Source organism: Enterobacter sp. C4G1 (genome assembly GCF_052886895.1).
In genome coordinates this window covers 169,961-226,674 of the sequence record NZ_JBQVVV010000002.1, presented here as the reverse complement: position 1 = coordinate 226,674, position 56,714 = coordinate 169,961, and the positions used below count along the sequence as shown (strand labels likewise).

The 56,714-nt window shown below is 52.6% G+C and carries 56 protein-coding genes, 1 other RNA gene, 1 pseudogene and 1 other annotated feature (1 of these 59 cut by a window edge); of the genes and pseudogenes, 22 read left to right on the top strand and 36 right to left on the bottom strand.

From position 1 onward, the window contains the following. From ACT9TW_RS14900 to ACT9TW_RS14880, 5 genes and pseudogenes are all read right to left on the bottom strand, one after another. Positions 1-479, bottom strand: partial view of a fimbrial protein gene (locus tag ACT9TW_RS14900; protein ID WP_446492861.1) — the 5' portion only. 34 nt of this gene lie to the left of the window's left edge; only the first 479 of its 513 coding nucleotides appear in the window; it begins with the start codon at positions 477-479; its stop codon lies beyond the left edge, outside the window. A gap of 14 nt (positions 480-493) precedes the next feature. Then, entirely contained in the window at positions 494-1,504 is a 1,011-nt protein-coding gene (locus tag ACT9TW_RS14895; RefSeq protein ID WP_446492860.1) for a fimbrial protein, read from the bottom strand. Between the two features lie 25 nt (positions 1,505-1,529). Then, a pseudogene (locus ACT9TW_RS14890) lies at positions 1,530-4,062 on the bottom strand (fimbria/pilus outer membrane usher protein). Between the two features lie 21 nt (positions 4,063-4,083). Next, positions 4,084-4,779: a fimbrial biogenesis chaperone gene (locus ACT9TW_RS14885; protein WP_446492859.1), complete on the bottom strand. Its 696-nt coding sequence runs from the start codon at positions 4,777-4,779 to the stop codon at positions 4,084-4,086. Positions 4,780-4,836: 57 nt separating this feature from the next. After that, a complete protein-coding gene (locus tag ACT9TW_RS14880; RefSeq protein WP_446492858.1) occupies positions 4,837-5,367 on the bottom strand; it encodes a fimbrial protein in 531 nt (176 codons plus the stop codon). Positions 5,368-5,842: 475 nt separating this feature from the next. On the opposite strand from ACT9TW_RS14880, the gene ACT9TW_RS14875 reads away from it, so the two are divergent. After that, positions 5,843-6,502, top strand: a complete 660-nt coding sequence (locus ACT9TW_RS14875; RefSeq protein ID WP_446493841.1) for a helix-turn-helix domain-containing protein — start codon at positions 5,843-5,845, stop codon at positions 6,500-6,502. 45 nt (positions 6,503-6,547) lie between these two features. Continuing rightward, the gene (locus tag ACT9TW_RS14870; RefSeq protein WP_446492857.1) at positions 6,548-7,177 is read left to right on the top strand and encodes a helix-turn-helix domain-containing protein; all 630 of its coding nucleotides are present in this window, start codon (positions 6,548-6,550) and stop codon (positions 7,175-7,177) included. 45 nt (positions 7,178-7,222) lie between these two features. On the opposite strand, the gene ACT9TW_RS14865 is transcribed toward ACT9TW_RS14870, so the two are convergent. The 3 genes from ACT9TW_RS14865 to ydiJ all read right to left on the bottom strand — a co-directional run bounded on the left by ACT9TW_RS14865 (position 7,223) and on the right by ydiJ (position 10,975). Beyond that, positions 7,223-7,417, bottom strand: coding sequence for a YdiH family protein (locus ACT9TW_RS14865; RefSeq protein WP_014069924.1), 195 nt, complete (start codon positions 7,415-7,417; stop codon positions 7,223-7,225). A 94-nt stretch (positions 7,418-7,511) separates the two neighbouring features. Next, on the bottom strand, positions 7,512-7,922 hold the full coding sequence (gene menI, locus ACT9TW_RS14860; protein WP_446492856.1) for a 1,4-dihydroxy-2-naphthoyl-CoA hydrolase: 411 nt from the start codon (positions 7,920-7,922) through the stop codon (positions 7,512-7,514). Next, complete coding sequence (ydiJ, locus tag ACT9TW_RS14855) at positions 7,919-10,975, bottom strand: D-2-hydroxyglutarate dehydrogenase YdiJ (RefSeq protein ID WP_446492855.1); 3,057 nt, start codon at positions 10,973-10,975, stop codon at positions 7,919-7,921. The genes menI and ydiJ overlap by 4 nt, the downstream gene beginning before the upstream one ends. A 197-nt stretch (positions 10,976-11,172) precedes the next feature. Here ydiJ and ydiK point away from each other — a divergent pair, with 197 nt between their 5' ends. After that, positions 11,173-12,285 carry an AI-2E family transporter YdiK gene (ydiK, locus tag ACT9TW_RS14850; protein WP_446492854.1) on the top strand — a complete coding sequence of 371 codons (1,113 nt, stop codon included), beginning with the start codon at positions 11,173-11,175 and terminating at the stop codon, positions 12,283-12,285. 196 nt (positions 12,286-12,481) lie between these two features. Further along, positions 12,482-12,589, top strand: an RNA gene (gene rprA, locus ACT9TW_RS14845) — antisense sRNA RprA. Positions 12,590-12,594: 5 nt separating this feature from the next. On the opposite strand, the gene ACT9TW_RS14840 is transcribed toward rprA, so the two are convergent. The 3 genes from ACT9TW_RS14840 to ppsA form a co-directional block, all read right to left on the bottom strand. Further along, on the bottom strand, positions 12,595-14,970 hold the full coding sequence (locus ACT9TW_RS14840) for a glycoside hydrolase family 3 N-terminal domain-containing protein (protein WP_446492853.1): 2,376 nt from the start codon (positions 14,968-14,970) through the stop codon (positions 12,595-12,597). A gap of 3 nt (positions 14,971-14,973) precedes the next feature. After that, positions 14,974-16,374, bottom strand: coding sequence for an MFS transporter (locus ACT9TW_RS14835; RefSeq protein WP_446492852.1), 1,401 nt, complete (start codon positions 16,372-16,374; stop codon positions 14,974-14,976). Between the two features lie 236 nt (positions 16,375-16,610). Next, positions 16,611-18,989 (bottom strand): phosphoenolpyruvate synthase, encoded by a 2,379-nt coding sequence (ppsA, locus tag ACT9TW_RS14830; RefSeq protein WP_182060723.1) that lies wholly within the window; start codon positions 18,987-18,989, stop codon positions 16,611-16,613. A gap of 337 nt (positions 18,990-19,326) precedes the next feature. Here ppsA and ppsR point away from each other — a divergent pair, with 337 nt between their 5' ends. From ppsR to ACT9TW_RS14790, 8 genes are all read left to right on the top strand, one after another. Further along, a complete protein-coding gene (gene ppsR / locus ACT9TW_RS14825) occupies positions 19,327-20,160 on the top strand; it encodes a posphoenolpyruvate synthetase regulatory kinase/phosphorylase PpsR (protein ID WP_014069917.1) in 834 nt (277 codons plus the stop codon). A gap of 152 nt (positions 20,161-20,312) precedes the next feature. Next, a complete protein-coding gene (gene aroH, locus ACT9TW_RS14820; protein WP_446492851.1) occupies positions 20,313-21,359 on the top strand; it encodes a 3-deoxy-7-phosphoheptulonate synthase AroH in 1,047 nt (348 codons plus the stop codon). A gap of 171 nt (positions 21,360-21,530) precedes the next feature. Continuing rightward, entirely contained in the window at positions 21,531-21,719 is a 189-nt protein-coding gene (gene hemP, locus ACT9TW_RS14815) for a hemin uptake protein HemP (RefSeq protein WP_446492850.1), read from the top strand. A gap of 76 nt (positions 21,720-21,795) precedes the next feature. Next, positions 21,796-23,781, top strand: coding sequence for a TonB-dependent hemoglobin/transferrin/lactoferrin family receptor (locus ACT9TW_RS14810; protein ID WP_446492849.1), 1,986 nt, complete (start codon positions 21,796-21,798; stop codon positions 23,779-23,781). 48 nt (positions 23,782-23,829) lie between these two features. Next, positions 23,830-24,858: a hematinate-forming heme oxygenase ChuS gene (gene chuS, locus ACT9TW_RS14805; protein WP_446492848.1), complete on the top strand. Its 1,029-nt coding sequence runs from the start codon at positions 23,830-23,832 to the stop codon at positions 24,856-24,858. After that, positions 24,855-25,676, top strand: coding sequence for a heme/hemin ABC transporter substrate-binding protein (locus ACT9TW_RS14800; protein WP_446492847.1), 822 nt, complete (start codon positions 24,855-24,857; stop codon positions 25,674-25,676). The genes chuS and ACT9TW_RS14800 overlap by 4 nt, the downstream gene beginning before the upstream one ends. Further along, positions 25,676-26,668 (top strand): FecCD family ABC transporter permease, encoded by a 993-nt coding sequence (locus ACT9TW_RS14795; RefSeq protein WP_446492846.1) that lies wholly within the window; start codon positions 25,676-25,678, stop codon positions 26,666-26,668. The genes ACT9TW_RS14800 and ACT9TW_RS14795 overlap by 1 nt, the downstream gene beginning before the upstream one ends. Further along, positions 26,661-27,440, top strand: a complete 780-nt coding sequence (locus tag ACT9TW_RS14790) for a heme ABC transporter ATP-binding protein (protein ID WP_446492845.1) — start codon at positions 26,661-26,663, stop codon at positions 27,438-27,440. The genes ACT9TW_RS14795 and ACT9TW_RS14790 overlap by 8 nt, the downstream gene beginning before the upstream one ends. On the opposite strand, the gene selO is transcribed toward ACT9TW_RS14790, so the two are convergent. From selO to thrS, 14 genes are all read right to left on the bottom strand, one after another. Further along, entirely contained in the window at positions 27,437-28,879 is a 1,443-nt protein-coding gene (selO, locus tag ACT9TW_RS14785) for a protein adenylyltransferase SelO (RefSeq protein ID WP_446492844.1), read from the bottom strand. The two genes, ACT9TW_RS14790 and selO, sit on opposite strands and share 4 nt — an antisense overlap. Before the next feature lie 64 nt (positions 28,880-28,943). Beyond that, positions 28,944-29,654, bottom strand: a complete 711-nt coding sequence (locus tag ACT9TW_RS14780; RefSeq protein ID WP_446492843.1) for an EAL domain-containing protein — start codon at positions 29,652-29,654, stop codon at positions 28,944-28,946. A gap of 294 nt (positions 29,655-29,948) precedes the next feature. Beyond that, positions 29,949-30,413, bottom strand: coding sequence for a C40 family peptidase (locus ACT9TW_RS14775; protein ID WP_014069907.1), 465 nt, complete (start codon positions 30,411-30,413; stop codon positions 29,949-29,951). Positions 30,414-30,486: 73 nt separating this feature from the next. Continuing rightward, the gene (gene btuD / locus ACT9TW_RS14770; protein WP_446492842.1) at positions 30,487-31,242 is read right to left on the bottom strand and encodes a vitamin B12 ABC transporter ATP-binding protein BtuD; all 756 of its coding nucleotides are present in this window, start codon (positions 31,240-31,242) and stop codon (positions 30,487-30,489) included. Further along, complete coding sequence (locus ACT9TW_RS14765; protein ID WP_446492841.1) at positions 31,242-31,793, bottom strand: glutathione peroxidase; 552 nt, start codon at positions 31,791-31,793, stop codon at positions 31,242-31,244. Before ACT9TW_RS14765 ends, btuD begins: the two co-directional genes overlap by 1 nt. 35 nt (positions 31,794-31,828) lie before the next feature. After that, entirely contained in the window at positions 31,829-32,809 is a 981-nt protein-coding gene (gene btuC, locus ACT9TW_RS14760) for a vitamin B12 ABC transporter permease BtuC (protein WP_446493840.1), read from the bottom strand. Positions 32,810-32,910: 101 nt separating this feature from the next. Beyond that, complete coding sequence (gene ihfA, locus ACT9TW_RS14755; protein ID WP_003857805.1) at positions 32,911-33,210, bottom strand: integration host factor subunit alpha; 300 nt, start codon at positions 33,208-33,210, stop codon at positions 32,911-32,913. Between the two features lie 4 nt (positions 33,211-33,214). After that, positions 33,215-35,602 (bottom strand): phenylalanine--tRNA ligase subunit beta, encoded by a 2,388-nt coding sequence (pheT, locus tag ACT9TW_RS14750; protein WP_446492840.1) that lies wholly within the window; start codon positions 35,600-35,602, stop codon positions 33,215-33,217. Between the two features lie 15 nt (positions 35,603-35,617). Then, positions 35,618-36,601, bottom strand: coding sequence for a phenylalanine--tRNA ligase subunit alpha (gene pheS, locus ACT9TW_RS14745; RefSeq protein WP_014069902.1), 984 nt, complete (start codon positions 36,599-36,601; stop codon positions 35,618-35,620). A 62-nt stretch (positions 36,602-36,663) separates the two neighbouring features. Then, positions 36,664-36,788 (bottom strand) — a sequence feature (Phe leader region). Continuing rightward, positions 36,739-36,783: a pheST operon leader peptide PheM gene (pheM, locus tag ACT9TW_RS14740; RefSeq protein ID WP_001386830.1), complete on the bottom strand. Its 45-nt coding sequence runs from the start codon at positions 36,781-36,783 to the stop codon at positions 36,739-36,741. Its footprint overlaps the feature before it by 45 nt. 117 nt (positions 36,789-36,905) lie before the next feature. Beyond that, the gene (gene rplT, locus ACT9TW_RS14735; RefSeq protein ID WP_000124850.1) at positions 36,906-37,262 is read right to left on the bottom strand and encodes a 50S ribosomal protein L20; all 357 of its coding nucleotides are present in this window, start codon (positions 37,260-37,262) and stop codon (positions 36,906-36,908) included. Between the two features lie 53 nt (positions 37,263-37,315). Then, positions 37,316-37,513: a 50S ribosomal protein L35 gene (gene rpmI / locus ACT9TW_RS14730; RefSeq protein WP_003030583.1), complete on the bottom strand. Its 198-nt coding sequence runs from the start codon at positions 37,511-37,513 to the stop codon at positions 37,316-37,318. A gap of 97 nt (positions 37,514-37,610) precedes the next feature. Next, positions 37,611-38,153, bottom strand: coding sequence for a translation initiation factor IF-3 (gene infC / locus ACT9TW_RS14725; RefSeq protein ID WP_014069901.1), 543 nt, complete (start codon positions 38,151-38,153; stop codon positions 37,611-37,613). 3 nt (positions 38,154-38,156) lie between these two features. Next, on the bottom strand, positions 38,157-40,085 hold the full coding sequence (gene thrS, locus ACT9TW_RS14720) for a threonine--tRNA ligase (protein WP_315688380.1): 1,929 nt from the start codon (positions 40,083-40,085) through the stop codon (positions 38,157-38,159). A 142-nt stretch (positions 40,086-40,227) separates the two neighbouring features. Between thrS and yncL the strand changes: the two genes are divergently transcribed. Together yncL and yniD are read left to right on the top strand one after the other, a co-directional pair. Then, positions 40,228-40,500 (top strand): stress response membrane protein YncL, encoded by a 273-nt coding sequence (yncL, locus tag ACT9TW_RS14715; protein ID WP_446492839.1) that lies wholly within the window; start codon positions 40,228-40,230, stop codon positions 40,498-40,500. A 100-nt stretch (positions 40,501-40,600) separates the two neighbouring features. Beyond that, positions 40,601-40,708 carry a small membrane protein YniD gene (gene yniD / locus ACT9TW_RS14710; protein ID WP_008500658.1) on the top strand — a complete coding sequence of 36 codons (108 nt, stop codon included), beginning with the start codon at positions 40,601-40,603 and terminating at the stop codon, positions 40,706-40,708. Between the two features lie 210 nt (positions 40,709-40,918). Here yniD and ACT9TW_RS14705 read toward each other — a convergent pair whose 3' ends face one another. Next, the gene (locus ACT9TW_RS14705; RefSeq protein ID WP_446492838.1) at positions 40,919-41,152 is read right to left on the bottom strand and encodes a hypothetical protein; all 234 of its coding nucleotides are present in this window, start codon (positions 41,150-41,152) and stop codon (positions 40,919-40,921) included. A gap of 266 nt (positions 41,153-41,418) precedes the next feature. Further along, positions 41,419-42,177 carry a DUF481 domain-containing protein gene (locus tag ACT9TW_RS14700; RefSeq protein ID WP_182060650.1) on the bottom strand — a complete coding sequence of 253 codons (759 nt, stop codon included), beginning with the start codon at positions 42,175-42,177 and terminating at the stop codon, positions 41,419-41,421. Positions 42,178-42,472: 295 nt separating this feature from the next. Between ACT9TW_RS14700 and pfkB the strand changes: the two genes are divergently transcribed. The 3 genes from pfkB (at position 42,473) to ACT9TW_RS14685 (ending at position 44,765) form a co-directional block, all read left to right on the top strand. Continuing rightward, on the top strand, positions 42,473-43,405 hold the full coding sequence (pfkB, locus tag ACT9TW_RS14695) for a 6-phosphofructokinase II (RefSeq protein WP_446493839.1): 933 nt from the start codon (positions 42,473-42,475) through the stop codon (positions 43,403-43,405). A 103-nt stretch (positions 43,406-43,508) separates the two neighbouring features. Next, on the top strand, positions 43,509-43,799 hold the full coding sequence (gene ghoS / locus ACT9TW_RS14690) for a type V toxin-antitoxin system endoribonuclease antitoxin GhoS (protein WP_446492837.1): 291 nt from the start codon (positions 43,509-43,511) through the stop codon (positions 43,797-43,799). A gap of 105 nt (positions 43,800-43,904) precedes the next feature. Beyond that, a complete protein-coding gene (locus ACT9TW_RS14685; RefSeq protein ID WP_182060648.1) occupies positions 43,905-44,765 on the top strand; it encodes a fructosamine kinase family protein in 861 nt (286 codons plus the stop codon). Between the two features lie 37 nt (positions 44,766-44,802). Here the strand turns inward: ACT9TW_RS14685 and ACT9TW_RS14680 are convergent, their stop codons facing one another. Then, entirely contained in the window at positions 44,803-45,339 is a 537-nt protein-coding gene (locus ACT9TW_RS14680; protein WP_182060647.1) for a YniB family protein, read from the bottom strand. A gap of 149 nt (positions 45,340-45,488) precedes the next feature. Here ACT9TW_RS14680 and hxpB point away from each other — a divergent pair, with 149 nt between their 5' ends. The 4 genes from hxpB (at position 45,489) to ACT9TW_RS14660 (ending at position 49,261) form a co-directional block, all read left to right on the top strand. Further along, on the top strand, positions 45,489-46,160 hold the full coding sequence (gene hxpB / locus ACT9TW_RS14675; RefSeq protein WP_446492836.1) for a hexitol phosphatase HxpB: 672 nt from the start codon (positions 45,489-45,491) through the stop codon (positions 46,158-46,160). A 137-nt stretch (positions 46,161-46,297) separates the two neighbouring features. Beyond that, positions 46,298-47,059, top strand: coding sequence for a 2-dehydro-3-deoxy-D-gluconate 5-dehydrogenase KduD (gene kduD, locus ACT9TW_RS14670; protein WP_446492835.1), 762 nt, complete (start codon positions 46,298-46,300; stop codon positions 47,057-47,059). A gap of 93 nt (positions 47,060-47,152) precedes the next feature. Next, positions 47,153-47,743 (top strand): metal-dependent hydrolase, encoded by a 591-nt coding sequence (locus ACT9TW_RS14665; protein ID WP_182060644.1) that lies wholly within the window; start codon positions 47,153-47,155, stop codon positions 47,741-47,743. A 126-nt stretch (positions 47,744-47,869) separates the two neighbouring features. Continuing rightward, the gene (locus tag ACT9TW_RS14660) at positions 47,870-49,261 is read left to right on the top strand and encodes an L-cystine transporter (protein ID WP_182060643.1); all 1,392 of its coding nucleotides are present in this window, start codon (positions 47,870-47,872) and stop codon (positions 49,259-49,261) included. 48 nt (positions 49,262-49,309) lie between these two features. Here ACT9TW_RS14660 and cedA read toward each other — a convergent pair whose 3' ends face one another. The 8 genes from cedA to osmE form a co-directional block, all read right to left on the bottom strand. Next, positions 49,310-49,564: a cell division activator CedA gene (gene cedA / locus ACT9TW_RS14655; protein ID WP_220458416.1), complete on the bottom strand. Its 255-nt coding sequence runs from the start codon at positions 49,562-49,564 to the stop codon at positions 49,310-49,312. A 213-nt stretch (positions 49,565-49,777) separates the two neighbouring features. Next, positions 49,778-50,536 (bottom strand): chitin disaccharide deacetylase, encoded by a 759-nt coding sequence (chbG, locus tag ACT9TW_RS14650; RefSeq protein WP_446492834.1) that lies wholly within the window; start codon positions 50,534-50,536, stop codon positions 49,778-49,780. 11 nt (positions 50,537-50,547) lie between these two features. After that, on the bottom strand, positions 50,548-51,903 hold the full coding sequence (locus tag ACT9TW_RS14645; protein ID WP_446492833.1) for a 6-phospho-beta-glucosidase: 1,356 nt from the start codon (positions 51,901-51,903) through the stop codon (positions 50,548-50,550). 111 nt (positions 51,904-52,014) lie between these two features. Continuing rightward, a complete protein-coding gene (chbR, locus tag ACT9TW_RS14640; RefSeq protein ID WP_182060639.1) occupies positions 52,015-52,833 on the bottom strand; it encodes a transcriptional regulator ChbR in 819 nt (272 codons plus the stop codon). 29 nt (positions 52,834-52,862) lie between these two features. After that, positions 52,863-53,210, bottom strand: a complete 348-nt coding sequence (chbA, locus tag ACT9TW_RS14635) for a PTS N,N'-diacetylchitobiose transporter subunit IIA (RefSeq protein ID WP_014069884.1) — start codon at positions 53,208-53,210, stop codon at positions 52,863-52,865. A 47-nt stretch (positions 53,211-53,257) separates the two neighbouring features. After that, the gene (gene chbC / locus ACT9TW_RS14630; RefSeq protein ID WP_014069883.1) at positions 53,258-54,616 is read right to left on the bottom strand and encodes a PTS N,N'-diacetylchitobiose transporter subunit IIC; all 1,359 of its coding nucleotides are present in this window, start codon (positions 54,614-54,616) and stop codon (positions 53,258-53,260) included. A gap of 80 nt (positions 54,617-54,696) precedes the next feature. Continuing rightward, a complete protein-coding gene (chbB, locus tag ACT9TW_RS14625) occupies positions 54,697-55,038 on the bottom strand; it encodes a PTS N,N'-diacetylchitobiose transporter subunit IIB (protein WP_259349714.1) in 342 nt (113 codons plus the stop codon). Between the two features lie 256 nt (positions 55,039-55,294). Further along, positions 55,295-55,639 carry an osmotically-inducible lipoprotein OsmE gene (gene osmE / locus ACT9TW_RS14620; protein WP_182060638.1) on the bottom strand — a complete coding sequence of 115 codons (345 nt, stop codon included), beginning with the start codon at positions 55,637-55,639 and terminating at the stop codon, positions 55,295-55,297. Between the two features lie 231 nt (positions 55,640-55,870). Here osmE and nadE point away from each other — a divergent pair, with 231 nt between their 5' ends. Continuing rightward, the gene (nadE, locus tag ACT9TW_RS14615; RefSeq protein WP_182060637.1) at positions 55,871-56,698 is read left to right on the top strand and encodes an ammonia-dependent NAD(+) synthetase; all 828 of its coding nucleotides are present in this window, start codon (positions 55,871-55,873) and stop codon (positions 56,696-56,698) included. Positions 56,699-56,714 lie beyond the last annotated feature (16 nt).

Here is a 56,714-nt window from a genome sequence, read left to right as displayed (position 1 = left end):
TTTATGGTTCCCGGCGTAACGGCGCCTTCAGTGGAATAAACCCAGGCCTTCATGTCAAGCGTAATCGTTTTGTCGGTATCGACAGGGCGATTTATTCGCGTTCCCGAGCCGACTGCGTTACCAGTGAGAAGATCCTGTAACCCAATAGCCACATGCCCCGCCGTGCCACTATTTTTGTAATAACCGTCGCCTGCAACCGGATCGGTTACCCCAGAAAATTGCACATCGACGCTTCGCGTTCCCGCCGGGCATTGCGTAAAGCGCAGCGCAAAGTCGACGGGCACTGATTGCGAATGCGGGGTAGCCATATTCGAGGCGTAAATATCGCCGAGATTAACGTTTAGATTGTTATCACCGCCGTTAAAAATACAGGGTGAGGCAACGATATCGCCGGTTATCTGAATATCTACTCTATCCGCTGAGCAAGCAGGAAATATCGCCAGACAGGCGGTAAATACGACGGTTTTAAAAGCATGCATTTTCGACCTCCTGTTTATTGATAGGTCAGCGTTAGCGTGGCTGAGGCATTGGCCGAGCCCGTGGTAACTGAAGAACGCGTCTGATAATAACGAGCGGTAATGGGGAACAACTCCTGTCCACCCGCGCTTCTTTTCAGCACCAGATTGCTGTTCAGGGTGAGCGGTGCGGCGTTGTAAAGCAGCTGAACGCCTACGCCTTCAGCCACTCCCGCATTGCCTTGCCCGCTCAGCGCCAATACGCTGCTGTCGCTGACGTCAGGTTGCTGAATTCCTGTCAGCATCATATTAATATTGGCTCCCGCGTCACAGTCCAGGATAAGACTCTGCGTTTGCTGCACAGTGGGCAGCGTCGTTCCTGGCGTTGAGCCAAATTCGCTGACCCTTACCTTTCCTAAGGCAAATGTAATGTTCGGCGTTTTGATCGAGCAAGCCACCTGGGTTATTGAGCCACGTCCGGCAAGCACCGGAATTTCGCCCCCTATTTCACCGCCACGCCAACGGGCGGTATAAGCAACGAACGACGCCAACTGACCGGTCACAGAGCCCGACACAATATTTCCCGTTTTCCAGAACTGAATAATGGGCTGGAAATCATTGATATCGAGATCTTTGGCATTTGAGCTCCAGCTGAACGTCGCCATATCCTCACCGGTCATCCAGGTTACACCTGAATATTGGATAGAGCCCACCGTCGTGTTTTTGTAAAATCCGAAGGAAACACCTACGCCGGGAATATTGGTCGCATACACCCGACGACCGCTTGACGAGGTGAAAACACAAGGTAATACGCCGCTTTTCATTCCGGCACTCGAACCTTCATCCGCCGCGGTCACACAGGTAAAAGCATGTACCAATGCGCCGTATATCTCATTGCTTATAGCCTGTCCGACCGGAACATCACGCTGGACAATAATATTGCCGTAATCCACGGTATAGGGTGAGCCGATAAAGTTATAGGCACAGCTCCAGCCGCTTAGTGGAAATAAAACGGTTAACATCAGAAAGGCATATTTAATGATTTGCATCTGACTCATTTCTCTTAAATAGTGATTATCGGCACAGGGCATTTGCCACAGCGATGTCGTTAACCCGCGCTATCTCAGGAATGAAATAGTGCGCCCGGCATGACTGACCCGGTTCATCACCCCATTTCACTAGCAGGTTTCCCTCCGGCTCTAATCCGGTTAAATAGACCTGTCCGCTATTGCCGACGATAAACCCATTGCCCGAGGCTCCCGCAACGGTAGCCATCGCGCCAAAAGGAATAACCTCCCCGGCGGGTTTGGTCAGGGTTAACAGCAGGCGTATGCCAACGTGTGAAATATAATCAGCGCGCACAATCGCCCCGCGCGTGGGCACTACGGTTTTCACGGTTTGCTCCAGTTCGACGTTTCCCGGCAGCGTTTCAGTGACCAGTCCGACGTCATTTTTACGATACGGCATCAGGTTCGGAGCCAGGGTGTAGCCTCGGTAGTCTGTCTTAACGCCCGTCATGTTCTGCACCCCAACGCCTGCCGCCCCCGGTGCGCGGATCAAAACGCTGGTTTCCCCTGGCGGCTGGGAGAAAGTCACGCCGTCGGCATGGGCCAGCACCCCACCCTGTAAGCCATAGCTCAGCCGATCGCTGTTTTTGTCATAGCTGTACCCGGCGGTCATTTCGCCGTAAGCACTTTTGTAATCGCCATTCATATTGCCGGAATAGCTCACACCGCTGGTGCCGTAGCCCTGCTGAATATTCCAGCTCAGGGCATTACCCTCCAGCGCCACGCCGTTAACCCCCAGGTATTGCGTGTTGCCCGCATGTCGGCTGGCGTTTAGCCCGCAATTTGCCCAGGCTTGCGGTAAAAACGCGCCCAGCGGCACGCTGATGCTCAGCGCCAGGAGTTGATCCGTGCCCGCTTTGTTACGGTTACCTGACGAGCCAGCCCCGCCGTTCTTGCTTAAGGTCCAGGTCAGGCCGTAGTTGATGCTACGCCAGGCGTTACTGTAGGCCACGCTCCAGGAGGCCATCGATTTTTCCCCGCTCCAGTAATCTTCTCTTGCGGCGCTCAGCATCACCGATCCAAGCTGATTGCCAAGCGACTGGCTCATGGTCAGCTCTTCCCTGTTTCGCCGTCTTTCCCGAAGCGCGGTGCTGTCGCCGTAAGAGTCGAGAACATCCTGCATGGCGTAGTAGCCACTTGTCGAATAACGATATCCCGCAATCGAAAACTGCGTGCCGGTAGCAACAATATTTTTGCTATAGCGGGCGCGCCAGGATTGCCCGTTGGATTTTTGGCCGCCCTGCGGCGTGGCCCAGCCCTGCGTCATGTCCACAGACATCGCGCCAAAATCACCCATGTTTTTTTCCCATGCCCGCCGCTAAAGACTGGTATTTACTCGACTCCTGCAATCCGTTGTAAAACGTTAATCCATAAGGCAGACCAATAATTCCGGTCAGTTGTGCGAAAGGCGTGCCCTGAACATCGCCGTTGTAAGAGCGATACTGCCCGCCGGTCAGCGCGAACTTTACGTGTCCTTCGCGTTGTAGCACCGGGAGCGAGGCATAAGGCACGGTAAACCGCTGCTCGCTGCCGTCCACTTCCTTGATGGTGACATCCAGATCGCCCGCCCCCCCCGTTGGATACATATCGGTGATTTCAAACGCGCCTGGCGCCACGAAGCTCTGATAAATCTGATACCCGTTCTGGCGAATAATGACCTGGGCGTTTGTTCGTGCGATCCCGCGCACCACCGGCGCATAGCCTTTAAGTGAGTCCGGCAGCATGTCGTCGTCAGAGGCAAGCTGAACGCCACGAAACGGCAGGCTATCGAACACGTCGGCAGGTGCAGAGTTTTCTCCCAGCGTGAGCTGAGCCCTCAGCGGCGTCACAGAACGTTGTACATAGCTGTACACCGTGTCCCAGCGATTCTGACCATTGGCGTCACGCGTCCAGGTAGAGTAATTTCGCAATCGCCACGGCCCGACGTTTATCCCTGGGCGCAGGTTGGCATACTGGCTGTGCGCGTCGCTGCTGCTGCCGTTTCGCCCCCAACTGTTGGCCCCGCTCAGGCTGTAGTTGAGCATTGCTGCCGTGATACCGTCGTCCCATTGCTCAGGGGGGACATAACCTCGTGCCTGCCCTGACAGAGCCGCCTGCGGAATGCTCAGGACTAACCGTTGCTGGCTAAACTGAAAATCAACACTGGCCTGAGGGATCACCTGTATATTCGCGCAGGTTTTATTATCGGAACCTAACGCTGGGAAAAGCGTTGTTTTCACACCCCAGAGCGCCAGTTGTTCAACGCTCAGACAGGGTTCGAGCTGTTCGTTGCCTTCTGCGTTCCGGGTCGCGCTGAACGTGACATCGCGCGACTCCAGCCATTGATCGTTAAGCAGAATATCGACATGATAGGTCCCCGGTGACTGGGTGCCAGATTCAAAATGCGACAGGTCAACTTTGCCCGCGCTGGGGTTATCAAGTTCAACCAGCTCCGGGTTAAAAAGATCGCGGCTGTACGCATGTTGTGTATATCCAGCAAGCGCAATAGCGATAAATAACGCCAGTCTGGCTGGCCGTCTTTTTCTGTATTCCGTTACCATGTTGATATTCCTTTCAGTTAGTTAACTGAAGCGCTGTATTTGCAATGTATTTTTATGAATGGCACCCGGACTTCCGTAATCATTAATAATGTTGAACGTCACTTCTCCAGCCTGAACGCCGCTGGGAAAATCAAAAAATGTGGAGGCGCGCGGCAGCACATAGCTCGCCTCCGCTAGCGCTTTTCCCGCCACGGATATACCGTTAAAATTCATCACAAAGTCTGTCGGATTGGTAACCTGAAGCTTATTCCCCACTCGACGCCAGACTAATTTATCCGCCTGTTCTTCAGGCATGCGGCCTTTTATTGCCGTCGGGCGATAAATTAGTTTTATGCGCGTTTTGACCGCAATCTGAAGGGTGTTTTCTTGGTTCGAGGATGCAGGAATGGCTTTAATATTAAGCCAGAACAGGCTTTCGCGATCTTGTGGCAATGCACCTGCCATCACAATGCGCTCGACGTTTTGCTGGCCTTTATCAAGGCGATAAAGAGGTGGAGTGATAATAAATGGGGCTTTCTCCGCCCCACCGCTTACAGTCTCAATCCACGACTGAATAAGATAGGGTGATGCATCAGGATTATTAATGTTGATGGCCGCTTCTTTTTTATTTCCATCAAATACAATTCGGGTGCCACCAATAATCACCCCAGCATGGGCAGTAAAAAGCGGTCCACCTACTAAAACGGCGGCAAATAAAGTGCGGCGTAAACAGATCATTTTAAAACCTCAACACAGAGGAGCCAGACCCTGCTCCCCTGAAATACTTATCAACAATTAATTGTAATCAACGGAGAAGTTAGCAACCGAGTTTGCCGGGCCAGCAATAACCGTTGACGCGGTGGAAATATACTGCGCGTAAAACTTCAGCGTATTATCCTGGGTACTGCTCAGCGTATAGCTGTAGTTATTGGTGCCGTGAAGCGGCAAATCCGCTTTATCCGCCGTCATCAAATTAATCGCCACTCCGTTTGCCGCCCCAGCAACGGACGTGTCAATCGCCAGCAGGTTTGCATTGGTCAGATCGGGCGTACCGTCGAAACGAATCTTCGCCGTCGTTACCGTCACCGGGCAATCTTTCAGCACGATATTGAATCCCATTGCGGCTGTTTTCGAGCCGGTGGATGGAAATTCAGTTTTATAAAAATCACCCATTGGGACAATCTGATTTTGAGAGTCCACATTCACTTCACAGGCTTTATCCAGAATGTTGCCTACAAAGTTCACTGTGCCCGCCGCGGCGAAAACAGAAGGTGCTGATAACGCTACGGTTGCCGTAAAAGCAGCAACAACGATATTTCTCTTCATGAATTGGTTTCCTTATTAACTTTATTCATTACTGATATTCAGGTAACACCATCCCGCTGGTGTAAACACCTTTACTATCCTTTTATTTTATTTTTTGTCGGCAGATAAAATTATATACCCTGGTCAAGCATCTCTCCTTTACCTGCTGACCGAGTAGAATTTATACAATCACTTTTACAAACTCAATGGCTTTATGGGTCTAGCTGTAGACTTAAAATTAACAAAATTGAAACACCAGTACGCTGCCACAATTCCATCACAGGTTTTGTTTCCTGGTAATTTCGCATCCAGTACACCGTTGCGGTCCACATTTAGACTGACAATAAAAAACAAATAATTTCATACAGTTAAATAAACATTGGCGCCCATGGTCTATTTTTAGACCCGTCTTTAACATTCCCTGACGGCAATATTTTTAAGATAATCCCGAAATAATCCTGAATATCCATCCGCACGAGTAAAAAAGAGATTGATCATGGCGAATCTAACGATCCCCCCCATCACTGAAAAAAATGTGACGGCACTGGAATTAAAACCGTTTGCCCATATTGATATTCTTATTACTCATGTCCTGCCCTTCGCCGAGAGAACAATCGTGTCGAAGGGGGATATCATTCACTATTTCAGTGATGATGTTCGACAGTGCCTTTTATTAATGCACGGCAGCGTTGCCCTGCACCGCAGTGGCGATGGTATTGTATTAAATTCTGAATCATCTCCTTTTGTGCTTGGCATCAGCAGCCAATTATCCTCCGAACACCTTTATGTCCGGGCACTGGAAACGTCGGAAATAGCGTACGTATCGCTGGATTGTTTTAATCAAATCGTCGCCAATGATGATTTGTGGCAGCATTTTGCCCGGCTGCTGGTTTATACCGCATCGCGGGTTTACGAACATTGCGCGAAGATTTCCCAGATGTCGGCCTACGATATTATTCGCTTTCAGCTGGTGGAATTAATGCAGGAGCCTTCTGCCATTCGCCAGAGCACCACCGCCGCGACCTATATCAAAAGTCGTACCTATCTTTCCCGCAGCGGGATCATGCGCATTCTTGCAGAGCTTCGCACCGGTGGCTACATCATTATGCAGCGTGGGATTTTGCTTGAAATTAACCATTTACCGCGTAAATATTAAGGCGTAAAACTATAATCGAATAGGTTCTAAAGAAGGTTAAAGCCTATGTCTTCCGCTGAAAAAACGCGCCGCAGTTCTCCCTTTGCCCGAGAACTCATTACTCACCTCCAGCCTTACAGTACAGTGCGTCACTTTTCCCGTGGGGAACAGTTGGATCTTCAGGTCAACGGCAAGGCAATGTGCTACCTGATTCTGGAAGGAACGGTTGCCGTCTACCGCCGCTCGGACCACCTGCTGCTCTCGACGGCCAAGCCCCCTGCCGTTTTTGGCGTGGCGAACATTTCCGCGATTTTTTTCGATGATTACCTGAAGGTCGTTGAACCGAGCCAGATAGGGGTGATTTCCGCCGCGCAGGTTAATGCGGTTATTGAAGAAAAAGCGCTGTGGAGTTTACTCTCCAGCCATCTGATGTACATGTACAACCGACTCTATAACACCATCATGCCGCAGGGGGCGTTGACCTCTTACGAACTGATTTGCCAGCAGTTGGTGCAATTGATGAATGAAGATGAAAGCTACCGACGCGGTATCACCGCCGAAAGGTATATCCGCGACAAAACCCAGCTTTCCCGCAGTGGTGTGATGCGCATTCTGGCCGACCTGAAAGCGGGTGGGTATGTAGAGATGGAAGAAGGCAGGCTCCTTAAAATTAACAAACTCCCGGCGAAGTACTGAATGCCAGAGACAAAAAAGGCCGCAAGCGCGGCCCTTTTTCAGCAATTAATGGACATGAACGCCCAACCGCCAGGCAAAATAGATCTCTTCTTTCAGCTCGCTGGAAGAGAGCGCCAGCAAATCTGCAAACTCCAGCTCAAGCTGTTTCAGCTTTTTCAGGTACTGCGCCGGAGACAGGTTGCTCTTATCGCGACGTAAATATTCAACCGCCAGTTGGGTTGGGTTCAATTCGGTATCCATGATGTCCTCGCTTGTGTACAAAACCTGAGCAGTATAACACGTTTTACTGCGCAGATTTTGACCAAAGGCAAAACATCCTGGATGTTTACACGCTTTACACCACCGCCGTCGTCAGACGCGATGAGCAGCACAGACGTTCCTGCTCGTCCAGAATATCAATCTGCCACACCTGATGACGGTTGCCTGCGTGCAATGCGCGGCAGACACCGCGCACGCGTCCACTGCGAACAGAGCGAATATGGTTGGCGTTCACTTCCAGCCCCACCACTTTGTGTTCCCCTTCGGTACACAAATAGCCTGCGACTGAGCCAAGCGTTTCAGCCAGCACCACCGAGGCACCACCGTGAAGCAGGCCAAACGGCTGATGCGTGCGGCTATCGACAGGCATGGTCGCTTCCAGCGAATCTTCACCAATGCGGGTAAACTGGATATCCAGCAAACCCACCATATTCCCTTCACCCATGGCATTGAGCGCCTGAAGCGTCACTGCTCGTTTCCAGATCATCCCATAATCTCCAGTAAAGCCTGCAATGGATGGCGTACACCGTTACCTTCAACGCGTTTCACCTGGCTGCGGCAGGAGTAACCCGTCGCCAGGCAACGGTTGCGCGGTAAACGCTGCATGGCCTGATGCCATGACAACTCGTAGATCCCAAGTGAGTTTTCATGATTTTTTACTTCATGCCCGTAGGTTCCCGCCATGCCGCAACACCCAACGCTGACGCTCTCCAGCTTCGCACCGAAGCGGGCGAAAATAGAGGCCCATTGTCCAGGTGCGCCCGGCAATGCCGTCACCTCGGTACAGTGTCCAAACAGATACCATGACTCACCGCTGACCTCTTTGGTCGCTGTTTTTTGCAACGCCGCAGGCAGCCATTCATGCACCAGCATAACGTGGAAATCCCCACGTTTTTCGCCAAGAGTCTGCTTGTACTCATCGCGATAGCAGAGCACCAGCGCCGGGTCGACGCCGACCATCGGGATCCCCAGCGTGGCAACACGGTTAAGGAAGTCCGACGTTTTCTGAGCGGTTTTCGCAAAGCGGTTCAGGAAGCCTTTAATGTGCTGCGCCTTACCGTTTGGCGAGAATGGCAGCACCACCGGCTGATAACCGATTTTTTCAGCCAGACGGACAAAATCGGCCACGACCTGCGCATCGTAGTAGCTGGTGAACGGGTCCTGCACCACCAGTACCACGTTGGCTTTTTGCTCTGCGCTTAGCGCTTCAAGCTGCTCCAGGGTCATGTTTGCAGAACGATGCCCCACCAGCTGACGCTGTAACGATGGCGTCGACAGCAACGGCAGATCCACCATGCCGATATGTTTTTCGGAGAGCTTACGTACCAGCGGTTGATTGATAAAGAAGTTGAACGTCTTAGGCGCTCGCGCCATCAGCGGTGCATAGCTTTCCACCGTGGCGACCAGGTGATCGCGCACCGGGCGCAGATAGCGCGTGTGGTAAAGTTGCAGGAAACGCGAACGGAATTCCGGGACGTCGATTTTAATCGGGCACTGGGTCGAACAGGCCTTACAGGCCAGGCAACCGGACATGGCTTCTTTGACTTCATGAGAGAAATCATATTCGCCTTTCCGGGCGTGCCAGCTGTTCCGCGTGCGTTCGATAAGCGTGCGCAGGCTGGCCGCTTTTTCCGGTAGCTCACTTTCCAGCTTCAGCGGATCGACACCGCGATCGGCCAGCAGACGCAGCCATTCGCGCACCAGGGTTGCACGCCCTTTTGGCGAATGAATGCGGTTACTGGTGATTTTCATCGACGGACACATTGGGCTTTTCGCGTCGAAGTTAAAGCACAGACCGTTACCGTTACACTCCATGGCACCGCGCCAGGACGTGCGCACGGCGATGGGGATTTGCCGGTCATAGGTACCGCGTTTTACCGCATCCACGCGCAGCATCGGCGCATCCACACCTTCTGGCGGGCAAATCTTGCCCGGGTTAAGGCGGTTATCGGGGTCAAACGCCGCTTTGACTTTGCGCAGTTCCCCGAACAGTTGCTCGCCGAAAAACGCCGGGCTGTATTCAGCGCGGAAGCCTTTTCCGTGCTCGCCCCACAGCAGACCGCCATATTTTGCCGTTAACGCAACGACATCATCGGAGATCTGTTTCATCAGGATCTCCTGCTGCGGGTCACACATATCCAGAGCAGGGCGCACGTGCAGTACCCCGGCGTCCACGTGGCCAAACATGCCGTAGCTCAGCCCGTGGCTATCCAGCAATGCGCGGAACTCAACAATATAATCAGCCAGATGCTCCGGCGGTACGCAGGTGTCTTCCGCAAACGGGATAGGTTTAGCGGCGCCTTTGGCATTGCCCAATAACCCCACCGCTTTTTTACGCATCGCATAGATACGCTCGATACCGGAAAGGTCGTTACACAGCTGCCAGCCAATGACCCCGCCCTCACCTCTGGCAATAAGCTCGTCCAGGCGCTGACAGAGCATCGACACTTGGCTTTCAATCAATTCGGCATCATCGCCTGCAAATTCAACGATGTTCAGGCCAAGCATCTCTTTATCCGGCACGTCGGTGATCAGTTCGCTCACGGAGTGCCAGACAATGTCTTCCCGCGCCAGGTTAAGCACTTTTGAGTCGACGGTTTCAACCGACAGCGCCCGCGCGTCAACCATAAACGGCGCATTGCGCAGCGCAGAATCGAAAGAGTTGTATTTCACATTGACCAGACGGCGGACCTTCGGCAGCCGGGTGATATCCAGACGCGCCTCGGTAATAAATGCCAGTGTGCCTTCCGAACCGGTCAGAATGCGGGTCAAATCGAACTGGGTCAGGTCATCGTTAAACACATGACGCAGATCGTAGCCCGTCAGGAAGCGGTTCAGTTTGGGGAATTTATCGAGGATCAACTGACGGTTGTCGCGACAGCGTTCCAGTACGGTGCGATAAATTCGCCCGCTGGCGGTGTTATCTTTGCCCAGCGTTTCGGCCAGCGCAACGGGCATTGGCTGAGTATCAAGGATGTCGCCACCCAGCAGTACCGCGCGGACGCCCATCACATGATCGGAGGTTTTGCCATACACCAGCGACCCCTGTCCGGACGCATCAGTGTTGATCATCCCGCCAATGGTCGCACGGTTACTGGTAGACAGCTCCGGTGCGAAAAAGTAGCCATAGGGTTTTAAATACTGATTGAGCTGATCTTTGATAACACCCGCTTCAACACGCACCCAGCCCTCTTCAGGGTTGATTTCAATAATGCGGTTCATATAGCGGGACATATCAATGATGATGCCCTGATTAAGCGCCTGGCCGTTTGTGCCGGTGCCGCCACCACGTGGGGTGAACACCAGGGAAGTAAAGCGCTCCTGCGCCGCCAGACGGGAAATTAATGCCACATCTGCCGTCGAGCGGGGAAAGACGACTGCATCGGGAAGAAGCTGGTAGATACTGTTATCGGTCGCCATCGTTAGCCTGTCGGCATAATTTGTGGCGGTATCACCTGTAAAACCCTGTTGCTCCAGTGCCTGCAAAAAATTAAGCACCAGCTGAACGACGCCAGGTGCCTGAGAAATCTGTGGGATCATTACGGTCGACCCTAATTAGAGGTGTGAAATCGTTTGCGTTGTGTCTGGAAAGTTTTATCACATTTTTTTCTTATACGCTCAGCAGAATTACATGCAGAATCTGCCTGTCAAAAATCGCTGAAATCACTAATGATTAGAGTGACGCGGTTTCATGTTCTCGCCAGCCTGGCTGGTGTTATCAAAGGAAAGTTTCATTTATGGTCAATCTTCGTCAGCCGAGGGATGTTGCGCAAATTCTGCTGTCAGTGCTGTTTCTGGCAATCATGATTATTGCGTGTCTGTGGATTGTTCAGCCTTTTGTGCTCGGCTTCGCCTGGGCCAGTACAGTAGTCGTCGCCACCTGGCCATTACTGTTGCGTTTACAGAAACTGCTGTTTGGCCGCCGTGCGCTTGCCGTACTGGTCATGACCTTACTGCTGTTCCTGCTATTTATTATTCCCATTGCCTTACTGGTCAATAGCCTGGTTGATACCAGCGGCCCGGTTATTCGCGCCATCAGCACCGGCGACATGACGCTGCCGGACCTTGCCTGGCTGAACAGTATTCCGGTGGTGGGTTCAAAACTGTACAGCGGCTGGCACGGCCTGCTGGAGATGGGCGGCAGCGCATTGATGGCGAAAGTACGCCCCTATATTGGCACCACGACTACCTGGTTTGTCGGCCAGGCCGCGCACATTGGTCGCTTTATGATGCACTGTACGCTGATGCTGGCCTTCAGCGCCCTGCTGTACTGGCGTGGTGAGCAGGTTGCACTGGGTGTGCGACATTTTGCCACCCGTCTGGCCGGTAAACGTGGTGATGCGGCTATCCTGCTGGCGGCTCAGGCCGTACGTGCCGTTGCGTTGGGTGTGGTGGTGACGGCGCTGGTTCAGGCCGTTCTGGGTGGTATCGGCCTTGCGATTTCTGGTGTGCCTTACGCCACTATCTTTACCGTCATCATGATAATGACCTGCCTTGCGCAACTGGGGCCATTGCTGGTGTTGATCCCCTGCATTATCTGGCTCTACTGGACCGGGGATACCACCTGGGGCACCGTTCTGCTGGTCTGGAGTTGCGTAGTCGGTACGATGGATAACGTCATTCGCCCAATACTTATTCGTATGGGTGCGGATCTGCCGCTGATTCTGATCCTGTCTGGCGTTATCGGCGGGTTAATTGCATTCGGCATGATTGGTCTGTTTATTGGCCCGGTGCTGCTGGCTGTCACCTGGCGACTGTTCTCTGCCTGGGTGCATGAAGTGCCACCACCAGGCACCGACCCCGACGTGATCCTCAGTGAACTGGAAGAGCGGGAAGACAAGAACAGGTAATAACGATATTGCCGGGTGGCGCTGCGCTTACCCGGCCTGATTTCCTCGCAATACTTAAACATCATTAATCATTTCCCTGGTCAGACCCGCCACATCGCCTGTAACTCTGTCATTCACTTCAAAAAATCTTTACGTCTCTTTAACTATTGAGACGAATCTGATCGACGCAAAAAAACTCAATGCCTACTATTAGCTCACGGTTATAAATCAACACCTTGATTTATAAGCATGGAAATCCCCTGAGTGAAACAACGAATTGCTGTGTGTAGTCTTTGCCCATCTCCCACGATGGGCTTTTTTTTATCCTTCTCAGACGCTCTTCGTCTCACAATGACTTAGCATCCGCCAGTCGGCAGGCAACACACGTGTCTCACCCGTGACATTCACCGTGACCACCTCGCGAATATCTGCCGATGACGTGCCGATCTGTAGCTCAAACTCGCCCGGCTCGACAATTCGCTTACCATCGCGGCGGGTGAAGTTGAACATATCGACCGGCAACGTGAAGGTCAGCCGGGTTGTCTCTCCGGGTGAAAGCGTCACCCGCTGGAAGGCTTTCAGCTCCTGCAACGGGCGCACCTGGCTTGCCACTTTATCGCGTACGTAAATCTGCACCACTTCGCTGCCGCTGCGTTCGCTGCTGTTGGTCACATCAATACTCAGGGTCACTTCCCCTGTAATATCAATCTTATTTGATGCCAGCATCGGGTTGCTTAAGCCAAATTCGCTCCAGCCCAGACCAAATCCGAAGGGATAACGCGAGCCAAAGTGAAACGCAAATGGCGTGCCGCCGCTTTTGAGTTTGTGGTTGTAGTAATACGGCATCGCCCCCGCGCTTTTCGGCACGCTGACCACCAGCCTGCCCTGCGGCTCTGCACGGCCGGTCAGCACATCGGCAATCGCCCAGCCGCCTTCCTGTCCGGGTGCCCAGGCCAGCATAAATGCCGCAACCTTGTCCTCCAGGCCTTGCAGGTTGTACGGCCGGCCCCCGGTCATCACCACCACTACCGGTTTACCTGTTGCGACAAGCGCTTCCAGCAATTGCTGTTGCACCCCAGGCAGGTTCAGGGAGTCCGTGTCGGAACCTTCCCCGACGGTACCGCTCTGGAACAACCCGGCAAGATCCCCGACACAGGCCACCACCACATCACTCTCTTGTGCCGCGCGCACGGCCTCGGGAATAAGGGCGGTACTGTGTGAAACCGGGGATTGCTGCATCGGTTTCCCGCCGCTGTCGCCCGGGAAGACTGGCGCGCCCGCCATGCGTTTTTCGATGATGTGACAGCCTTTGGCATAACGGACCTGCGATGCCCCCAGGTAGTGCTCAAGCGCCGCGCGCGGTGTCGTCACCTGCGAGGTTTCTTCCACCATATCGCTGATGATTAAGTGCACCGGGAAGCTATAACCACTCAGCAATGCCAGCGGATCGTCCGCCGTTGGCCCCACCACCGCCACACGCGGTTTTCCGCTGAGCGGCAGAATGCCGTTATTCTCAATCAAGGTTAGCGAACGGGTCGCTACCTCGCGCGCAACCTGCCGGGTGGCGTCATTTTGCAGATCAATGGCATTTTCATCGGCATAAGGTTTTTCAAACAGCCCAAGACGGAATTTCTCGGTCAGTACGCGGCCTACGATTTCATCCACTTTCGCCATGGTGATAAGCCCACGTTCAACCGCCTGTGCCAGATGGCGCGCGCAGTCATCTTTTGGCAGCTCAACGTCCAGCCCGGCATTAAACGCCAGCGCCGCCGATTCAGCGGCGTCATGCGAAATACCGTGGTGCTGATGCAGAAGGCTCACGCCACCGTAATCGGCAACGATAATGCCGTCAAAACCCCACTGCTCACGCAGCACCGTTGTCAGCAGGAAGCTGTCGCTGTGGCCTGGCTGGTTGTCGATATCGTGATAAGCAGGCATCACCGACCCTGCGTGAGCGAGCTTTACCGCCATTTCGAATGGCAGCAGGAAGGTATCATTTAGCTCGCTGAATCCCAGATGCACAGGCGCATGGTTACGCGCTCCTTCGCTGAACGAGTGGCCAACATAGTGTTTCAGGGTGGCCAGCAGGTCGCGTTTTTCGCCCTGTAATCCCTCCACATAGGCGCTGGCCATCACGCCTACTAACCACGGGTCTTCACCAAACGTCTCTTCGGTACGCCCCCAGCGGACATCGCGCGAGACATCCAGTACCGGTGCCAGCCCCTGCTGACAGCCGACTGAGCGGGCCTCGGCACCAATGTGTTCTGCGGCATGCCTGACGAGCGCCGGGTCCCAGCTTGAACCATAGTTCAGCGATGAGGGGAACAAAGTGGCGTCCTTACAGAGCAAGCCGACCAGGCACTCCTCGTGGAACAGCGCCGGAATGCCAAGCCGCGTCTCTTCCATCATCATACGCTGCAAGCGGTTTGCCGCCCGCACGCCCGTTCTGGCGTCAACAATATGCGTACCCAATGGCCGGGTTATCTGCCCGACACCCAGCTTCAGCCTCTCGCCCAGCGCTGCCTGCTCGCTGACGCCCGCAAACTCATCACTCAAATCCGTCCGCTCGCGATGGTTGCCGTGTTCGTCGAGGATCAGCCAGTACGCGTGCATCTGGGCAAATTTTTCTTCTGGCGTCATACGGGCCAGTAAATCCTCCACGCGTTCATGCACGGGACGCCTCGCATCCTTATAGATTGCAGTCATATTTTACTCCTTGATTACATGATGAAGTGCCGGGTTGAATGCTTCCGCGTCCGGGCGCGCCTGGCGCTTGCTGGCAAGTTCGCGGGCAATAGTGTCAACCAGTCGGCTATTGAGTTTGTAAACGGTGAGCAGCGCGACCATACCAATGAACAACGCGCAGGGGATCAGGGTAAAGAGTGCGTTGATGGTGCTCAGCACATGCGGAGCCTGTATGGCCTGGCCCGGCACATAGTCCACGATGCCCAGCACCCAGCCCACCACAGCGCCGCCCAGTGCCAGGCCAAATTTGATGGCAAACAGCGCGGTGGAAAACACCAGCCCATCCAGTCGACGACCGCTACGATGCTCTTCGTAGTCCACCACGTCAGAGAACATGGTCCATTGCAGCGGCGTGGTCAGGTTTTGAATAAAGCTGAAGATAATGTTCAGGCCGAATATCAGCCAGACCTGTGACGGCGGCAGGAAGAAAATAAGTGCACCGAATACAACGAAGATGATAATCGTCCACTGATAAGCCCGAACCCGGTCGAATTTACCCAATAACCGTTCAGACAATAATGCCCCACTGAGAGAGGCCACCATACCGGAAACAATAAAGGCGAAAACCAGTTCCGGGCGCAACAATACATAGTTAACGTAATACAGGGTTGCCGAGCCGCGCGTAACCACTGCGGTCAGCAATAAAATATTAAACACAAACACTATCCGCCACTGGCTATTTCCCGCCAGGCGTTTTAAATCGGTAATCATCGAGCCGGAAGTATCACTGCGCGGAGAATAACGCTCCCGGGTCATCAGGAAACAGCAGAAGAATAAAACGATGCCCAATAACCCCATTAAACTCATGGCGTAGAAATAGCCTTTCTGCACATTGCCATCACCCAGTTTTGCCACCAGCGGCAGGGCAATTACCGTGACAATCAGACCGCCGATAAAGGACAAACCAAAGCGCCAGGATTGCAACGAGTGGCGTTCACGCGGGTCAAGGGTTAGCGCTCCGGGCATCGCGCAATAGGGTACATTAATGGCCGAATAGATAAGACTCAGGATGGTGTAAGTCACGCAGGCATAAATGATTTTCGCCGTAGCCCCTACATCGGGAACATAGAAGGTAATCAGGCAACTCACGCCAAAAGGAATGGCAAACCACAGCAGCCACGGGCGAAAGCGGCCATGCCGGGTTTGCGTGCGATCCACCAGCGCGCCAATACAGGGATCGACAAAGGCATCAACCACGCGCACAACTAAAAACATGGTTCCCATTATTGCAGCCGGTAGACCAAATACATCCGTATAAAAATAGGCAAGAAATAAGGTTGCGGTTTGCCAGACCAGCGCGCTGGCCATATCACCTAAACCGTAACCTATTTTATCTTTCGTACATAAGACAGGAGAGATGTTCATTTTTATGGGCCTTTTATCAGGTTAAAACGTATTTCAACCAGTTGCGCATCATGTAGGGCAATGCGCAGTTAAGGCTCAAGTATTAGCAACGCTTTGCGCGCTAACAATTGTCTAAATTAACAGACAAATTATGATATTTGGTTTTTTGCTTTATTTGTGACGGGGAGCATGTCAGCGGGGAAATAAAAAAGGTGAGGATAAATATCCTCACCTTTCAGCATACAGGGATTACGACATTACTTTTTCAGTTCGGCCAGGCTCAGCCAGGTTTGCACCACAGTGTCCGGGTTCAGGGAAAGACTGTCGATCCCCTCTTCCATCAGCCAGGCAGCAAAGTCTTCATGGTCGGATGGACCCTGACCACAAATCCCGACGTATTTGCCCTGTTTCTTCGCCGCCTTGATGGACATTGACAGCAGCGCTTTTACCGCGTCATTTCGCTCATCGAACAGCTCGGAAACCACGCCAGAATCGCGGTCCAGACCCAGAGTCAGCTGCGTCATATCGTTTGAACCGATAGAGAAACCGTCGAAGTACTCCAGGAACTGCTCAGCCAACAGGGCGTTGGACGGAATTTCGCACATCATGATGAGCTTCAGTCCGTTTTCACCACGCTTCAGACCCTGACGCGCCAGCTCTTCCACCACCGCTTTGGCCTGCGCCACGGTACGCACGAACGGAATCATGATTTCAACGTTGGTCAGCCCCATATCGTTGCGCACGCGTTTCACCGCATCGCACTCCAGCGCGAAGCAGTCACGGAAGCTGTCAGACACATAACGTCCGGCACCACGGAAGCCCAGCATCGGGTTCTCTTCTTCTGGCTCATAACGCTCGCCGCCCACCAGGTTGGCGTATTCGTTAGATTTGAAGTCAGACAAACGCACGATGACGCGTTTCGGATAGAACGCAGCCCCCAGCGTCGCGATCCCTTCGGTCAGGCGGCCAACGTAGAACTCTTTCGGCGAGTCGTAGCCTTTCATCATTTCGCGAATTTCGTTTTGCAGTTTCGCGTCCTGATCGTCGAACTCCAGCAGTGCACGCGGGTGCACGCCAATCATACGGTTGATGATGAATTCCAGACGCGCCAGGCCAACACCTTCGTTTGGCAGGCAGGCGAAGTCAAACGCCCTGTCCGGGTTACCCACGTTCATCATGATCTTCAGCGGCAGATCCGGCATGGTATCCACGCTGGAGCTTTTCACGCTGAAGTCCAGCAGCTCGGCATAGACATAACCGGTATCGCCTTCCGAACAGGAGACGGTCACGTTCTCGCCATCTTTCATGCGTTCGGTCGCATCACCACAGCCAACAACCGCCGGGATACCCAGTTCACGGGCGATGATCGCCGCATGGCAGGTACGGCCACCACGGTTGGTAACAATCGCCGCAGCCTTCTTCATGATCGGTTCCCAGTCCGGGTCGGTCATGTCGGTGACGAGGACATCACCCGGCTGAATGCGGTTCATCTCGCTGATATCCTGGATAACTTTCACCGGGCCTGCACCAATACGGTGACCGATGGCACGACCTTCAGCAATCACTTTGCCCTGCGCATGAAGCGTATAGCGCTCCATCACCTGACCACGAGAGCGGACGGTTTCCGGTCGCGCCTGCACGATAAATAGCTTGCCGGTGTTGCCGTCTTTGGCCCATTCGATATCCATCGGGCGGCCATAGTGTTTCTCAATCTGCACTGCCTGCTTCGCCAGCTCCTGCACTTCGGCATCGGTCAAAGAGAAGCGGTCGCGCTGTTCCTGCGGCACGTCTTCAATTTTAACCTGCTTGCCGTGCTCCTGAGTCGGGGCGTAAATCATGCGGATCTTTTTCGACCCCATGGTCCGGCGCACGATAGACGGACGGTTTGCCGCAAGGGTTGGTTTGTGCACGTAGAATTCGTCGGGGTTAACCGCACCCTGCACCACCATTTCACCCAGACCCCACGCAGAGGTGATAAACACCACCTGGTCGAAGCCGGATTCGGTATCAATGGAGAACATCACGCCGGATGAGCCGACATCAGAGCGCACCATACGCTGAATGCCTGCCGAGAGCGCCACGCCACGGTGGTCATAGCCCTGATGCACGCGATACGAAATGGCGCGGTCGTTGAACAGGGAAGCAAACACGTGCTTCACCGCCACCAGCACGGCATCGTAGCCCTGCACGTTGAGGAAGGTTTCCTGCTGACCGGCGAAGGAGGCATCCGGCATATCTTCTGCAGTGGCAGAAGAGCGTACCGCAAACGAGGCCTGCGCATCGTCAGAGGAAAGCTGGTCGTACGCGTCGTGAATCGCTTTTTCCAGCTCCGGCTGGAAAGGTGTGTCGATGACCCACTGGCGGATCTGTGCGCCGGCTTTCGCAAGCTCAGCAACATCATCGATATCCGTTTTATCCAGCAGTTCGTAAATGCGCTGGTTTACACCGCTTTGATCAAGAAACAGGTCAAACGCTTCGGCGGTAGTGGCAAACCCATTCGGTACGGAGACACCCATACCGGACAGGTTAGTAATCATTTCACCAAGGGAGGCATTTTTGCCCCCAACTCTGTCTACATCATTCATGCCGAGTTGGTTATACCAAAGCACCAGCGGTGACGAGCCATTGTTGGACATCGAAACAATCCTTTTGTGATATTTGAACGGGATTAAGAAACACCTTAATGCGTATTTATCCTCGCATATTTGTTGTCGTGAAAAAAACGGTGAATCGTGTAAGCAACTTTATTTTTTATTTTTTCGGACACTTCCCCATCAACCTCTAACCCAATGATTCCAATGGATTCCCACAAAAATGTTCGGTTTATATCGGTTTTTCAAAAAATGAAATCCACTTTTCATTAAAATTAAAAATACCGTTTCATTTATAATTAAGACGATTCCCTCTCTGTTGTATTTTACTTTTTTAATTTATGCTTTCAGTCAATTAGGTCCGATATTCAGGGTGAGAAAAATGGATAATGCTGTCGATCGCCACGTTTTTTATATTTCTGATGGTACGGCGATTACCGCCGAAGTGCTGGGACATGCGGTCATGTCGCAGTTCCCGGTTTCCATCAACAGCATCACACTGCCGTTTGTGGAAAATGAAAGTCGCGCAAAAGCCGTGAAAGACCAGATTGACGCCATCTACCAGCAATCGGGCGTGCGTCCGCTGGTCTTCTATTCCATTGTGATCCCGGAAATTCGCCAGATCATTCTGCAAAGTGAAGGGTTTTGTCAGGACATTGTGCAGGCCCTGGTAGCCCCGCTGCAGGGTGAACTGAAGCTTGATCCCACGCCGATTGCCCACCGCACCCACGGCCTTAACCCCGGAAACCTGATTAAGTACGATGCCCGTATCGCGGCCATTGATTACACCCTGGCTCACGATGACGGCATCTCCCTGCGTAATCTCGATCAGGCGCAGGTGATCCTGCTTGGCGTATCACGCTGCGGTAAAACCCCGACCAGCCTGTACCTGGCCATGCAGTTTGGGATCCGCGCGGCAAACTACCCCTTTATTGCCGACGATATGGATAACCTGGTTTTACCCGCTGCGCTTAAGCCACTGCAACATAAGCTGTTTGGCCTGACAATAAACCCGGAACGCCTGGCCGCTATCCGTGAGGAACGCCGCGAGAACAGCCGCTACGCCTCAATGCGCCAGTGCCGTATGGAAGTCTCAGAAGTTGAAGCGCTGTACCGGAAAAACCAGATCCCGTGGCTTAACAGCACCAACTATTCGGTAGAAGAAATCGCTACCAAAATCCTCGATATCATGGGACTGAATCGTCGCATGTACTAATATGCTAGTACATTAATCCAGATTAAGGTATCATTCTGCACATCATCGGGGCGGCTTCGCCCCGAACTTGAAATCAGCAGGGATTGGTTTAAGGTGATGCCCATCACTTCCCGGTAGTCTGCCGATGAAGCAAAAATTTTCTGAGATATTCCATGAATAAAACCGACGAACTCCGCACTGCGCGTATTGATAGCCTGATTACCCCGGCTGAGCTGGCGGTGCGACACCCTGTTTCCGCAGACGTTGCGGAACATGTCACGGCCTCCCGCCGTCGTATTGAAAAAATCCTGAATGGTGAAGACCGCCGTCTTCTGGTGATCATCGGCCCTTGCTCCATTCACGACCTGGATGCCGCGATGGATTACGCCAAACGACTTCAGGTTCTGCGTGATAAGCACCAGCATCGCCTGGAAATCGTGATGCGTACCTACTTTGAAAAACCACGCACCGTTGTCGGCTGGAAAGGGCTGATTTCAGACCCCGACCTGAACGGCAGTTATCGCGTGAATCACGGTATTGAGCTGGCGCGTAAGCTGCTGTTGCAGGTCAATGAACTGGGTGTCCCTACCGCGACCGAATTCCTCGATATGGTGACCGGGCAATTTATTGCCGACCTTATCAGCTGGGGCGCGATCGGCGCGCGGACCACTGAAAGCCAAATCCACCGCGAAATGGCGTCTGCCCTCTCCTGCCCGGTTGGGTTTAAAAACGGCACCGACGGCAATACCCGCATCGCGGTTGATGCAATCCGCGCGGCCCGCGCCAGCCATATGTTCCTCTCGCCGGATAAAAATGGCCACATGACCATTTACCAGACCAGCGGTAATCCGTACGGCCATATCATTATGCGCGGTGGCAAAAAGCCGAATTACCATGCAGAAGATATCGCTGCCGCCTGTGAAACGCTGGCTGAGTTTGATCTGCCAGAACACCTGGTGGTGGACTTCAGCCACGGCAATTGCCAGAAACAGCACCGCCGCCAGCTGGATGTCTGCGATGAGGTTTGTCAGCAGATCCGCAGCGGTTCAACGGCCGTGGCCGGGATCATGGCTGAAAGCTTCCTGAAAGAAGGGACGCAGAAAGTGGTGGCTGGCCAGCCGATCGTTTACGGCCAGTCGATTACCGACCCGTGTCTGAGCTGGGAAGACAGCGAGCTGCTGCTGGAGAAACTGGCGGCTGCGGTGGACTCACGTTTTTGATGTTATAGCCCTTCACCCTCTCCCTGTGGGAGAGGGTGAAGGGCACCAGACCGCACCCTTCTCCCCTCAAATTTGATCCCGTCACAAATTTTTCACAAAAAGGCTTGCTGTGAATTTTGACTTTGTTGATAATGATTATCATTGTTACATTGATTATTATTTGTAAACATTATGCCACGTATGGATAACACCCCGGCTACGCCTGTAAAAACACACACAGCGCCTTCCCCCTCTCCTGACGACCGCCGTATTGACAGCAAAAGTCTGCTGGGTGATGAGGGGCGGGTCATTATCGAGCATGACGGCCAGCACTACCTGCTGCGCCAGACCCATGCCGGAAAACTGATCCTGACTAAATAAATTACTCAAAAAATACGCCAGCCACCCAGGTGATCCCCAGGCAGCCAGCGCTTTCGATTCTTAATGGAGAGTTGCTATGCCACACCTGCATTCCGCGTCTTTGCGTCCATCACTTCTGGCGCTGGCCATTGTCAGCACCTTGCCGGGCGCCGCGTTTGCTGCCGCAGATGATATTACCGTTACCGCCACCGGTAATGCCCGCAGTGCCTTTGAAGCCCCGATGATGGTGAGCGTGATTGACGCTACCGCCCCGGAAAACCAGACCGCCAGCTCCGCCGCAGACCTGCTGCGCAAAGTCCCGGGCCTGACGCTCGACGGCACCGGACGTACCAACGGCCAGGATGTCAACCTGCGCGGTTACGATCGTCGCGGTGTGTTAGTGCTGGTTGATGGTGTACGCCAGGGCACCGACACCGGTCACCTCAACAGCACTTTCCTGGATCCGGCGTTGATTAAGCGCATTGAAGTGGTTCGCGGCCCGTCTGCCCTGCTGTACGGAAGTGGTGCGCTGGGTGGCGTGATTTCCTATGACACCGCCGATGCCAAAGACCTGCTGGAGCAGGGCAAAAACAGCGGTTATCGCGTATTCGGGACAGGGGCGACAGGCGATCACAGTATCGGGATGGGAGCGAGCGCCTATGGCCGCACCGATACCCTGGATGGCTTAGTCGCCTGGTCAAGCCGCGATCGCGGGGATATTCGCCAGAGCGACGGCACGACCGCACCAAACGATGAATCCATCAGCAATATGCTGGCGAAAGGCAGCTGGAAAATCGACACCGCCCAGACACTGAGCGGCTCGCTGCGCTACTACAACAATGCGGCGCAGGAGCCAAAAAATCCGCAAACTTCTGAAGCCAGCGATTCCAGCAATCCAATGACTGACCGTTCCACCATTCAGCGGGACGCCCAACTCGGCTACAACATTGCCCCGGAAGGCAACGACTGGCTCAATGCCGATGCAAAAGTCTACTGGTCGGAAGCGCGTATTAATGCCCAGAACGTCGATGGCTCGGGCGAATTCCGCAAGCAAACCACCAAAGGCGGCAAGGTTGAAAACCGCACTCGTCTGTTCTCTGATACTTTCGCATCGCACCTGCTCACCTACGGCGGCGAATACTATCGCCAGGAGCAGAACCCGGGTGGCGTAACCACCGGTTTCCCGGACGCAAAAATTGACTTCAGCTCTGGTTGGTTGCAGGACGAAATCACCCTGCGTGACCTGCCTGTGACGATCCTCGGCGGAACGCGTTATGACAACTATCGCGGCAGCAGTGATGGTTATGACGATGTGGATGCCGACCAGTGGTCATCCCGCGCGGGGTTAACCGTAAGCCCGACCGACTGGCTGATGCTGTTCGGCTCTTACGCCCAGGCATTCCGCGCCCCGACAATGGGTGAGATGTACAACGATGCGAAGCACTTCTCCATCGGCAGTTTCTACACTAACTACTGGGTGCCAAACCCGAACCTGCGCCCGGAAACCAACGAAACCCAGGAGTACGGTTTTGGTCTGCGCTTTGACAACCTGATGCTGGCCAGCGATGCGCTGGAGTTCAAAGCCAGCTACTTCGACACCAAAGCTAAAGATTACATCTCAACCACCGTCGATTTTGCTGCCGCGACGACCATGTCCTATAACGTGCCAAACGCCAAAATCTGGGGCTGGGACGTGATGGCGAAATACTCCGCTGACCTGTTCAGCCTGGATATGGCCTATAACCGTACACGCGGTAAAGACACCGACACCGGCGAGTACATCTCCAGCATTAACCCGGACACCGTAACCAGCAAGCTGGACATCCCGGTGGCGCAAAGCGGTTTCTCGGTGGGCTGGATCGGCACATTTGTTGATCGTTCAACGCATATAAGCAGCAGCTACAGCAAACAACCCGGCTACGCGGTCAACGATTTCTACGTGAGCTATAAAGGCCAGGAGCAGCTGAAAGGGGTAACCACCACGCTGGTGCTGGGTAACGCCTTTGATAAAGAGTACTGGTCACCGCAGGGCATCCCGCAGGATGGCCGTAACGGTAAGATTTTCGTGAGTTATCAGTGGTAATCCCCTCGCCCCGGTTCTCCGGGGCAACTATAAAGAAAGGAAGAGACAATGAATCACTACACACGCTGGCTTGAGCTAAAAGAAGAAAACCCGGGTAAGTACGCGCGTGACATCGCAGGCCTGATGAATATCAGTGAAGCCGAGCTGACCTTCGCACGCGTGGGACATGATACATGGCGGCTGCACGGAGAAATTCGTGAGATCTTAGGCGCACTGGAAACCGTGGGTGAAACCAAGTGCATCTGCCGCAACGAATATGCCGTTCACGAGCAGGTTGGCACCTTCACCAACCAGCACCTCAATGGCCACGCCGGGCTGGTGCTGAATCCGCGTGCGCTGGATTTACGTCTGTTCCTGAACCAGTGGGAGAGCGTGTTCCATATCAGCGAAACCACCGCCCGCGGTGAACGTCAGAGCATCCAGTTCTTCGACCATCAGGGCGATGCGCTGCTGAAGGTGTACACCACCGACAATACTGACGTTTCTGCCTGGGGCGATGTGCTCACGCGCTTTATCTTTGCCGATAACCCACCTCTGGCACTGAAAGCCGCAGAACTGCCTGTTCATGCTGAAAACGCGGACGGTGCTCTCGTGGATAAAGAGTGGCGCGCCATGACCGACGTCCATCAGTTCTTTACCCTGCTGAAACGCCATAATCTGTCCCGCCAGCAGGCCTTCCGCCTGGTGGGTGACGACCTGGCGTGTAAGGTCGATAACCGCGCGCTGGCGCAACTGCTGGATACTGCTCACCAGGACGGCAACGAAATTATGGTATTTGTCGGCAACCGCGGCTGCGTGCAGATTTTCACCGGCGTAGTGGAAAAACGGGTGCCGATGAAAGGCTGGCTGAACATCTTTAATCCGGCCTTTACCCTGCATCTGCTGGAAGAAACTATCGCCGAAACCTGGGTGACCCGCAAACCTACCGCTGACGGCCATGTGACCAGCCTGGAGCTGTTTGCCGCCGACGGCACGCAAATCGCACAGCTGTATGGTCAGCGTACCGAAGGTGAGCCAGAGCAAAGCCAGTGGCGCAGCCAGATTGATGCCCTGACACCAAAAGGGCTGGCCGCATGAAAAAATGGTTCGCCCTGCTCAGCACCTTACCGCTGGTCGCGTTTGCTGCCACGCCTGAGAAAGTGATCACGCTTGGCGGCGATGTCACGGAGATTGTCTATGCGCTGGGTGCTCAGTCATCCCTGGTCGCACGCGACAGTACCAGCCAGTGGCCGCAGGCGGCAAACGACCTCCCGGATGTGGGGTATTTGCGCCAGCTTAATGCCGAAGGGATTTTATCCATGCGCCCGACGCTGGTGCTGGCAAGTGCGCAGGCACAGCCTTCTCTTGCCTTAGAGCAGGTCGAACAAAGCCATGTGAAAGTCGTCACCGTACCCGGCATCAATGACCTGAGCGTGATTGATGAAAAAGTCCGGGTGATTGCGCAAGCCACTCATCAGCAGGCACAGGGCGAGATCCTGCGCGGCAAGCTGCGTCAGGCGTTAGCGGCACTGCCCACGACACCGCTTAACACGCGTGTGCTGTTTATCCTCAACCATGGCGGCATGACCGCAATGGCGGCAGGGCAACAGACCGGGGCCGATACCGCCATTCGCGCCGCTGGGTTGCAGAATGCCATGCAGGGCTTCACCCGCTATCAGCCACTCTCTCAGGAAGGGGTTATCGCAAGCCAGCCCGATCTGGTTGTGATTTCGCAAGACGGCGTGAAAGCGCTCGGTGGTGAAGAGAATCTGTGGAAGCTGCCAGGTCTGGCGCAAACACCGGCAGGGCGTAATAAGCAGGTGCTGGCTATTGATGATATGGCGCTGCTGGGCTTCAGCGTGCGCACGCCACAGGCCATTCAGCAGTTGCGCACTAAAGCAGAGCTACTGCCCTGATGACCCGGCGTATCACACTCGCACTGTGTATGCTGGCCATGGCACTACTGGTGATGACGCTTCTGGCAACCGGTTTTGGCGCGTTGCGTCTGCCGGTAAGCCTGCTGTGGAATAACAGCGATGATGCGCTTCGTCAGATCTGGCTTACCATCCGCCTGCCCCGCGTGCTGCTGGCACTGGTGATTGGTGGTTCGCTGGCGCTGTCGGGCTGTGTGATGCAGGGGCTTTTTCGCAATCCACTTGCTGACCCGGGTCTGCTTGGGATCAGCAGTGGTGCTGCGCTGGCCGTTGCGCTGTGGGTGGTCATCCCGCTATCGATGCCAGCCCTGGTGATGTTATACGCGCCCATGCTCGCGGCATTTCTCGGTGCGCTGGCGGCAACCGTGGTGATTTTCCTGCTCAGTCAGCAGCGGGAAAGCTCACTGTCGCGGCTGCTGCTGGTGGGCATTGCCATCAACGCGCTGTGCGGCGCGGCGGTGGGGGTACTTTCCTGGATCAGTAACGATGCCCAGCTTCGCCAGCTGTCGTTGTGGGGAATGGGCAGCCTTGGGCAGGCCCAGTGGTCAACGCTTCTGGCCGTGACCTCGCTGATGGTACCCACGGTATGGATTATCTGGCGTCTTGCGACTGCGCTCAATCTGCTGCAACTGGGTGAAGAAGAAGCGCATTATCTCGGGGTCGATGTGAAGGTCGTTCAGCGCGTTTTACTGCTGTGCAGCGCGTTGCTGGTGGCTGCGGCCGTTGCCATCAGTGGCGTTATCGGCTTTGTCGGGCTGGTGGTGCCGCATCTGATTCGAATGTGGCTCGGCGCCGATCACCGGGCGGTGATCCCCGGTTCCGCGCTGGCAGGGGCATTTTTACTGTTGATTGCCGATACGGTTGCGCGAACCCTGGTTGCTCCGGCGGAAATGCCGGTTGGGCTACTGACCAGCATTCTTGGCGCGCCCTGGTTCCTGTGGCTAATTTTCCGTCGGGGAGGCCAGCATGGCTGATTGTTTTAGCGCTGAAAATCTCACCTTCAGCGTGCCTCACCGCACCCTGATTAATGACGTATCCCTTTCGTTACCCCGGGGTGAGCTGGTGGCGCTGATTGGCCCTAACGGTGCAGGGAAATCGACGTTTTTGCGCCTGCTCACGGGTTATCTCAAACCTACAAGCGGGCAATGCTTACTGGCCGGAAAACCCCTTCACACATGGCACCCGGAAACATTATCGCGTCGCCGGGCAGTGATGCGACAGCAGACACAGCTTGGCTTTGACTGGCCTGTAGAAGCCGTAGTGGGAATGGGGCGCGCGCCCTGGACACGTCATCCTGAAGCAGCGCTTGTACGTGAGGTGATGCAGATAACGGGTTGTTTACCGCTCACCGGGCGGCAGTTCGCAGCGTTGTCCGGAGGAGAACAGCAGCGAGTGCAGCTTGCCCGCGCGCTGGCGCAGTTGTGGTGTGACGACGAGCCAGGCGGCTGGCTGTTTCTGGATGAGCCAACCTCGGCGCTGGATCTTTACCACCAGCAGCACCTGCTGCGTCTGTTGAAAACCTTAACCGGCCGGGGAAAATTACACGTTTGTGTTGTTCTGCACGACCTGAATCTCGCCGCGCTGTGGGCGGATCGGGTCGTGTTATTACATAACGGGCAGATAGTTTCCCACGGCACGCCAGAACTGGTCTTGCAGGCCGACACGCTGGCGCACTGGTATGGCGCGCAGGTTCACGTCGGCAAGCATCCGGCTCACCACGCACCGCAGGTTTTTCTCGCCCCTTAGCTTGAGCAACTGACTTCCAGCCGCTTGCCCCAGTCAGGTGGGCGGCTGACATAATCATCATCCCTGTCGGCAAAAGGTGTACGCAACGCCAGGTGCAACCGGTGCAGCTCCGCGTATTCGCCCTGCTCTGCCTGTTCAATCACCCGCTGCGCTAGCCAGTTGCGCAAGACCATCGCCGGGTTAGCCGCATTCATTTGCGCCTGACGGGTTGCATCATCCACATTATCGCGCTGCAAACGCTCACGATACTGCCGGTACCAGTCATCAAAAGCCGGGCGGTCGATGAACTCATCGCGCAGCACAGAAGCGCTGCTGTGCTGCTCCGTCTGGCCCAGCATCCGGAAGGTACGGGTGTAATCACTGCCCTCACGCGCCATCAGCGAGAAAAGCCCGTTCAGGATGTCGTTGTCGCCCTTCTCTTGTGTTACCAGCCCCAGTTTCCCGCGCATTAATACCCCATATTCGCGCAGCAGAACCTCCTGATAGGTATCGAGCGCATCGTTGAGGGCATCAACATCGATAAACGGTGATAAGGATTGCGCAAGGCGCTGCAAATTCCACAGCCCTACCGCCGGCTGGTTGTCGAAGCTGTATCGCCCCTGGTAATCGGAGTGGTTACAGATATAACCCGGCTGATAATCATCAAGGAAGCCGTACGGGCCATAGTCAAAGGTCAGCCCCAGGATGGACATGTTATCGGTATTCATCACGCCATGCGCAAACCCCACGCTTTGCCAGCGGGCGATCATCGACGCGGTGCGCGCCACCACATCACAGAACCAGAGGCGGTATTTATCCTCCTCGTCCTGCAATGCGGGCCAGTGGCAGCGAATGGCGTAATCAGCAAGCTGGCGGACCTTGTCCGGCTCACGACGATAATAGAAATGTTCGAAATGGCCAAAACGCAGGTGGCTTTGCGCAACGCGCATCAACATCGCCCCCTGCTCCATCGTTTCTCGCGCGACAGGCGTGTCGCTAGTCACGATTGATAATGCCCGTGTGGTGGGGATCCCCAACGCGTGCATCGCTTCCGACGCCAGACATTCGCGAATGGTTGAGCGCAGCACCGCGCGGCCATCCCCCATCCGGGAATACGGGGTAAGACCCGCACCTTTCAGATGCCAGTCGAATGATTGTCCGTCGGGAAGTTGTTGTTCACCCAGCAAAATGCCTCTGCCATCACCCAACTGACCCGCCCAGACGCCAAACTGGTGTCCACTGTAAACCTGGGCCAGGGGTTTCATGCCAGGGAGCAGCGTTTCGCCACCCCAGATGCCAGCACCTTCGGAAGGCTGGAATAACGCAGCCGGAACGCCCAACGTATCGGCAAGCAGGTCGTTATGCCAGATCAATCGGGCATTTTGTAATGGGGTTGGATTGAGCGCGGTGTAAAAGCCGGGCAACTCGTCATGCCAGTGTGCAGTAAAAGACAGGGTCATAAGTCCTCCTGCTTTTAGTGTAGAGGGTTTACCTGGACTTAAACACGGGCGAAAACAAGGGTTATCACTGAACAAGCTGGGTGACTTGTTCCGCCGTGACTGCAGGCCAGAGTGCGCCCTGCATTGCGCCGAACTCAAATGGCATCACGCGCTGCAATGTTCCGTGGTCGTCGATACCTGCCACAATCACCGACTTGCAGTGTGGTGTTATTTGCCAGAGGATTGCACGCATAAATGGCTCGAATGACAGCTCGGTTACGCGCTGTTGAATAAAGCTTCTGTCGATGATCACACGTTTAAACAAACCGTCATAAACAGGCTTCAGCGAAGCGGCCCCGGCACCAAAATTGGCCAGCGCTAGCGGATAACGGATCGCCATCCTTGCCATCTCCAGATCGTCCTTCCCGTTATTTAGACCCGGATAATTCTCATTAACGGTAAACTCCAGAAATGGGAAACGTTCGATTATTGAAACAGCGTTTTCATTTGTTAATAAAAACTCAACAATTGCAGGTGTAATATTAATCCATGCAATAAGTTGATGCTGAATAAAGAACAGTTTGCATGTCTCGAGCAGTTGCAGTTTTTCCTGAAACAGCGCGAGCTCTTCCGTAGGTGAAAGATGTGGGATAACAAGTTCAGTGGGGATTCGTACGTTTGTATCCACGCCAACAAAGTTAACCATAATTTCTAAAGCTTTAAGTTCCCCGGCACTATTACGTGCAGGGCAAAGTAAAAACTCAGACTGGTAAGCATTATCTAGCGTGATAATCATTGCGCTCGCCCCGCTTTAAAGATGATAGAGGACATCCTGGAGCAATTGCTGACACAATTCCACTGTATTGATTTTAATAAGATTAATTTCATTAGTTCCGTATTAATTTTCAGATTTATCCCTGAATCTAAAATAATCTTATCCTGGTTACTCATTAATAGCCAGTTTTAGATAAAACAGACACATACAGACATAATTAATTCGGCGCAAATTTAACTTTAATCAACATACATCTGAAACTCAGGCGCGTTTTTTAAGCCAGTGCACGCCAGGAAACTGACATGTTCAACGTTGCTAAATACGCCTGGCTTGCCAGAAGTTTTTGCGCCAGTAAACATTATCGAGAGATGAACGCATCACCCCGCGACTGGTTGAGGCATGAATGAACTGGTTATCCGTATCATAAATGCCAACATGAAGGCCGCTTTCACCCGAGCCTGTTTTGAAAAATACCAGGTCGCCAGGCAGTAAATCATCCTTATCAATTTCAGTGCCGATTTCAGCCTGTTTACGCGTTTCACGCGGTAGCTGCAAATCAAACTTATCGCGAAACGTCATGAGCACAAAACCCGAGCAATCCACACCGCCACGGCTCATCCCACCGTAACGATACGGCGTACCGCGCCAGTTGCTCAGCTGATCGTTAAGGCTGGCAATGACCGTAATGGAATCAGACAATCGCGCATTTGGTGGCGGTGCTCGATGGCTACTGCATCCCGCAAGAAATAACGCCGCTGCAAGGAGAAACCAGAATCGCATTTCAGACGAATCCTCTGCTTTTATTGTTCTTTTCGTAATTTAGCGTGCAATTGTGCAACCGCGCAAGAAACGGTTACTCCTGAGCCGTAGAAATCAGCATCTTATGCCCTTCGATATCCAGCCTGCGGAAATGCATGTTATAGGCGGTGGCCAGATGAGGAGGCGTCAGTACGCTATCCCGCGCGCCGCTGGCAATCATTTTCCCCCGAGCCAGCAGCCATACCCGGTGGGCATGGCGTAGCGTATGGTTCAGGTCGTGGCTGCTCATGATCACAGCGACACCCGCACGGGAGAGTGAGCTCAGGATGTTGTCGAGCGCAGCCTGTTGAGCGACATCCAGGCCGCTCATTGGCTCGTCCAGCAACAGCAAACATCCATGAGGATTGCCTGCTGGATGGATTTGAAGAATAACGGCCGCCAGACGCACACGTTGCCACTCGCCCCCAGAAAGCTGGCTGGCATTTCGCGACAGTTTGTCCTCTAAGCCCAATGCCGCCGCCACCTCTTCGAGAAGCGCTGTGTGGCTTTTATCATGCAGATGCAGCGTAAGATAGTGCCAGACCGGCATCGCAAACGGCGGGACTTGCTGTTGCACTAAATAACCCCGCCGGTGTGCCAGCGACACAGGTGACCATTGGGCAAGAGAGTGCCCCAACAGAGTTATCTCGCCTTGTCCGCTGGTCAGCCCCGCGATGCGCGCCAGCAACGTGCTCTTTCCTGCGCCATTCGGCCCCACAATATGCAGGATCTCTCCTGCATTGATTGCAGCGCTCATCGGCTCAAGGCGTCCTTTTTCAGCCACATCCGTAAGCTGCATCAGCAAGGTCATTAGTGAGCCAGCGCCTTTTTAATCGCATCAGTCACCACGGCATCTTCCGGCGTCATATCCGGTGAGAAACGCTGTACAACCTCTCCATCACGGCCTATCAGGAATTTTTCAAAGTTCCACAGGATATCGTCCGGGTAGAGCGGCGCACGTCCTTTACTGGCCATACGCTCGTAGAAACCACTGCCCTGCGGGGCAACAGCGGTCGGTGCAGCAGAAACCAGTTTTTCATACAGAGGATGACGGTGCTCGCCATTGACATCAATCTTGCTGAACAGCGGGAAGGTCACACCATAGGTGGTACTGCAAAACGTTTTGATCTCTTCTTCGCTGCCCGGCTCCTGGCCCAAAAACTGATTGCAAGGGAACCCAAGCACGGTAAAGCCTTCGTTCTCCCAGTTTTTTTGCAGCGCTTCAAGCTGCTCGTACTGCGGCGTCAGGCCACATTTAGAGGCCACATTAACCAGCAGCAAAACGTTGCCCTTGTAGCCCTCAAGCGTTGTCTTTTCGCCGTCAATGGTGGTCACTTCGGTATTCAGAATATCGTACTGCATAGCATCCCCTCAGTTTATCCCGTGGTTGGGTAGGTTTAACGTCCAGCTTTTAATAGTAGCCAGATAAATACTGGCGCGCCTAGCGTGGCGGTTACCACGCCAATTGGCAATTCAGCGGCAGTCAGTGCAAGCCTGGCGATAATGTCAGCCACCAGCAGCGTTGTCGCACCGGCTATGGCCGCGCTTGGGAGTAACGTGCGATGGTCCGTGACTCCACAAAGTCGTAGCATGTGCGGGATGACAAGGCCAATAAAACCAATCGCGCCGGCCAGCGCCACGCTCACCCCTACCATCCAGCCAATGGCAATGACCAGCACATTGCGCCATAAGTTCATCGACATGCCGAGCTGACGGGCAGAGGTTTCGCCGAGAGCAAGGATGTTCAGTGGTTGCGCCTGGCAGCACGCCCAGATTATCACCGGGATAAGCAATACCATCAGCCATCCCTGACGCCAGTCAACACCGCCAAACCCGCCCATGATCCAGTACATTAGCTGGCGTAAATCAAATGAGGTGGAAAAGTAGACCGCCCAGGTCATCAGCGCGCTGCAAATGATCCCCAACGCAACCCCTGCCAGCAGCAGACGGCTGGTCGATAGATGACGTCTTGCGAAGCGCAGGAGGATCACGGTAATGATTAGCGCCCCAACAATGGCGCTCAGGCTAACGCTCCAGGCAGAAAGCTCGCCGCCCCCCAGCATGACCGCCGCAATTAGCCCAACACCAGCCCCATTCGATACCCCCAGCAGGCCCGGCTCCGCCAGCGGGTTTTCAAACAGAGCCTGCATCATGGTGCCACAGAGCGCCAGCGCCGCACCAACGAGGATCACCGCCAGGGTACGCGGCAGACGGATTTGCCAGACAAATAGCTGCCCGTCTGCGCCAAACCAGCTTTCCGGCCCCAGCCACCGGTCGCCCGCACACAGGCTGACGGCTGCGGCAACAAAGAGCAGCAGCACAAGAACAAGCAAGCGGCGCAGGTCGGATTGGCGCTGGCAATGAGCGAAGTCAGGCATAGACATGATTTTATCAGGATGAGATGTAATTGATTTTACGGTGGGTTTACAGGAGAGCAAAGAAAAAAGGCCGCGAATGCGGCCTTTTTAGTTAGTTCATATTACTCTGCTTTGGGCGTTGCGTTTTCGACACGGCTTTTTAACTTCTGGCCGGGTCTGAAGGTCACCACGCGGCGAGCTGTAATGGGAATATCTTCCCCCGTCTTCGGGTTGCGGCCCGGACGTTGGTTTTTGTCTCGCAAATCAAAATTGCCAAAACCGGAGAGTTTTACCTGCTCGCCGTTTTCCAGAGCGCGACGGATCTCTTCGAAAAACAACTCTACCAACTCTTTGGCATCCCGTTTGCTAAGCCCAAGCTTATCAAACAGATATTCTGACATTTCAGCTTTTGTAAGCGCCATAGGTTCAATCCCTCAATGATGCCTGGAATCGCTCTTTTAATGCCTCTACACATTTGGCGACGGTAGCGGCAATCTCCTCTTCTTCGAGTGTACGGCTGGTATCCTGAAGGATAAGGCTGATAGCGAGGCTCTTGAAACCTTCTGCTACGCCCTTGCCGCGGTACACGTCAAATAAGTTTACGCCAACTACCTGATTTACGCCAACTTTCTTACATTCGACCAAAATATCTGCTGCGGGAACGTTTTCAGCGACCACAACCGCGATATCACGGCGGTTCGCCGGGAAGCGTGAAATATCCTGCGCCTGAGGAATGACGCGGTCTGCAACCGGGTTCCACTCCAACTCGAACACGATGGTACGACCATTCAGATCCAGTTTGCGCTCCAGCTCAGGGTGAACAACACCAATGAAACCAACGCGTTTGCCATCTAAATAAATGGCAGCACTCTGGCCTGGATGCAGGGCCGGGATGGATTCCGCACGGAATTCAATTTCAGATAATTTACCGGTTAGATCGAGAATCGCTTCCAGATCGCCCTTCATATCGTAGAAATCAACCGTCCCTTTTGCCAGGTCCCAGTGTTCTTCATAGCGGTTGCCGCTAATGGCACCAGCCAGCATGAGATCCTGACGGATGCCTAAATTTGCCTGATTATCTGGTACAAAGCGCAATCCACTTTCGAAAATGCGCACACGGTTTTGCTGACGATTCTGGTTATAAACGATAGTCCCGAGCAGACCCGTCCACAAGGACAGACGCATCGCTGACATTTCGCTTGAAATTGGGCTTGGCAGGATGAGCGCTTCCTGAGCCGGGTGGATCCACTGCTGTACCTTCGGATCAACGAAGCTATAGGTGATCACTTCCTGGTAACCTTTGTCGTTGAGCATGGTTTTCACACGCTTCAGGGACAGGTCGGCTTCACGGTGAGAGCCCATCACCAGACCTGCCTGTACCGGCGCGTCTGGGATGTTGTTATAGCCGTAAACACGCGCCACTTCTTCCACCAGGTCTTCTTCGATTTCCATATCGAAACGCCATGATGGCGCAACCGCTTTCCACTCGTCCTGACCTTCGGTGACGTCGCAGCCCAGACGCTTAAGAATGTCGCTAACCTGCGCATCTTCCACATGGTGGCCAATCAGACGATCCAGCTTACTGCGGCGCAGGGTGATGGTTGCGCGTTTCGGCAGAGTGGCTTCGTTTGTGACATCAATAACCGGGCCAGCATCTCCGCCACAGATATCGATCAGCAGGCGCGTTGCACGCTCCATTGCCTTGTATTGCAGTGCCGGATCAACACCACGCTCATAACGGTGAGAGGCGTCGGTATGCAGGCCATGGCGACGCGCACGGCCCGTGATAGACAGCGGGCTGAAGAAGGCGCATTCCAGCAGCACGTTCTGCGTTTCGTCATTCACACCGGAATGTTCGCCACCGAAGATGCCGCCCATCGCCAGCGCTTTACCATGATCCGCAATCACCAGGGTGTCAGCGTTCAGTTTTGCTTCGCTGCCGTCCAGCAGAACCAGGGTTTCGCCCTCTTTCGCCATACGCACAACGATACCGCCTTCGATACGATCTTTATCGAACGCGTGCATTGGCTGGCCCAGCTCCAGCAGAACGTAGTTAGTTACGTCTACAACCGCATCAATGGAGCGAATGCCGCAACGACGCAGCTTCTCTTTCATCCACAGTGGGGTTGGCGCTTTAACATTAATGCCTTTCACGACACGACCCAGATAACGCGGGCACGCATCGGCGGCTTCAACCTGAATCGGCAGAGTGTCGGTGATGGTGGCAGCAACCGGGGCAATTTCTGGCGCATTCAGTTCGGTCTGATTCAGCACAGCAACATCGCGCGCTACGCCGATAATACCCAGGCAATCTGCACGGTTCGGAGTTACGCTGATTTCGATGGTGTTGTCATCGAGTTTCAGGTATTCGCGAATATCAGTACCGATTGGCGCATCCAGCGGCAGCTCAATAATGCCGTTGTGATCGTCGGAAATACCCAGCTCAGAGAAAGAACAAAGCATCCCTTCTGACGGCTCACCGCGCAGTTTTGCGGCTTTGATTTTGAAATCACCAGGCAGTACCGCACCAACAGTTGCCACAGCAACTTTCAGCCCCTGACGGCAGTTTGGCGCGCCACAGACGATATCCAGCAGGCGCTCGCCACCCACGTTCACTTTTGTTACGCGCAGTTTGTCTGCATTAGGATGCTGACCACATTCGACCACTTCCCCCACAACCACACCGTTAAAGGCACCTGACACAGGCTCAACGCCGTCAACTTCCAGGCCTGCCATGGTGATTTGGTTGGAAAGCGCTTCGCTATCGAGAGAGGTGTTCACCCATTCGCGTAACCACAGTTCACTGAATTTCATTATTCTGTCCTGCCCTTATTTAAACTGTTTGAGGAAACGCAGATCGTTTTCGAAAAATGCGCGCAAATCGGTTACGCCATAGCGCAGCATGGTCAGACGCTCCATGCCCATACCGAAGGCAAAGCCAGAGTAGACTTCAGGATCAATGCCGACATTACGCAGAACATTTGGGTGCACCATACCGCAGCCCAGCACTTCCAGCCATTTGCCGTTTTTACCCATCACGTCAACTTCCGCAGAAGGTTCGGTGAACGGGAAGTAGGACGGACGAAAACGTACCTGCAAATCTTCTTCAAAGAAGTTATTCAGGAAGTCGTGCAGCGTCCCTTTCAGGTTGGTAAAGCTGATGTTTTTATCAACGATCAGGCCTTCCATCTGGTGGAACATTGGGGTGTGCGTCTGGTCGTAATCGTTACGATAAACACGGCCTGGCGCGATGATGCGAATTGGCGGCTCTTGATCTTTCATGGTACGGATCTGTACGCCAGAAGTCTGGGTACGTAACAGACGCGTAGCATCGAACCAGAAAGTGTCGTGGTCAGCACGTGCCGGATGATGGCCAGGAATGTTCAGGGCATCGAAGTTGTGATAGTCATCTTCGATTTCCGGGCCAGTCGCCACGGTAAAGCCGAGCTCACCGAAGAAACTTTCAATACGGTCAATAGTACGGGTAACCGGGTGCAGACCGCCGTTCTCAATACGACGTCCAGGCAGAGAAACATCGATGGTTTCTTCAGCCAGACGCGCGTTCAGTGCCGCATTTTCCAGCGCGGATTTACGCGCATTCAGCGCCTGCTGTACCTGCTCTTTAGCTTCGTTAATCACCGCACCCGCTGCCGGACGCTCTTCTGCTGGCAACTCACGCAGGGTAGTCATTTGAAGGGTCAGGTGCCCTTTCTTACCCAGATATTCGACGCGGACGTTGTCTAACGCGGCAACATCTGAGGCCTGGTTAATGGCGGCCGTTGCACTGGCAACCAGCTCTGCGAGATGTGACATGGTTTTCCTCATTATGTCGGTGCAGACACCGATTTGGTGGACTTAATCTCTCGAATTTAGACACAAAAAAAGCCTCCATCAGGAGGCTTATTCGGCGCTGTTTTTCGTTTCATCTTTCACGCGCTAGCCTCCTGATATCAGGTGCTAAAGTAAAAGAAGAAGCGGAAAATAGCAGCATTCATACTTGCGTTACCTTATAGGTTTAGAGCCGTTAAGACCTTATTGAAAAGCCTGGACGGGTAAAAGTCAATGTTCTGATAAGGTTAAAACAAAAGAGGGAGCAAAGCCCCCTCTCTCAACTGGCTTACGCCAGTGCTGCTTTCGCTTTTTCGACCAGAGCGGTGAACGCTACTTTGTCAAATACTGCGATGTCAGCCAGGATCTTACGGTCGATTTCAACAGAGGCTTTTTTCAGGCCGTTGATGAATTTGCTGTAAGAAATACCGTTCTGACGTGCTGCTGCGTTGATACGTGCAATCCACAGTTGACGGAACTGACGCTTACGTTGACGACGGTCACGGTAAGCATACTGACCAGCCTTGATAACAGCCTGGAAGGCAACGCGGTATACGCGTGAACGCGCACCGTAGTAGCCTTTAGCTTGTTTCAGAATTTTTTTGTGACGTGCACGAGCAATTACACCACGTTTTACGCGAGCCATGTGAGCTCTCCTGTATCTATATTCTTAGTAAAAAAAAATTAAACGTTAACGGCTTATGCGTACGGCAGGCACGCGATAACCAGACCCAGATCGCCTTTAGACACGAGGCCTTTTGGACGCAGGTGACGTTTACGTTTAGTAGATTTTTTGGTCAGAATATGACGCAGGTTTGCGTGCTTACGCTTAAATCCACCACCACCGGTTTTTTTGAAGCGCTTAGCAGCACCGCGTACGGTCTTAATTTTTGGCATCTTAATAACTTCCACTTCGCATTGTTAAATAAACGAAACATAGGCGAGCAAAACCTATGAGGCCCGAAGGCTCCACAGATTTTGCTGCTTGAAGGCCTTACTGTTTCTTCTTAGGAGCGAGCACCATGATCATCTGGCGGCCTTCGATCTTCGTAGGGAAGGATTCGACTACTGCCAGTTCACTCAGATCGTCACGGACGCGGTTAAGCACTTCCATACCAATCTGTTGGTGGGCCATCTCACGACCGCGGAAACGCAGTGTGATTTTGGCCTTATCGCCATCTTCCAGAAAGCGAATCAGGCTGCGGAGTTTTACCTGATAATCGCCATCGTCGGTACCAGGACGGAATTTAATTTCCTTAACCTGGATAACTTTTTGCTTTTTCTTCTGTTCCTTAGAAGACTTACTCTTTTCATAAAGGAACTTGCCGTAGTCCATAATACGACAAACTGGCGGTTCGGCGTTAGGGCTGATTTCAACTAAATCTACTCCAGCTTCTTCAGCTTTTTCGATCGCTTCTCTCAGACTCACAATCCCCAGTGGCTCACCTTCCAGATCTGTTAAGCGAACTTCCTGGGCGCGAATCTCGCCATTGATACGATTCGGACGTGCCGTTTGAACTCGTTTTCCGCCTTTAATACCTTATTCCTCCAGTTGTTGAAGACTGCGGCTGCGAATCTCTTGTTGCAGCTTCTCAATCACTTCACTTACGTCCAGGCTCCCCAGGTCTTTACCACGGCGGGTGCGAACGGCAACTTTGCCTGCTTCCACCTCTTTATCACCACAGACCAACATATACGGGACACGACGTAAAGTGTGCTCGCGGATTTTAAAGCCAATCTTCTCATTTCTCAAGTCTGCTTTTACGCGAATGCCCGCATTTTGTAGTTTCTGCGTCAATTCTTTAACGTAATCAGCCTGAGAATCGGTAATATTCATCACTACGACCTGCACTGGCGCAAGCCAGGTTGGGAAGAAGCCAGCAAACTCTTCGGTAAGGATGCCGATGAAGCGCTCCAGAGAACCGAGGATTGCACGGTGAATCATGACCGGTACCTGACGCTCGTTGTCTTCGCCAACATAAGAGGCGCTTAAACGCTGCGGCAGGGAGAAGTCCAGCTGTACAGTACCGCACTGCCATGCGCGATCGAGGCAGTCATACAGGGTAAATTCAATTTTCGGGCCGTAGAAGGCACCTTCGCCCAGCTGATATTCGAACGGAATACCGTTCTCTTCCAGCGCCACGGCCAGGTCCGCTTCTGCACGATCCCATGTCTCATCGCTACCGATACGTTTTTCCGGACGCGTAGAGAGTTTGACGACGATTTTCTCGAAGCCAAAGGTGCTATACATATCGTAGACCATACGAATACAGGCGTTAACTTCGTCACGTACCTGATCTTCCGTACAGAAGATATGCGCATCATCCTGAGTAAAACCACGAACACGCATCAGACCGTGCAGAGCACCTGATGGCTCGTTACGGTGGCAGCTACCGAATTCCGCCATACGCAGCGGCAGATCGCGGTAGGATTTCAGACCCTGGTTAAAGATCTGAACGTGACCCGGACAGTTCATTGGCTTAATGCAGTATTCACGGTTCTCAGACGAGGTGGTGAACATCGCATCTTTGTAGTTGTCCCAGTGGCCGGTTTTTTCCCACAGCACACGGTCCATCATGAACGGGCCTTTCACTTCCTGGTACTGGTATTCTTTCAGCTTGGAACGCACAAAAGTTTCCAGTTCACGGAAGATAGTCCAGCCATCGTTATGCCAGAACACCATACCCGGCGCTTCTTCCTGCATGTGATACAGGTCAAGCTGCTTACCGATTTTACGATGGTCTCGTTTTGCGGCTTCTTCCAGGCGCTGCAGGTAGGCGCTCAGGGCTTTTTTATCTGCCCATGCGGTACCATAAATGCGCTGCAACATCTTGTTGTTGCTGTCGCCACGCCAGTAAGCGCCTGCTGTCTTCATCAGTTTGAAGTGATGACAGAAACGCATGTTCGGCACGTGCGGCCCACGGCACATGTCGATGTATTCTTCGTGATGGTACAAGCCAGGCTTGTCATCATGAGAGATGTTTTCATCAAGAATAGTGACTTTATAGTTCTCGCCGCGTTTCACGAAGGTTTCACGCGCTTCGTGCCAGCTGACTTTCTTCTTAATGACGTCATAGTTGGATTCAGCGAGCTCGTGCATACGTTTTTCGAGCGCGTCGATATCTTCCTGGGTCAGGGTGTGGTCAAGGTCAACGTCATAGTAGAAGCCGTTGTCGATAACCGGGCCAATCGCCATTTTGGTGTTTGGCCAAAGTTGCTTGATCGCATGACCTAACAGGTGCGCACAGGAGTGACGAATGATCTCCAGACCTTCTTCGTCTTTCGCAGTGATGATTGACAGTTTCGCATCGTGTTCAATCAGATCAGACGCATCAACCAGCTCACCATTTACACGGCCAGCAATGGTCGCTTTCGCGAGTCCAGGACCGATGTCCAGGGCCACATCCATTGGGCTTACAGCGTGGTCGTATTGGCGTTGGCTGCCATCAGGAAGAGTAATTACAGGCATTTTATATCCTTATTTGCAGTGATGCCCCACACATAAGAGCATATACAAAGAAAATAATCGTTATTTAACAGTAGATTACAAAACCATCTGACCAACAATCGTCAAATTGGTTCGTTATCATGCACCTGACGAAATCAGACAAATGCGGATTTACGGCAGGCCTTGCAATGTTAACACTAACAAAAGGAAGAATGCACCTTCTGTGGCAGACAGAAGTACCTGGTACTTTCGCATGAGTTTGCACGGGGTCGCTTCCTGGCGCTCGCATTACAGTCGTGCTGAGCTATTCTTGAACAGGTCCTTAAACCTTAAGGGGCACAACATGAACGTATCCAGTAGAACCGTAGTTATATTGAATATACTTTCAGCCACCGGTTTATTGTTGATTCTCGCCGAAAGATTCCACTGGTTCTGAACCGTACCAGTATGATGTGGCATAACCTCATCCCCCGGATAATGCGCATTTCACCGCTCTCTTTGGTACACTGGCATTATCAACAGACAAGGATTAGGTTATGCCAACAAAACGATTTGCCGTGAAACACTGGAAAATGGTGCTGGTGTTAATTGCTATCTGCGGTGCGATGTTACTGTTGCGCTGGGCGGCAATGATCTGGGGCTAAAACGAACGTCATGGAATTGGATAAGCGAAATACCTTTACCGAATAATACATTTCGGTGAAGGTTTTTTTGCGAATACGAAATACAGGTAATGAATAAACTTTAATTATCTTTACATCATTCTGAACCGCAAAAAACCGGTACAACACAATCCGGTTTTTGACGGGTTGAGTTATTGGTTTACTTTCAATAACAACGCGACAAGGAACGTATCAGGACCACTCACCTGCAACCAGTTTATGCACATCAAATGCATCATTCATTGATTGACCAGTAGATTGTGAGCCTGGGGCAATGTTAGAGCCAGCCTCAACGTCAGAAGCTTTAGCAATGCCGACCTGGGTATTGATGTTACTGGCAGGTGGAGTAACTTCATCAGCAGCGAATACGCCAAAAGAAAGTGCAGAAAGCACCATTGCTGCTGCGGCAGTTTTGATTTTTTTCATAATCATTGTTCTCTTACTGAATTAATTCAAAACGACTTAAGGCGGAATTTTGCCTGTCTTACTAGTGTAGATCTGGATCACACTTTTGCCTAGTCGATTTATTTATCAATTCGTGTCAAATAAAATGAATGTAATACGAAGAGAGTCATTATGGAGAAATTATGGAGATATCAGCCGAATAAATATTTTAAAACACTGTTCAATATAAAATAGCACAGTTCACAAAAATAAAAAAAACGGGCCGATAATATTTCGGCCCGTGGAAATTACATTTTGTAGCCCAGAGAAATCGTGGTTCTGCGGTCGGTATGATCCGGTGCAGTATCTGGAGGCGAAGAGTTCCAGGTCACGTTGTAAGCCACTTTTAAACCAAAGTGTTCATTGATTGCGACATTCAGCGCCGTTTCGGAGTTTAGCGTTGTATCATCGGCACCGAATACAGAAACACCCTGAGTAAATTTGGTGTTGTCGGTCATCTGCCAGGCATAAGTACCAGACGCATAGCCTAACGGTTGGGTTTTGGTATCGCCGTCAGTGTACTCGTCATAACGTACGCCTGGACCGAATTCAAAACGGAAGCTGTGAACAGGCCCGTTCAGGAACTGGCGACCATAACCTGCGGTGAATATATCACGCTGGCGATAGCCGTTGTAACGGTCGGTTAACCAGCTTGCCTGGCCAAACAGGTAGTCGAAATCGGTCATATTGTAACGGCTACGTCCACCTACTGCGTATTTTTCGGAAGAGCGTTCGTCGTTAGCGGAGGTGTTGCTGGCGTTACCCCACAAGGACCAGGCCGTGTTGCTGCCGTACCAGGTCAGCGTGCTGTCCGCCGTCAGCGAAGAACTTTTCGTGTTACCGGATTGCGCCAAATATCCGGCGTTCAGGTTACCTTCAAAGGGCTTTTGCGCCGTGGTGGGATCGTCCATGACAGTAAAAACGGTATCATCGGCGGTCGCATTCATTGACGCAAACACGCCACCCGCCAGCATCAGTGCAGCGGGTACTGTCTTCAAAAGCTTCATTTTATTAAGGAGTCCGTACAACAAAAAAAGAGACCATCTCGGTCCCGGAAACTTTCTTGAGGATCAATGACAAGGCGTCCAGAGAAAGGTAATAAATTATAAAAAGGCTCAAATAACATAGCAACGTTTTCTTATTTCATTTTTTGAATAAGAACGATCCCAAAACGAGTTTTATTTTATAAAACAATTTGGTTACTTTTCTCATTATTCATATTGAAAATCATGATGTTAATTACTTTGCCTTCTGGTGAATTGGTGCCAGGATTACTGATACCCATACTAAAAGGAGGTAATGATGGTTTCTATTTATACACTGACGCTCTCCCCTTCCCTCGACTCCGCCACCCTGACGCCGCAGATTTACCCGGAAGGTAAACTGCGCTGTAGCGCCCCTGTGTTTGAACCAGGCGGTGGCGGGATCAACGTGGCGCGTGCCATTACGCACCTCGGTGGAAAGGCAACGGCAATATTCCCCGCGGGCGGCGCTACCGGGGAGCATCTGGTCGCACTGCTGGCAGACGAAAAGGTCGCGGTTTCAACCGTCAACGCCCAGGACTGGACACGACAGAACCTGCACGTTCACGTGACGTCCAGCGGCGAACAGTACCGTTTTGTTATGCCTGGCGCGAAGCTCAGCGAAGATGAGTTTCGCCAGCTCGAGGAAAAAGTCCTGGCTATTGAGGGTGGCGCATTGCTGGTCATTAGCGGCAGTCTGCCGCCTGGCGTCAAAACAGAAAGGCTGACGCAACTGATTCGGGCAGCGCAGTTGCGGGGGATCCGCTGTATTGTTGATAGCTCAGGTGAGGCGCTTCAGGCCGCTTTAGCGCCAGGGCAACTTGAGCTGGTCAAACCCAACCAGAAAGAGTTAAGTGCGCTGGTCAATCGCGAGCTCACCCAGCCTGACGATGTTCGTACCGCGGCGCAAGAACTGGTTCGCAGCGGCAAAGCCCTACGCGTGGTCGTGTCTCTTGGCCCACAAGGAGCATTAGCCGTTGATGGTTCCGGTTTTGTGCAGGTCGTCCCGCCGCCAATGAAAAGCCAAAGCACCGTGGGTGCTGGCGACAGCATGGTGGGAGCAATGGTGCTCAAACTCGCTCAAGGGGCCTCGCTACTTGAGATGACACGTTACGGTGTGGCGGCGGGTAGCGCGGCAACCATCAACCAGGGTACGCGGTTGTGTTCCCTTATCGATACGCAAAAAATTGTGGATTACCTCTCCAGAAGTTAAGGCATTTACCCCTTCTTTATGGAGGGGAAATGCGCTCCGGATTCGCCAAACGCGTACTATCGACTATGCTAAGAAAACTTTCATGATAACAATGAGGTGAAATATGAGCAGTGGGGACATCACTCGCTACGTCATAACCGTTAGTTTTCATGATGCATCACTGACCGAACTCAATGAAATCAATAATGCCTTCACTCGCGCAAACTTTTTACTCACGCTGACGGATGAAGAAGGCAATATTCATGAGCTCGGCACGCTGACATTTGGGCTGATAAGCGCGTTAACCATCGATGAGGTAAGCGCGCTGGCAAACAGCCTGATTGAAAGTGCCACCCACAAAACAGCCGAAATTGACGTAGACACCTGGGAAAACTGGCAAAAAAAAGAACAATAAGTGCCCTGCATGGATCCAAACAGCTCAGGTGTGCGTTAGTTCGTATTTTTTTACAGCGGTTTTGCGCTAACTTTATGATCTGGCAGACAACATGGGAGAGACATCATGTGGCAGGCTATCAGTCATCTTTTAAGTGAGCAACTGGGTGAAGGTGAAATTGAACTGCGTAACGAACTGCCAGGCGGAGAGATCCACGCCGCATGGCACTTACGCTACGCAGGACGTGATTTCTTCGTGAAGTGTGATGAACGGGAGCTTCTCCCTATCTTCACTGCCGAAGCCGACCAGTTAGAGCTATTATCTCGCAGCAAGACGGTAACAGTCCCTCAGGTCTGGGCGTTAGGCAGCGATCGTGACTACAGCTTTCTGGTCATGGATTATCTCCCCGCCCGTCCGTTAGATGCCCATAATGCCTTTATTCTTGGGCAGCAACTGGCGCGTCTGCACCAGTGGAGCGACCAGCCCCAGTTTGGGCTAGATTTTGATAACGATCTCTCCACCACTCCGCAACCCAATACCTGGCAACGCCGCTGGTCAACCTTCTTTGCCGAACAACGTATCGGCTGGCAGCTTGAGCTGGCTGCGGAAAAAGGGCTGGAATTTGGCAATATCGACGCCATTGTTGAACATGTTCAGCAACGTCTTGCTTCGCATCAGCCGCAGCCTTCGCTGCTGCATGGCGATTTATGGTCAGGAAACTGCGCGCTGGGTCCAGATGGGCCATTTATTTTCGACCCGGCCTGCTACTGGGGCGACCGAGAGTGCGACCTTGCCATGCTGCCTCTCCATCCTGAACAGCCTGCGCAAATCTACGACGGGTATCAGTCAGTTTCGCCACTCCCGGCAGACTTCCTTCAGCGCCAGCCGGTTTACCAACTTTACACCCTGATTAACCGTGCGATTTTGTTTGGCGGTGAGCACCTCGTGAATGCCCAGCGTGCGCTGGAGCGCGTACTGGCGGCATAAGACAGGAACGGGTGGGCCAGATGCCACCCGTTAATTCTTATAAAAAACCGAGTAACGAGAAGAAGAAATATCCGGCCACGATAATTATCACCGGCAGGATGTAGAGCGGGAAAATTTGCAGGAAAATGGTGTGACGCGGGACCACAATGCGGGACTCAATTTGCTCACGGCTCATTCCTTCTGTCCCTTTCGCCTGCTCCAGAATCAGCTGGTCTTCCACACCTTCACGCAAAAAGCGTGTCTGACGGCTCATTCTGGCACCCGATGCCTGGAGCGCCATCGCCACAAAGATCAGGGCATAGATTATCCAGAATCCGACATTGAGCTTCTGATGAAAATCGGGTGTTGGCGAGTTGAACCAGAAGAAGTTTAAAAAAGGCGTATTAAAACGCATCATCTCAATCATAACATGCGCAAAATCAAGCATTACCGCATTGATACCCGGCTGTTTTTCGCTGTGATCGTACATAAACTTAAGCACAGAAATCAGCGTGGAAATCACGGCCGGAATAAAGATCACCCACCCGGCAATACGTTTTAAGACAGCAATGCGTCCAGCTTGTTGATACGTCATCAGTTCCCCTTCCAAAAGACGCGTTATTTGTGCCTAAGTCTACCTGCTGCCCATCATTTTCGCCCGCTCTTTAAAGGCAATATGCTAAATTGCAGACTGCACTTAGCACTTATCGTCTGTCGTACACCCTGAATTAAGGAGAAGTTGTGATGTCGACACCGCGCCAAATTCTTGCCGCTATTTTTGACATGGATGGATTACTTATTGATTCCGAGCCGCTGTGGGATCGTGCAGAACTGGATGTCATGGCCAGCCTTGGCGTGGACATTCGTCGCCGTAACGAACTTCCCGATACGCTCGGGTTACGTATCGACATGGTGGTTGAACTTTGGTACGCCCATCAGCCGTGGATTGGGCCCGACCGCGACGAAGTGACTGCGCGCATTATCAATCGCGCGATTGCCCTGGTTGAAGAGAACCGCCCGTTGTTACCCGGCGTGCGTGACGCAATCGCCCTGTGCAAAGCGCAAGGCCTTAAGGTTGGGCTGGCTTCTGCTTCACCGCTGCATATGCTGGAAAAAGTGCTGACGATGTTCGAGCTGCGTGACAGCTTTGATGCACTGGCATCGGCAGAAAAGCTCCCCTACAGCAAGCCGCATCCACAGGTCTACATGGACTGCGCCGCGAAGCTTGGGCTTGATCCTCTCAGCTGTGTTGCGCTGGAAGATTCCGTTAACGGCATGGTGGCGTCGAAGTCTGCGCGGATGCGCTCAATTGTCGTCCCTGCCGAAGAAGGCCGGCACGATCCGCGCTTTGCGCTTGCTGACGTTAAACTTGCCTCGCTGGACGACCTTACAGTGCAACACCTGCGCGGTGAATAACCCATTCTCTCAGGCAGCACTCGCTGCCTGAATCTGCAAATCACAAAAATAAAACATCGTTTCATTTTGTTTGCTTTTCTGCTTATTGCCTCCTATTCTTGGGTCAGAACGACAATAACCCTACTTCTGAGGCGCATATGATACAGGATACCTTCACTCTTTCTGGAAAAGTGGCCATCGTCACCGGGTGTGATACCGGGCTTGGACAAGGAATGGCCGTTGCGCTGGCTCAGGCCGGGTGTGATATCGTGGGGGTAAACCGGAAAATCCCTGAAGAAACGGCCGCCCGGGTCACCGCCCTCGGCAGACGTTTTCTGGCGATTCGGGCCGACCTCGGCCAGCAGGAAAGTATCCATGACGTCGTCACTAAAGCGGTTGCAGAGATGGGGCACGTCGATATTCTGGTGAATAATGCAGGCACCATCCGCCGTGCAGACGCACTTTCCTTCAGTGAAAAAGACTGGGACGAGGTCGTTGACCTGAATCTGAAATCTGTCTTTTTCCTTTCTCAGGCAGTCGCCCGGCAGTTTATTGCCCAGGGCCAGGGCGGTAAAATCATCAACATTGCCTCTATGCTCTCGTTCCAGGGCGGTATCCGCGTTCCCTCTTATACGGCCTCGAAAAGTGGCGTCCTTGGCATCACCCGCCTTCTGGCAAATGAGTGGGCGGCTCAGGGGATTAACGTCAATGCGATTGCGCCGGGCTACATGGCAACCAACAATACACAGCAGTTACGTGATGATGAGCAACGCAGCCAGGCGATCCTTGACCGTATTCCTGCGGGGCGATGGGGGTTACCCGAGGATCTGCAAGGCCCGGTAGTATTCCTGGCGTCACCGGCATCAGACTACATTAATGGTCACACCTTAGCCGTTGATGGCGGTTGGCTCGCACGTTAGCGCAGTTTGTGACAAAGAGTTACACCGTCACCTCTTCCGCCCACTGTATAAAAACCCTATACTGTATGAATTGACAGTTTCCTGGGTTTTATCATGACGGCGGAAGGCCACCTGCTTTTTTCTATTGCTTGTGCAGTGTTTGCCAAAAACGCTGAGCTAACACCCGTGCTGGCCCAGGGTGACTGGTGGCATATTGTGCCTTCAGCGGTGCTGACCTGCCTGCTACCCGATATCGATCACCCTAAATCATTTCTTGGGCAGCGGTTGAAGTGGGTTTCCAAACCCATCGCCCGGGCGTTTGGTCACCGGGGGTTCACTCACAGCCTGCTGGCCGTATTTGGTCTGTTGACCCTCTTCTATTTAAAGGTTCCTGAAAGCTGGATTGTGCCCGCAGATGCTATTCAGGGCATGGTACTCGGCTATCTGAGCCATATTCTCGCCGATATGCTGACCCCTGCGGGTGTACCGCTACTGTGGCCGTGCCGCTGGCGGTTCCGCCTGCCGATTCTTGCCCCGCAGAAAGGTAATCAGCTGGAGCGCTTTTTATGTATGGCGCTTTTTGCCTATGCCGTGTGGATGCCGCAAACCTTGCCCGAAAATGGTGCAGTTCGCTGGTCTTCTCAGATGATCAATTCGCTGCAATTTCAGTTCAATCGATTTATTAATAATCAAATTGAACATTAAACCCGCAAATTCAACGCATTTGTCATAACCCATTCCATTTGGATATAAGCGCTACATCACACTTCTGCTAACCTTGCGCCAACAGGTTCGGGAATACCGACCACATAATAAATCAGGAGAACGGGGATGAACTTTCCACTCATCGCGAACGTGGTTGTGTTCGCTATTTTGCTATTGCTTCTGGCTCAGGCGCGCCACAAACAGTGGAGCCTGGCAAAGAAAGTACTGATCGGTCTGGGTATGGGTGTCGTGTTTGGTCTGGCATTACAGGCTATTTACGGCTCAGATAATCCGGTACTGAAAGATTCTATTCAGTGGTTCAACATCGTGGGTAACGGCTACGTACAGCTGCTACAGATGATCGTTATGCCGCTGGTGTTTGCTTCTATTCTGAGTGCCGTTGCACGTCTGCATAATGCCACTCAGTTAGGTAAAATCAGTTTTCTGACCATCGGCACGCTGCTGTTCACCACGCTGATTGCCGCACTGGTGGGTGTTCTGGTGACCAACCTGTTTGGTCTGACCGCAGAAGGTCTGGTGCAAGGCTCTGCTGAAACCGCGCGTCTGGCTGCCATTCAGTCTAACTACGTGGGCAAAGTCGCCGACCTGACCGTTCCACAAATGGTGCTCTCCTTCATTCCGAAGAACCCGTTTGCTGACCTGACCGGTGCGAACCCAACCTCCATTATCAGTGTGGTTATCTTCGCAGCCTTCCTGGGTGTGGCAGCACTGAAACTGCTGAAAGACGATGCTCCGAAAGGTGAACGCGTTCTGACGGCTATCGATACCCTGCAAAGCTGGGTAATGAAGCTGGTGCGTCTGGTGATGCAGTTAACACCATACGGCGTACTGGCCCTGATGACCAAAGTCGTCGCAGGATCTAACTTGCAGGACATCATTAAGCTGGGTAGCTTTGTGGTTGCCTCTTACCTGGGTCTGGGCATCATGTTCGTGGTGCATGGCATCCTGCTGGGTGTGAACGGCGTTAGCCCGCTGAAATACTTCCGCAAAGTGTGGCCGGTACTGACATTTGCCTTCACCAGCCGTTCCAGCGCAGCATCCATTCCGCTGAACGTTGAAGCGCAAACCCGTCGTCTGGGTGTGCCTGAATCTATCGCCAGCTTCTCTGCTTCCTTTGGCGCTACCATCGGTCAGAATGGTTGTGCGGGTCTTTACCCGGCAATGCTGGCAGTGATGGTTGCTCCTACTGTGGGTATTAACCCGCTCGACCCGGTGTGGATTGCAACGCTTGTGGGCATTGTCACCGTGAGCTCCGCAGGTGTTGCTGGTGTGGGCGGCGGTGCGACCTTTGCAGCGCTGATCGTATTGCCTGCGCTGGGTCTGCCGGTCACTCTGGTTGCGCTGCTGATTTCCGTAGAGCCGCTGATTGATATGGGTCGTACCGCACTGAACGTGAGCGGCTCCATGACCGCGGGTACGCTGACAAGCCAGTGGTTAAAACAGACTGACAAAGCTGTTCTGGAAAGTGAAGACGACGTCGAACTGGCGCACCGTTAATCACTGGTGAATTAAAAAAACCGCCTGATGGCGGTTTTTTTATAGTTGTTATTCTTCAACATCTTCATCCTGGCGGGTCTGTACCGCCCAGCGCTGCGCCGATTCCGGCACCGTAAACACAGGGGAACGACGGAAGTGTTCGCCTATCAGCACAAAGGCCACGTATTTTCCCCGTAGCTGCCAGACATCGCGAAAACCATCCACTTTCAGAGCATGGTCAGGCGGAGCGGGTTCAACGCGGGGCACATAGCTAATAACCTGGCGGTTTTGTTGACGAAGAGGTTTCATAAGAGACTGGTTCACTAAAGCAAATTCTGGAAACAGGAAAATTCTATGATAGCCGATCCTTCCCCCACGCGTCGCGCCTTCCATGCTGTATGTCGTTTCTTTTGCTCGTATCGACCTAAAAACCGTACGACCTGATGCCCTCACCCAATCTCCCCACGGGAGAAAGAGAAAACAAAAAAAACGGTAACGCCTGTTACCGTTTTGCTTTTACCTCGTACCCGGCACTGTTTACAGATCCTTGAACGTCCCCAGACGATACCCGCGCTCGGCAATCGCATATTTCAGCGATGCCGATGTCAACACATCCAGCTCCGCCAGGCGTGGCCAGCAGTAGGCGCTTTTGCGCACGGTGTTGTCGACAAACGCCGGGTGCGCCATCACCTCCAGCGAGCGTTCACCGCGCGCAGCGGAATCATCCAGCACGCTCAGAAGCAGTGCTTCACTTATTTCATCGCCGTAAAATGTGCTGCTGAAACCGTCGGTCGTTGCCGCAGACGATAACAACAGCCCGTGCAGCGCCTGTACTTCACGATCCACACGCATCGCCACCCCTTTACGTTGGGAAAAATCCGCAACAATCGGGAAAATTGCCGGGATCATATGCACGTGATGATGGCTATCAATATGCGTCGGCTCACGACCGAAGAGATCGACAAACCGGTTGAACTGACAATCCAGTTCACGGGTAATTTCCTCGAGTGGCAACGTATTATGCTCGGCCATTTCCCAGATCCATTTACCCAACTGTCCATCGCGTGTCAGCCCTGGCATCGGTGAAATCGGCATCCCGAGTGTGAGGACAAAGTGCATCCCCACACCCAACTCCGGGACTTCACGGCTCAGGGATGCAGCATGGTCAACCGCCTCGCCGTTGACAAGCGCAGTGGTCGAGGTCACCACACCCCGACGACAGGCTTCAATGATGCCGTAGTTCTGCCCTTTCGACAGGCCAAAATCGTCGGCGTTTACGATCAACAGGTTTTCCATCGCTCTCCCTCTTAACGGTGGTTGAACTTCAGTTTCTCAACCGTTGCAGCAAAGTTTGGCAGCCATTTTTCATGCGCCAGGATCATCTCGCTCGCCAGCTGTTCTGCGTCACGATCGGAATGCACCAGCGGGCTCAGGTTCAGCGCCAGAAGCACATCATTCAGCTCGCCGCTCAGCGCCGCGTTGCTTGCTGCCACTTCAAACCCTTTGATTGTGTGGATGAGCCCCATCACTTTGTCATCAAAGTGAGTGATACGCGGATGTGGTTTCGCGCCATCGCGACCCAGGATGCAAGTCATCTCAACTGCCCAGTCAGCCGGAATGTTATCGATGTGTCCATGGTGCGGCACGTTGACGTAGTGCTCTGCCTGCTTGTCGTTGTAGATAGCGTTGATCACTTCACAGGCTGCGTCTGAATAGTACGCCCCGCCGCGCTGCTCCAGCTCTTTTGGTTTCACGTTCAGGTTTGGATCTTTGTACAAATCAAACAGTTGTTTTTCAACTTTCTGCACTACCTGCGCACGCGCGCCGCCTTTATAGTACTCGCCCATTTCGATGGCCAGCATCTCTTTCTGCTTGAAGTAGTAAAGCAGATACGAACATGGCAGCAGATTCAGGGAGCGGATCAGCCCTTCGCTGAACGGCAGATCGAAGATATTTTTAACTGATGCCGCGGTCAGGCGACCCGAAGCCACGCCGTCCAGCAGTTCAGCAAAGCGCGATTTACCGTTAACAATCACATCTTTGATAAAGACCATGTGGTTCAGGCCGAACAGATCGATGGAGAGATCGTCGCTGTCGCTCAGTTCCAGCACGTCGCTGATAAACATTTTCATGCCGATCGGAATGTTACACACACCGATAAAGCGTTTAAAACCGGTATGACGAAAGACGGCTTCGGTCACCATGCCAGCCGGGTTGGTAAAGTTAATTACCCACGCATTTGGGCAAATTTCTTCCACATCTTTGATGATGTCGAAAATTACCGGAATGGTACGCAGACCTTTAAACAGACCACCCGCGCCGTTGGTTTCCTGGCCCAGATAACCGTGGCTCAGCGGGATGCGCTCGTCCAGTTCACGTGCTTTCAACTGGCCTACTCGCAGCTGAGTTGTCACGAAGTCGGCATCTTTCAGCGCCAGACGGCGATCCAGTGTTTTATGCACGGTTAACGGTACGCCCGCTTTTTCGACCATACGCTTGCACAGTTCGAAAATAATATTCAGCTTCTCTTGCCCTTCTTCAACGTCCACCAGCCATAATTCGCTGACCGGCAATTCATGATAACGCTTCAGAAAACCTTCGAGTAATTCCGGGGTATAACTGCTGCCGCCGCCAATGGTTACGACTTTTAATTTCTGTTGCATAATATCTCCCTTAACGTATCAGGTTAACCGCCTGCAAAGTATAGCGCTCTCGTCCCGCTATTTTGGGCAAGCAATTACGTCAATATTTCTGGCGGATAATACCGCCGATAGTCAATTAATTACCGTTAAGTTTTTCCGGTAACTGTTTGGCGTGAATGAGGTGAATTTTTTAAATGTTTTAATAAACAGGCTGGGACTACTGTAGCCGGACTCATACGCAATATCGGTTACAGAGTAGTTGGTAATTTCCAGTTGTTTTTTTGCAAAGTTGATGCGGATCTCATTAATAATTTGCACCGGCGTCTTGCGATAGTAACGCTGCGTTGCCCGGGTTAAATATTCCTGAGATTTACCTGACAGGGTCACCATATTCTCCAGCGCGTTGTCGCTGAACTGGCCTTTATCGTGCATAAGCTCGACGGTGCCACGTAACCACTGTGGGATATCGTCAATCACCTGCTGCTCTTCACGATGGTGACGCAGGCGGTTCATCACGTAGAAGGTTACCGTTTCAATAAACTCGTCGAACTCATTGTCGCGGAAGTTAAGTGAAGCAATGACCGTTTCTATCCAGGTCATAAACTCGTTTTTAACGCGATACACCTGTGACGCCACAAAGCAGAACGGCACCAGCGGCAGATAGTGTTTCTCAAAGAAGCGTTTGCTGACGCCGACATTGAGAATACGCGTCGCGCCAAATTCGTAAAAGCTCTGGTGGTAGGAGCCCATCGGCAGGAAGACAAAATCACCACGTTCCAGCAGAACACGCTTACCGTTGATCTCCTGGTAGTAACGTCCGGTCAGAACAATCGTGAACTCGTAGTAGTCATGCTGGTGCAGGCCACTGGCGCTCTCCGTCTTGTTGTAAATAACCACGTGAAAATTCTTGCCATTAAACAGTTGCTGCTCAAGTGCGGTTTTAATTTCCATCGTGCTGACCTCCTGCTACTCAATCTGACTTAGTGCATTTTTTCGTGAAGCTCGATTAACTCCGCCACCAGCTCGCGCGCCAGCATCGAAGTCATCAGGTGATCCTGTGCATGAACCAGCACCAGACTCACTTTCATTTTCCCTTCGCCCTGGTCGCCTTCGATGAGCTTCGTCTGTACCAGATGCGCTTCATTCAGTGCGGTACGGGACTGATCCATCATGGTTTTCGCTGCGGCGAAATCACCCTGCTTAGCCTGCTTGAGTGCGGCATAAGCCAGGCTGCGTGCTTGTCCTGAATTGATGATAAGGCCCATCACCACTTCTTCCAGGTCGTTTTCTTCGGTTTCTTCAGCAACGATACTATCCAAATCTAACATCTTTTAGCTCCTTTTCGCTGGCGCGGGTTGCCCCGCGCCGGTCAAACTTAGAATTTCAGTGAGAGGGCAATATCTTCTTCGCTCTCTTCTTCATCGATGATGGTTGCGGCTTTGTTCGCAATCGCCACGAACGGCATATAAAGCAGTGTTGCAATCCCGAGGTTGAATATCGCCAGCAGGAAGGCCGCGATGCTACCGTTGGTGTTGAAGAACGCGCCCAGACCTGCCGGCATTGTCCACGGTGCAATGTTGGTGATTGGCGGGATAATACCCAGGTAATACGCCGTCAGGGTAATGGCGGCCAGCAGCGGCTGAATCAGAATGAACGGAATGAACATTACCGGGTTCATGATGATTGGCAGACCAAACAGAATCGGCTCGTTAATCTGGAAGATGCCAGATGGCAGCGCCAGTTTCGCAACCTGACGGTAGTCAGCGCGACGAGAGACAATAAAGACCGCGATGATAAGACCCAGCGTTGCCCCTGTACCACCCAGGAAGATATAGGAGTCAAGCATCGGCTTCGCCCACACATGGAAGGTTTTACCGGCTGCCAGTGCCGCATCAACGGAACCGTACTGCTGGTAAAGCGCAACGTTTTCCAGTGCCCACGGGGTCATGATGCCGCTGTCCAGCGCTGCCAGTGCCAGTGAACCATGCACGCCGAAGAACCACAGCAGAGAGGTGAAAATCACGTACGCCCAACCAACCACGCCACCCATCGACGCCAGTGGCGTAGAGATAGAGTCCATGATTATCTGGTGGAAGTTTGTACCCCAGTGAGAAAGCGCCCAGGCAATAATCCCCATGATGGAGAGAATAATGAAGCCTGGAATCAACGCGGAAAATGAACGAGAAACAGATTCAGGAACACTGTCCGGCAAGCGAATAACCCAGTTGCGGCGGACAATAAAGGTGAACATCTCGGCAACCACCAGACCGATCACAATACCGGAAATAATGTTTGCACCACCTAACCAGTTAGCGCCTACAGCATACGCTTCACCCACGCTGTAAGGGGTAACGGTCATAAAGGCAGCAACGGATAATAAGCCCGCTGCCAGCGGATCCACTTTACGCTCTTCTGCAAGCGCCATCCCGATAAAGAATGGCGCCATCAGCGACATAATACCCAACGTACCGTTGTATACGTTGCCGCCGATGGCTTTAAAACCATTAAGGGTTTCAATTGTAGAAGCGTCTAACCGAATTCCTAATGAATAAAAGAAGGAACCTTCACCAAAGCTCAGAAAAACGTTGTTAATTAAAACGAACATTGCCCCGGCCAGCGTCAACGGCATTAATTTAATAAAACCGTTTTTGATGGCATTAACGTGAGGCTGCTTTCCTATTTTAACAGCAAAAGGAAGGAGTACCTTTTCAAGTGAAGCGATGACTTTACTCATAGGAAAATACCCTTAAATGCCGTAACTCATGTTACGGCGTATTGTGTGTGAAATAACTCTTTGACGGGAAAAATAAAAAATTAATTAGCAGCTTTTTTAATTGCTGCAACAGCAGCTTTCAATACACCTAAACCATCGATCTTGCCGTACAGCCCCGAGTCGATAACTTCGACCGGTTTATTCGGTAACAGACGTTGAATTTCTGGCAACATGTAAGCAATTTGCGGCCCTAAGAGCACAACATCGGCACTCTGACCCTTTTCACCCGCCAGCGTTTCAGGAAACGCTTCAATCACCACAGGGACTTCATATTTTTCAGCCTGCGCACGCATCTTGGAAACCAGCAGTGAGGTTGACATGCCTGCAGAGCAAAACAGGTAGATATGTTTCTTTTCCATAGTAACTTCCCTCTTTTTAACCACCCGACGTCGCACTCTCACTCGACTCGCTATCCCGGCTGACGGATGGTTCGCTTACCATTGTTTGTCGTTGGAGTGAGTATACGCAATGGTACAGAGAGGGGATAATTCTGAACAGACGCAAATTGTCTCTCATTGACCTGGCTTGTTGACTACCTTCACATTTCGGGCAAATAATTCGCGCAAAGAAATAAGATTTTCCAATACATAAAAAAACCGGCCATCTGGCCGGTTTTTTAACATACTCAGGCAAGCAGGGTTACTGCGCCTTAGTTGCCTGCGGATCGGTATCGTATTCGGCACAGGTCTGATAACCGGAATTGATCACGTGTCCCGTGTCATCCAGAGCAACAAAGTAGGTTTCAGCCTTACCATCACGTTGACCCAGGATATAGGTCTGGCAGGTCCCTTTTGCATGAATCATGGTAATTTCAGAAGAAGGTGTACCGGCAATCGCTGCCACCTGCGAACGCGTCATACCTTTTTTGACATCTTTAACTACGGGCTGTGTGAATTGATCTTTGGTGCGATCGTAAGCCGTACACCCTGCCAGCATAGTCAGAACCGCCGCTGCACTTAGAATTCCTGCTACATTCTTGTTCATATTCCGTCCTCTTGTATATCAGCGTGTTATCTAAGCATGGAATAAAAAGTACTATTGTTCAACTTTGTGATTTCCGCCAGACGAATTTCGGATAATTCATCTAAAACAAAGATAACCTGCTAAATCGCCGTAAATTGCCGCACTCAAAACTGTGATCCTTGTCGTTTTACGCCCAAAGGGTTAATTTTAACGGATCATACATTCTGTTTAGTTCTGCATATGGAGGGCGTAATGGCTCTGCAACAAGAGATTATTCAGGCGCTTGGCGTCAAGCCAGCGGTCGATGCACACGAAGAGATCCGCCGTAGCGTCGATTTTTTAAAATCCTATTTAAAAACAAACCCTTTCCTGAAGTCACTGGTACTGGGCATCAGCGGTGGTCAGGATTCCACGCTGACCGGCAAACTGTGCCAACAGGCCATTTCAGAACTGCGGGAAGAGACCGGAGATATTGCGCTGCAATTTATTGCTGTGCGCCTTCCGTATGGTGTGCAGACCGATGAACAGGATTGTCAGGACGCCATTACCTTCATTCAGCCCGATCGTGTGCTTACCGTGAACATCAAAGGGTCAGTGCTGGCGAGTGAACAGGCGCTGCGCGAGGCAGGCATTGAGCTGAGCGATTTTGTCCGTGGTAACGAGAAAGCGCGCGAGCGTATGAAAGCGCAATACAGCATTGCAGGTATGACCAAAGGAGTCGTGGTAGGGACTGACCATGCAGCAGAGGCCGTTACCGGCTTCTTCACCAAATATGGTGACGGTGGTACCGACATTAACCCTATCTTCCGTCTCAACAAGCGTCAGGGTAAGCAGTTACTTGCCGCTCTGGGTTGCCCGGAACATTTATATAAGAAAGCACCTACGGCCGACCTGGAAGACGATCGCCCTTCCCTGCCGGATGAAGCTGCGCTGGGTGTGACCTATGAAAATATTGATGATTACCTGGAAGGTAAAACGCTGGATGCAGGTACCGCGAAGATTATCGAAGGCTGGTACCTGAAAACCGAGCACAAGCGTCACACGCCGATCACGGTGTTCGACAATTTCTGGAAGAGATAGTCCCATTTTCCCGGTG

Bases quoted from the DNA above. Each gene is read 5' to 3' on its own strand.
- ACT9TW_RS14895 (WP_446492860.1), bottom strand. From the start codon at position 1,504: ATGCAAATCATTAAATATGCCTTTCTGATGTTAACCGTTTTATTTCCA.
- ACT9TW_RS14885 (WP_446492859.1), bottom strand. From the start codon at position 4,779: ATGATCTGTTTACGCCGCACTTTATTTGCCGCCGTTTTAGTAGGTGGA.
- ACT9TW_RS14880 (WP_446492858.1), bottom strand. From the start codon at position 5,367: ATGAAGAGAAATATCGTTGTTGCTGCTTTTACGGCAACCGTAGCGTTA.
- ACT9TW_RS14875 (WP_446493841.1), top strand. From the start codon at position 5,843: ATGGCGAATCTAACGATCCCCCCCATCACTGAAAAAAATGTGACGGCA.
- ACT9TW_RS14870 (WP_446492857.1), top strand. From the start codon at position 6,548: ATGTCTTCCGCTGAAAAAACGCGCCGCAGTTCTCCCTTTGCCCGAGAA.
- ACT9TW_RS14865 (WP_014069924.1), bottom strand. From the start codon at position 7,417: ATGGATACCGAATTGAACCCAACCCAACTGGCGGTTGAATATTTACGT.
- menI (WP_446492856.1), bottom strand. From the start codon at position 7,922: ATGATCTGGAAACGAGCAGTGACGCTTCAGGCGCTCAATGCCATGGGT.
- ydiJ (WP_446492855.1), bottom strand. From the start codon at position 10,975: ATGATCCCACAGATTTCTCAGGCACCTGGCGTCGTTCAGCTGGTGCTT.
- ydiK (WP_446492854.1), top strand. From the start codon at position 11,173: ATGGTCAATCTTCGTCAGCCGAGGGATGTTGCGCAAATTCTGCTGTCA.
- ACT9TW_RS14840 (WP_446492853.1), bottom strand. From the start codon at position 14,970: ATGACTGCAATCTATAAGGATGCGAGGCGTCCCGTGCATGAACGCGTG.
- ACT9TW_RS14835 (WP_446492852.1), bottom strand. From the start codon at position 16,374: ATGAACATCTCTCCTGTCTTATGTACGAAAGATAAAATAGGTTACGGT.
- ppsA (WP_182060723.1), bottom strand. From the start codon at position 18,989: ATGTCCAACAATGGCTCGTCACCGCTGGTGCTTTGGTATAACCAACTC.
- ppsR (WP_014069917.1), top strand. From the start codon at position 19,327: ATGGATAATGCTGTCGATCGCCACGTTTTTTATATTTCTGATGGTACG.
- aroH (WP_446492851.1), top strand. From the start codon at position 20,313: ATGAATAAAACCGACGAACTCCGCACTGCGCGTATTGATAGCCTGATT.
- hemP (WP_446492850.1), top strand. From the start codon at position 21,531: ATGCCACGTATGGATAACACCCCGGCTACGCCTGTAAAAACACACACA.
- ACT9TW_RS14810 (WP_446492849.1), top strand. From the start codon at position 21,796: ATGCCACACCTGCATTCCGCGTCTTTGCGTCCATCACTTCTGGCGCTG.
- chuS (WP_446492848.1), top strand. From the start codon at position 23,830: ATGAATCACTACACACGCTGGCTTGAGCTAAAAGAAGAAAACCCGGGT.
- ACT9TW_RS14800 (WP_446492847.1), top strand. From the start codon at position 24,855: ATGAAAAAATGGTTCGCCCTGCTCAGCACCTTACCGCTGGTCGCGTTT.
- ACT9TW_RS14795 (WP_446492846.1), top strand. From the start codon at position 25,676: ATGACCCGGCGTATCACACTCGCACTGTGTATGCTGGCCATGGCACTA.
- ACT9TW_RS14790 (WP_446492845.1), top strand. From the start codon at position 26,661: ATGGCTGATTGTTTTAGCGCTGAAAATCTCACCTTCAGCGTGCCTCAC.
- selO (WP_446492844.1), bottom strand. From the start codon at position 28,879: ATGACCCTGTCTTTTACTGCACACTGGCATGACGAGTTGCCCGGCTTT.
- ACT9TW_RS14780 (WP_446492843.1), bottom strand. From the start codon at position 29,654: ATGATTATCACGCTAGATAATGCTTACCAGTCTGAGTTTTTACTTTGC.
- ACT9TW_RS14775 (WP_014069907.1), bottom strand. From the start codon at position 30,413: ATGCGATTCTGGTTTCTCCTTGCAGCGGCGTTATTTCTTGCGGGATGC.
- btuD (WP_446492842.1), bottom strand. From the start codon at position 31,242: ATGACCTTGCTGATGCAGCTTACGGATGTGGCTGAAAAAGGACGCCTT.
- ACT9TW_RS14765 (WP_446492841.1), bottom strand. From the start codon at position 31,793: ATGCAGTACGATATTCTGAATACCGAAGTGACCACCATTGACGGCGAA.
- btuC (WP_446493840.1), bottom strand. From the start codon at position 32,809: ATGCCTGACTTCGCTCATTGCCAGCGCCAATCCGACCTGCGCCGCTTG.
- ihfA (WP_003857805.1), bottom strand. From the start codon at position 33,210: ATGGCGCTTACAAAAGCTGAAATGTCAGAATATCTGTTTGATAAGCTT.
- pheT (WP_446492840.1), bottom strand. From the start codon at position 35,602: ATGAAATTCAGTGAACTGTGGTTACGCGAATGGGTGAACACCTCTCTC.
- pheS (WP_014069902.1), bottom strand. From the start codon at position 36,601: ATGTCACATCTCGCAGAGCTGGTTGCCAGTGCAACGGCCGCCATTAAC.
- rplT (WP_000124850.1), bottom strand. From the start codon at position 37,262: ATGGCTCGCGTAAAACGTGGTGTAATTGCTCGTGCACGTCACAAAAAA.
- rpmI (WP_003030583.1), bottom strand. From the start codon at position 37,513: ATGCCAAAAATTAAGACCGTACGCGGTGCTGCTAAGCGCTTCAAAAAA.
- thrS (WP_315688380.1), bottom strand. From the start codon at position 40,085: ATGCCTGTAATTACTCTTCCTGATGGCAGCCAACGCCAATACGACCAC.
- yncL (WP_446492839.1), top strand. From the start codon at position 40,228: ATGCGGATTTACGGCAGGCCTTGCAATGTTAACACTAACAAAAGGAAG.
- yniD (WP_008500658.1), top strand. From the start codon at position 40,601: ATGCCAACAAAACGATTTGCCGTGAAACACTGGAAAATGGTGCTGGTG.
- ACT9TW_RS14705 (WP_446492838.1), bottom strand. From the start codon at position 41,152: ATGAAAAAAATCAAAACTGCCGCAGCAGCAATGGTGCTTTCTGCACTT.
- ACT9TW_RS14700 (WP_182060650.1), bottom strand. From the start codon at position 42,177: ATGAAGCTTTTGAAGACAGTACCCGCTGCACTGATGCTGGCGGGTGGC.
- pfkB (WP_446493839.1), top strand. From the start codon at position 42,473: ATGGTTTCTATTTATACACTGACGCTCTCCCCTTCCCTCGACTCCGCC.
- ghoS (WP_446492837.1), top strand. From the start codon at position 43,509: ATGAGCAGTGGGGACATCACTCGCTACGTCATAACCGTTAGTTTTCAT.
- ACT9TW_RS14685 (WP_182060648.1), top strand. From the start codon at position 43,905: ATGTGGCAGGCTATCAGTCATCTTTTAAGTGAGCAACTGGGTGAAGGT.
- ACT9TW_RS14680 (WP_182060647.1), bottom strand. From the start codon at position 45,339: ATGACGTATCAACAAGCTGGACGCATTGCTGTCTTAAAACGTATTGCC.
- hxpB (WP_446492836.1), top strand. From the start codon at position 45,489: ATGTCGACACCGCGCCAAATTCTTGCCGCTATTTTTGACATGGATGGA.
- kduD (WP_446492835.1), top strand. From the start codon at position 46,298: ATGATACAGGATACCTTCACTCTTTCTGGAAAAGTGGCCATCGTCACC.
- ACT9TW_RS14665 (WP_182060644.1), top strand. From the start codon at position 47,153: ATGACGGCGGAAGGCCACCTGCTTTTTTCTATTGCTTGTGCAGTGTTT.
- ACT9TW_RS14660 (WP_182060643.1), top strand. From the start codon at position 47,870: ATGAACTTTCCACTCATCGCGAACGTGGTTGTGTTCGCTATTTTGCTA.
- chbG (WP_446492834.1), bottom strand. From the start codon at position 50,536: ATGGAAAACCTGTTGATCGTAAACGCCGACGATTTTGGCCTGTCGAAA.
- ACT9TW_RS14645 (WP_446492833.1), bottom strand. From the start codon at position 51,903: ATGCAACAGAAATTAAAAGTCGTAACCATTGGCGGCGGCAGCAGTTAT.
- chbR (WP_182060639.1), bottom strand. From the start codon at position 52,833: ATGGAAATTAAAACCGCACTTGAGCAGCAACTGTTTAATGGCAAGAAT.
- chbA (WP_014069884.1), bottom strand. From the start codon at position 53,210: ATGTTAGATTTGGATAGTATCGTTGCTGAAGAAACCGAAGAAAACGAC.
- chbC (WP_014069883.1), bottom strand. From the start codon at position 54,616: ATGAGTAAAGTCATCGCTTCACTTGAAAAGGTACTCCTTCCTTTTGCT.
- osmE (WP_182060638.1), bottom strand. From the start codon at position 55,639: ATGAACAAGAATGTAGCAGGAATTCTAAGTGCAGCGGCGGTTCTGACT.
- nadE (WP_182060637.1), top strand. From the start codon at position 55,871: ATGGCTCTGCAACAAGAGATTATTCAGGCGCTTGGCGTCAAGCCAGCG.